The organism is Acidobacteriota bacterium, assembly GCA_038040445.1.
GTDB classification, from domain to species: Bacteria; Acidobacteriota; Blastocatellia; order UBA7656; family UBA7656; genus Onstottus_A; species Onstottus_A frigus.
This window is the reverse complement of sequence record JBBPIG010000032.1, coordinates 1-57671: the sequence shown is the minus strand read 5'-3', so window position 1 is coordinate 57671 and position 57671 is coordinate 1. Positions and strand designations below refer to the sequence as shown.

The following is a 57671-nucleotide window of genomic DNA, read 5'->3' as shown; positions in this document are numbered from 1 at the left end:
GCTTTCAAATCGAGGCAGCGGGGGCAAGCCACCCTTCCCGACCCTTCCCGACCGCGAGCTTGAGTCACGCGTCACATTGAACCACGTCGCAACAATGTCATAGCATTCATCGTTAGGGAATCACGGAGCGAAGGATGGCAAAATGGTGTCCGAACTGCGGAAGGAATGTTGACGAAGATGAGAAGTTTTGCCGCCAATGCGGCATGCCTCAGCACCTCGAGGGTGAAGAGGCAACAACGTGGATACTGAGTCCGCAAGCCGAATCGGCTCGCGAGACGACGCCGGTTCAGCCCGGTCTTACTTCTCCGACAATGCCGCCGGCTGGAGTTGGGTACAGTATCCCGACACCTACGCCTTATTACCCTCCTCCTTATCCAACGCAGTATCAGCCGCCGGTTCAGACGGGACAGCCTCACATCTCGCTTGGCGATTGGTTATCGGGCGGGTGGCAAGTCTATAAGGAGAATTGGGCTCTGATGTCTCTCGCCACGCTGCTCGGCGGATTGTTGAGCGCGGCGACGGCGGGGATACTCGCAGGCCCGCTGCTGATGGGAATGTTCCGAATGGCGTTCAAGACGATGCGCGGGGAACGGCCCGAGATCGGCGATCTGTTCAACTGGCGAGGGTACTTTCTCCAGGCATTCTTGACCGCGCTGATTTTCGGAGCGATCTACATTGGACTCGGTGGGATTGGTAATAACAACGCCTTCTTCGGCCTGCTGAGCGCGGCCGCGACGCCATTGCTATTCTTGATGGTGGGGTTCACGACCTCGCATATCCTCGAGCGCGGGTGGGACGTGGCGAAGGCGATTAACCAGGTCGCCAGGCTCGTGTTCTCGCGGGACGCGTTCATGTGGTGGGTCGTTGGCCTGGTGTTCGCGGCGATTTCAGTCGGCGGCGTAATAGGCTGCGGGATCGGTGCGCTGATAACACTGCCGTGGATGATCTCGGCAACTGCCGTCGCTTATCGAGACGTGTTCGGCATCGACGATCCAAACCGAACGAATCATTGATCGCCCAGTCTTTCATCCGAACACTCGCACAGGGATCAAATCAGACAATCAAAAAGGAGGCTAACCCACGGCTTCGACGATGAACAATAACCCTGCACCACCACAAGTTCGCTTTGGCGATTGGATAAGCGAAGGCTGGAAGATGTTCACGGAACAATGGAAGGGATGGGTGACGCTGTCACTTGGTTTCTTCGTGGCAGTGGTTGTTCCGATTGGCGCGTTCATCCTGGTCATGTATCTGATGATGTTTGCGACGATGATGGCGCCGGGCCCGCGCGGCGCCCCACCGCAAATGCCCGTGATAGCAATTCTGTTTCTTTATCTTGGGATGTTCGCGCTCATCATCGTCTTGATGCCCCTCTCGGTCCTTTTGATGGGGGGAGCATACCGTGCGGCGTTCAAGCAGCTTCGCGGTGGGCGCGTAGAATTTCGTGATCTGTTCTCGGCTCGAGATTGTTACTGGCGCTTGCTGGGAGCGATGCTCATACACTTCGTGCTCGTCTCCCTCGGCATGATGCTGTGCGTGATACCTGGTCTTATCGTCTCCGGGCTTCTCATCTTTACGATGCCGCTGATCGTCGAGCGGAATCTCGGAGTCTTTGAAGCTATGCGCGCCAGCCGCGATGTCACGCAACCCAATCTTCTAATGTTCACCCTTTTCGCCTTCGTGGTTCAATTGATCGCATCAGCCGGAAGCTACGCCTGTTATGTTGGACTACTCGCTAGCTGGCCCCTGATGTTCACGATCAGTGCTGTTGCATATCGCGATTGCTTCGGGGTGCAGGGCGCGCGGAGTTTCCTGCAAGCTTCGTCTCCGCAGGATGGCTATGGGCCGCCGCCCGCAGTTTACACTTCATCGCCCGCACAGCAGTCGATCGAGTGCCCGAACTGCCAGGTCTCTTTGCCTGCGACGGCACAGTTCTGCTTTAGCTGCGGGAAGAATGTCAGCGCATAGATGAAAACTGAATTCGAACAGACTGCGAAGCGGCAAATAGCGGTCATAGGCGCAGGCTATTGGGGCGTCAACCACGTGAGGAATTTTCACGAGCTGGGCGCGCTCAGCATGGTTTGCGATACGAGCCGGTCGTCGCTCGATATAATCGCGGAGAGGTTTCCTGATGTTGCGATCGAGAGCGATTTCAGAAGCGCGTTTGCCGACGCGGACGTTCGCGGCGTGGTGATATCGACGCCCGCGGAAACTCACTATCAGATGGCGCGAGCCGCAATCGAAGCAGGCAAGGATGTGCTCGTCGAGAAACCGCTGACGCTCGATGTGGCTGAAGGGGAGCGACTGGTGAAGCTAGCCGGCGAGCGGGGCGCGGTGCTGATGGTAGGCCATCTGCTCGAGTATCACCCCGCGGTGTTGAGACTTCGAGAGCTGATCAAATCGGGTGAACTCGGCAAGCTGCGATACATCTACTCTAATCGTCTCAACCTGGGAAAGGTGAGAAGGGAAGAGAACATCCTGTGGAGCTTCGCCCCGCACGACATCGCAATCATTTTGCGGCTGGTTGGCGCCTGGCCCGCCCGCGTTGCCGTCACCGGCGGGGCTTATCTTCAACCAAGCATCGCCGATGTGACCGTCACCAACATAGAGTTCCCAACCGGCGTTCGCGGGCACATATTTGTGAGCTGGCTGCACCCGTACAAGGAGCAGCGCCTGGTCGTGGTCGGATCGAGACGAATGGCGGTCTTTGACGATGTCCGAAAGTACGACAAGTTGATTGTGTACGATCAAGGAGTCGAGTTCGTGAATGGCGAGCCTGTCACACGAAGGAACGAAGGCGTCGCTGAAGTGCTCGACACAGCCGAGCCGCTTCGTCTCCAGTGCTTGCAATTCCTCGAGTGCATCGAGACCCGGCGACAGGCGCTAACGGACGGCGAAAGCGGACTGCGTGTTTTGCGCGTGCTCGATGCGGCCGAGCGGTCGCTGGCGGCGGGCGGAACTCCGATTGAATTATGAGCAGGGGATCTAACCACAAAGGCACAAAGACACAAAGGTGATCAACGGATCACGCGTCCCTTTCCCCTTAGTGTCTTGGCGCCTTTGTGGTTAGTCCGCGAGTGATCCATGGAAAGAAACTACTTCGTTCACCAATCCAGCTACGTCGATGAACCATGCGAGATCGGCGAAGGCACCAGGATATGGCACTTCTCTCACGTCATGGCAGGGTCAAAAATCGGTCGCCTCTGCAACATCGGCCAGAACGTGGTCATCTCTCCTCAGGTTCGCATCGGCGACAACGTTAAGATTCAAAACAACGTCTCGATCTACACTGGAGTCGAGCTTGAAGACGACGTGTTCTGCGGACCCTCGATGGTGTTCACCAACGTGACGAACCCGCGCAGTCATGTTTCGCGCAAGGATGAATATCGGAAGACGTTGGTGAAGCGAGGCGCGTCGATCGGAGCGAACGCGACCGTGGTTTGCGGTCACACCATCGGGCGATACGCCTTCATCGGAGCGGGTGCGGTGGTGACTCGCGACGTCCCCGACTACGCGATTGTTGTCGGGAATCCGGGCCGGGTAGTTGGTTGGATGTGTCAGTGCGGTGTGAAGCTCGATATGTCGCGGCATGCCAATGCAACTGAGCGCTCGACTTGTGCCGCGTGCGGCGCGCGCTATGTGAAGCAGGATGGCTCAGTCGCCGAAGCGACGGATTGATAGATGACGCTGCGTGCGCCCTTCAAGCGGCGAGGTTGTCGCCAGGTACTGGAGCGGTGATGTTGTCAAAGGGCGACGCGCGCAATTCGATCGTCAATTCGCGCTCCGCGCCACATTCGTAACACGTCTGAATCAGGCGAGTGTCCGCGCTGCGAGGATGGGGTATACCCCAGTAGTGCGAGTGGTTTCTAAGAAAAGCTAGTATTTTCATAGTCATCGTCGTGTCCTCATCTAGTAAAAGGCTAAATCCAAACTTTATTCCGTCAATTCATAAGACGCAGTCCGCGACGTGATTGCTGCAAAAAATATTCCGCGAGCGAAGCTTCGATAACTTGTTGGGCCAAAGGCTCTGCTCGGGATGCCTCCGTCTGTATTGCAGCAGTCGGCCTCGCAATCTCAGACAGCGTCCGCTCGATCTAGAACTCGGCGATTGCCGTGCGAGACTTACGCGGCGCTCACACAACTGTTCACAGCAGCTCTTCGACGTTCTCCGGCGGACGGCCCAGCACGGCTTTGTCGCCCTTTACGACGATTGGTCTTTGAATGAGGTCTGGGTTTTCAACCATCAGCTCGATGAGTTCATCATCGGTCAGCTCGCGATGGGCAAGCTTGAGATCGCGATAGACGTGCTCGCTCTTGCGGAGCAGATCGCGTGGGGCGATGCCCAGCTTATCGATCAGCTTTCGCAGTTCTTCAATGCTGAGCGGTTTCTCGTAATAGTTGATCGCCTCGAATGCTGCGCCTCGATCTTTGAGCAGCCCGATAGTCGTTCTGCACTTGCTGCAAGTCGGCTTCTGGTAAACCTTGATCTTGTCGCTCATGACGTCCTCCTGTTTGCGATTCTAGTGACTTGTAACAGTGGCGATCAAGTGGGTACGAAATCCGTGCGAATCCGTCAAACCCGCGTGATCGGTGGTCTATGAGTTCGTAGGAATCGCATTGCCAATGTCGCATAGACCACGGATGACGCTGATTCGGCGGATTCGCACGGATACTCCGAGTGAAGCCCATGTAGCGGTCTCTAGCATAGCGATTTACGACAGATGAGCGATGACAGAAAGAAAAATCTCGTGTGATATAATCGCGCGCCAACAGAGTTCATTTACAGAGCCCCGTAAGCAATGGCAAGCAATGGAAGAACTATATGAAGTAGAACTACGAGACGTCACAAAGCGCTTCGGCGAAGTGACCGCCGTCGCCTCGGTTTCGCTGGCTGTGGAGCGAGGCGAGTTTTTGACGTTGCTGGGTCCCTCGGGTTGCGGCAAGACGACGCTGCTCCGAATGATAGCCGGGTTTGACTCGCCGGACGCAGGCCGTGTGATTCTCAGCGGGAGCGATGTCACCGGGCTTTCGCCGCATCAGCGCAACGTCACAACCGTGTTTCAGCACTATGCACTCTTCCCTCATCTGAACGTTTTTGACAACGTCGCCTTTGGGCTCGAACGCAGACGCATCGCGCGCGCCGAGATCAAGCGTCGTGTCGCGGACGCGCTCGAGATGGTCCGTCTGAAAGGGCTTGATGAGCGTCAGCCGGGCGAACTGTCCGGCGGTCAGCAGCAGAGAGTTGCGCTCGCTCGCGCGCTGGTGGTCGAGCCGAACGTCTTGCTGCTCGATGAGCCGCTGGCCGCGCTTGATTTGAAACTGAGAAAGCAGATGCAGCTCGAGCTGAAGAGTTTGCAGCGCCGTTTAGGCATTAGCTTCATCTACGTCACTCACGATCAGGAAGAGGCGCTGACTATGAGCGACACGATTGTTGTAATGAACGCCGGACGCATCGAACAGATAGGCCGCGCGGAAGAAATCTACGAGCGTCCGCTGACGGAGTTCGTCGCGAGCTTCATCGGCGTATCGAATGTCATCGTTGGAACGATCGAATCGGTGAACGAGGAACGTTCTACTCTACGAATCGGCGCCGCCACGACCAGCGTGCGAGCCAACGGAGTTAAACAAGGCGACAGTGTCCGTGTGCTGATCAGGCCGGAGAAGATCAGCATTTCGTCGGAAGTTGAACCGGACGTGCTCAGTGGCAAGATCGAGTCGGCGGTCTATCTCGGCGAGACCACACAGTTGAAGGTGACGTTAGAGGACGGGCAGGCCGTCACGGTAATGGAGCAGAACCGACAACCGTTTCAATCGACACGGGAGCGAATCGGTGAGACGGTGTCCGTCAAATGGGAACCTGACAGCGCAGTGATGCTCAAGGGATGAATCATCTCAAGTTAGAAGCGGCCCATAGCAACTCGTGAGCGTTTCCACCCACAGCACATCGGCCACAACGTCGCAAATCGTGGAATCCCGCGGCTCGCGGCTCTGCCTGGAAAAGCGCGATGAGCGGCATCCTGGAAAGCTCTCGCTTTCTCTATTCACGGTTATCGCGGCGATATTTGTCGCGGCCAGGTTCTGGCGCCTTACCTCTTATGGTCTGTTCGGCGATGAAGTCTTTACGCTGTGGACGGCGGCTCAGGATTGGAGAAGCTTGCTCGAATCTGTTGTAGGAGACGTCGTACACCCGCCGCTGTTTTACATGCTGCTGAAAGTTTGGATCGGAGTCGGCGGCCAGTCACTCTTATGGTTGAAGCTGCTGCCTGCGCTATTGTCAATCGCTTCGGTGATTCCGTTCTTCGCTCTGTGTCGCGATCTCAGGCTGGAGCCGGCAGCTATGAATCTCGCGTTGTGGCTCATGGCGATCAACGGACTTCTGATCACCCACGCTCAAGAACTCAGAATGTACAGTCTCCTGTTTTTACTGACACTGACATCGCTGTGGCTCTTCGCAAAGCTCATAAATCAAGATGCGGGCAGCAGGAAGACTCAAACGATGCTGTGCGCCGTGAACTTGCTAATGGTATTCACCCATTACTACGGTTGGGTCATCATAGCGCTGGAGCTGATGTTCTTGTCGATCTGGAAACGCGAGCGACTGCGCTTATTCGCATTTGCCGCCGCTTTTCTCGCCCTTTGCTTTTCGCCCTGGGTCTGGTTTGTCGCGAAGGCCGCGCGGGTCAATCCCAGCCGGGTGAACTTCGTCTGGAACCGGCCGCCGCCGGCGTCAGAGCTTGTCGGCTACTACGGCAACCTCAATGGCCCGTTGAGCTATCGCTGGAAGGTTTTTGGGACGGCGCTGGTGATGCTTGCGTTCCTTGCGCCGGTGGCTGTGTGGGGCTGGCGTCTCCGCCGCGGGCGTGAGAACAAGCCTTACGCGATGGCCTTTTGGTGGCTCGCGCTATTTGCCTTCGCGCCGGTCGCTCTGGCTTTCGTTGCGAGCCATCTGCTGCCTCAATCGGTGTGGGCGTTTCGCTATCTAATCATCGCTGCGCCGGCATATTTGTTGATAGTTGCAGCAGCGGCCTACAGTCTGAACACGCGTCCGGTTCGGATAGGCGCCGTCGGCCTGATGGTTTGCTGGTCAGCTCTCAGCGGATTTACGGAGATGACCGCCCGGCGTCAGATCGCGTGGGAGCCGTTGGTTCTAAGTATGATTCAGGCCGAACCGGGGCAAGGGCCGGTCGAGGTTTATGTCACGGATTCAAACATAGGCAATACGATCCAGTTCTATCTCGATCAGGCGAGCGAAACGAGATTCCAGATATCGTTCGCTGACAGCTTGAGCGGGATCGAGGCCGATCATTACTGGGTGGCGGTTGTCACGTACGAGCACGAGACCGAGCCGCTCATCCCGAGTGCGCTTAGGGAACGCGGATACGACGCCGGCGAGATGATTGAATCGGAGGCCGCGGGTCAGAGAGCTATGATGGTTCCTGTGTGGAAGCGGCACTAGCGCTCAGTCAATAGATCGCGGAACGAGAACGTCGGGCTGCCGATCCCGTAGGGATCACCTGTCCATAGAAGGTCAGTGCGTCATGGTTCTGTAACTCCGTTAGGAGTTACCTGTCCTCCGGCAAGCCGCGTTTCTGCGGGACGAGGTGACTCCTGACGGAGTCAAGAACCCTCACGCACGGCGCTTCTACAGACAGGACATCCCTACGGGATTGGCGGCTGAAGTCTCGATCTGCGATCCATCAAACTGAGTGTTAGTCCCTGCGAGCCGGTGATCGAAATGAGAAGAAACACACGCGCCAATTTGCTGCTTGCACCCGCGGTTCTGTGGCTCGGGCTTGCCATAGTGGCGCCGCTGGCGATCGTCTTGATTGTCAGCCTCGCGACTCGCGGCGCGTACGGGAAGACGATCTACGAGTTCACGCCTTCGAACTTCCTTCGGGCATTGGACCCGCTGTACCTGCGCGCTTACTGGAGGACGATTTGGATCACAACGACAACAACTCTGCTGTGCGCCGTTGTGAGTTATCCGGTCGCGTACTATCTCGCGTTGCGCGCGCCGGAGCGATGGAAGCGCACGTTGTTGGTGCTGACGGTCATTCCGTTTTGGACCAGCTTCTTGATTCGGACTTACGCTTGGATGTTGTTGCTCAGAAGCGAAGGGGTGATCAACTCCGCGCTGATGAACACGGGTCTTATCGATGCGCCGCTTAAATTACTATACTCGGATTTTGCCGTACTGGTCGGACAGGTCTACGGCGAGTTGCCTTTTATGATCTTGCCGATCTATGTTGCGCTGGATCGATTGGACGTCCGGCTGTTGGAAGCTGCGCAGGACCTGGGAGCGAATCGGTTCTGGACCTTCTTTAAGATCACTCTGCCGCTCTCACGTCCCGGTTTGATTGCGGGGATCGTGCTTGTATTCATACCGTCGCTCGGCGCGTTCATCACGCCTGATCTGTTAGGCGGCGCGAAGTCGGTGATGATCGGCAACCTGATTCAGAATCAATTCGCGCAACTCAATCAGCCGTTTGGGTCAGCGCTGTCGTTGATTCTCACAGCGGCCGTGTTGGTCCTTCTGGCAATTGCTTTCAAGTCCGGGCTCAAATCGAGTGAGCTTGCGTGAAAAGAAATTTTCACGAGCACTGCACTACCTCACCTTTGGCTATTAGCTTCGTCCTGGTGGCCTGTATCAGTGACGTTGCTGTGGGAGGCGAGCGACTTGTGGCATCAAGGGCCTCCGAGGCGCCTCGCTACTAGGAAAGCGACTGTTACGAGCAACTAGTGCCGACGCCGACGGCCCAACACGGCGGGCGTGATAGCCTCGACGGTTCACTCCAGCGCATGCTTAGACCACTGATCACAAGCCGATTTTACCGCTCACACTGCCATCTTTATTCAGGCCGATCTCAAAGCTGTTAACGTGAGTCCATAAGACTCCACCGGCCACCATAAGGCCCAAAGTAAGCAAAACAGGATTGCCGCTTGGCTTTACAGCATTCAAAATGCACGACACGGCGCCGCCAAGGAGAACGCCCTGCAAAACCGTTCGAGGTGGACTGTCGCCTTTAGCCTTCACTTCCCTCTTGGTGCTCAGTGCCTCAAACAAAGGGGAAAGGTCGACTCCAGCGCTAGCGGCATCCGCGATTAAGGGCGCCTTCAAAGACAAATCAAGTTGTAGGCTACCAATCGGTTTATTTAGGCGCTGTAATTCCGAGAGTGCCTGTTGTACAGTGCTGCTTTGCAGAAAGGTGGCAACCTGTGTTGCGGACTGAGCTGCATCTGGTGCGCGAACCGGCATCTCGATCCGATCAATAGTTCGTTGAGCCAGTGCGGTCGCAGCGATGTTCCGATGTTCGGTGACAAGAAATTGTCCCGGAGACATGCTTTGAACTTTCATATAGGGTTTTCTCCAGAGGGCGCGCTTGTGCTTAACGCTTGAGTTTAGCGGCCGCCGAAGGCGGTCCGCTGGACCGAAGGGTTAGCGCTTTCATTGGACGCGGTGTGCCATTCGTCCCATTGGTTTGCCGTTTGACAACAAGTCTGCGTCTGCCTGCTGCCTCTTGCAGACTTCGTGGACTTGCCGTACCACGCAAGTACCGCTCATACCGATCGCGCTGGTAGGCTATTCCGCTGGACGCCATTGTCTGACCTCCAAGCAAGTCTAATTCGTCCAATTTGACGTCCGATCTTTTCTGCCCAGAACAATCCCTTCGACACTCAGATCTTCGTCCAGGTCTTCCCAATGAATGCCAATGCCAGGACCGATGAATTCGTAGTTCTCTCGCTGTTCTTTGGTCGCATTCAGAAGCCGTGGGTAAAAGGCTAACGGCGTCGACACTTGACGTCCGTCCTCGAGGCCGAGCCAAATATTATCGTCATCAAACCAAACTTTGACAGCGCGAACTTCAGATACCTGATAGCTACTCGACTCAAAGACTCTAGGCATAGACATGTCTCTATCGAACTCTCCTACTAACACAACGTGTTTGCATTGTCTCGCCGCCCGACTTGTTCCCCTAGTTGATCAACTGAGCGAGACGCTGGACCGTGTTAAGACACCGCTACCGTACACCCGGAGCGGCCGTTGTCGCCTCCGGAGCCTTCTTCAAATACTTGTCGTACCACGCAAGGTATCGCTCATACCGATCGCGCTGGTAGCTCGGCCGCTGGATGCCGTGATTCTCGTTCGGATAGATAATCATCTGTGTATCGACGCCCAGGCTCCTGAGCGCCTGATACATCTGCTGGCCTCCCTGGATCGGCACGTTGAAATCGCGCTCGCCGCCGAGAAACAACGTCGGCGTCTTGATGCGATAGGCGTGCAGGAACGGATAGGAGATCTTCTGGTAAGTCTCCCACGCTTTCGGGTCCCACGGCGGACCGATCTCGTAGTCGTATTGAAGAATGTATTGATCCGTCCCGTAGAACGCGACCGTGAATGCCGTGCCCGCCCCGCTGGTCGCCGCCTTGAAGCGCGTATCGCTGGCAATCATGTAGTCGGTCAAGATTCCGCCATAGCTCCAGCCGCCGATTCCCAACCGATCCGGGTCCCCAACGCCCATCTTGATCACGTGATCCACCCCGGCCTGCAAATCCTCGACTTCGTAGTGTCCCCAGTCAGCGAAGATCGAGCGCGAGTATTTCATACCGCGGCCGGAGCTGCCTCTATAGTTCACCGCCAGCACAGCGTAGCCGTTCGCCGCGAAGAACTGCCGCTCGAAGCTGAACGAGTGCTGATCCTGGCCGTTCGGACCGCCGTGGATCCGCAGCAACAACGGGACCCTGGCGCCTTTCACATAACCGACCGGGTAGGTCAGCAAGCCATGCACTTCAGTGCCGTCCTTGCTCCGGAAATTGACCTCTTCGGTGGATGCGATATCGAGCTCCGAAAACAACGCGTCGTTGTGATGGGTGATCTGCCGCAGAGCGCCGCCTTCCACGGCATAGACTTCTGTGTGCTTTGTGTTGCCGCCCGAGAGAACGATCGAGCGTCCAGCCGCCGAGTCCCAACTCGACATCACGATGGGCGGCGGCATCAATCGCTCGACGGCGCCGGCGGCAAGGTTAACCTGCGCCGGATAGACGGAGCGATCGTCGGTGACCAGAAAGCGAATGGTCTTGCCATCGGCGCTGAAGCTAGGCGAGGAGACCCCGCGGTCGAGCGCTTCAACAGCCTTCATGCGAGTGGGCGCGCCGCTCCCGTCGGAGGCGACAATCGTCAGATGGCTCATGCCGTAGGCGCTGTACTTCTTCTCATCACCTTCAAGGAACGCGATCCATTTGCCGTCGGCGCTCCATTCCAGACGCGAACGGCCGCCTCGGCTGGTTGCCTGGGTCAACTGCTTTTCAGCGGAACCGGGCTTTGCGTCGGCAACGAAAATCTGGGCTGACGGCTCGCGGTCCGGGTCTTCCGCGTGATTGCTCATGTAGGCTATGCGGCTGCCGTCCGTTGACCACGAAGGGACAGCCTCGTCCCACTTGCCGGTTCCCAGCCGGTCCAGCTTTTTACTCTCGATGTCGAACAGATAGATGTAGCTGTGGCGTCCCGAGAGAAGGTAGCCTTGCCCGTCCTGCTTGAACTTGTAGCGATCGATAACGATCGGCTTAGGCGCTTTTGGCCTTGCGGCGGCGCCTTGCGCGCCGGTCGCGCCGGCCTCCGGAGTTGGAGGAGTATTCGCGTCAGCCTCAGGATCGGGGTCGCCGACAACCAACGCCAATCGCTTCGAATCGGGCGACCATTCGTAGCCCTGCAATCGTCCTTTCAATTCGGTGAGCTGCATGGCGTCACCGCCGCTGCGATCGAGCAGCCACACCTGGTTACCCTTGGTCTTGCCAGGCCTCGACGAGGTGAACGACAGGTATTTCCCATCAGGGCTCCACCGCGGCGACGATTCGCTATCCATGCTCCAGGTGATTTGGCGATCGGACTTGCCGTCGAAGCCGGCCATCCAGATATGCGCGTTGCTCTTGTCTTCCTTCACGTCGATGGCCGAGACGACATAAGCCACCCATTTTCCATCGGGCGAGATCTGCGGATCGCGCACTTCGCGAACTCGTGGGATGTCGTCGAGTTTGAGCGGGCGCTTCGCGGGTTGCTGTGCCGCCACCGCGGTCGTGAAAGCAAGAAATAACACCAGAATCCGCGATAGTCGATTGGCGTACATGGCTGTAGTCCCTCCTGAAATATTGGGCTCCACCGGTGAAAGCTACGAGATTGGCTGGATTCTATCTAAGACGGGAATCGACAGCAAGACGACTTCGACGACGCTAGTGAAAGGAGGGGTATCCGCGCAAATCGGCCGAATCAGCGTCATCCGTGGTCTATGGGCGCTGGCAATGTGATTCTTAGGAACTCATAGACCACCGATGATACGGGTTTGACGGATTCGCACGGATTTCGTATTCACCTTTTCAATCTGTCGGGCTATTTCGCGAGAGTGTCGGAACTAGATCAACGCGCCGTCTCAGGCAACAGCCTCCAGTTGTTTGTCGCTGTTGCTGGAACATGACGGTTGCGATTTACCCAGTCGATGATCAGCTCGCGCAGTTCTTTGTTTGAACGGGAAATGACACGCGCATCTTTGAACATGGTGTAGCCGGCGCCGCCGTTCACACGGAAAGTGTTGGTGGCCAAACGCAACTTTTGATTTGCGCTCACCGGCTGCCCTCGAAAGCGCATGTTCAGAATGCGCTGCCCGACCGGCTTGGAGATATCCAGATCGTAGGTGATCCCTTCCGCAACGTCATATGTGTAGCCGGGAAATCTCTCGTCGATGAGTTCCAGCAATGGCTTGTTTGGTTTGTACGCCCCGAAATGCCGGGATGAATGCTCGAGTGCTTCCTTCAACTGTTTGCCGGTGACTTCGACGACGAGCGGCGCGGCTTCGTACTCATACAACCCGATGATGTCGCGCACGGTCACCGGACCTTTCGGGATACGCGCTTTTGGGTTCAGGCTCATGGCGGTTGACACTTCCGCGTTGCCCGCTTCCAACTGAGCTCGATGCACGAGGTCGAGAATGGCCGTATCGCGAAACCGTTCTTCGCCCGCTTTCAATTCAACGGGCGAATCGCCAATGACTTGATCGAGCCAGGCCTGCGTCTCACGGTGATAAGGTTCAGCGATTGAAAGGATCTCAGGATCAGCCTCCACCTGGTCTCCTATTGGAATAGTGCGGGCGGATTTAGCTACAACGCGCCAGCGCCGGGACGGCGTTATCGCTTCCAGATACACGTCTACACGCGCAAGGCTTCGCCCCCATTTGTCAGCCTGGGCTAGCAGCACGCCGTTTATGTAAACCGAAGGCACTTCCCGATGCGTGTGACCCATCAGAATCACATCGACCCCCGGGACCTGTTCGGCTATCGCAAGCGCCGCGTTTTCGTTGGGCATTTGCCCAGGAAACACTTCGCCGGTTCGCAGATCCGCTTCGAGGCCCATGTGCATAGCGATGACGACCAGATCAACGTGTTCTTTTTCGCGCAGCACGGCAGTCCACTTCTTCGCTTCGGTCACGGGTTCGCGCACTTCGATCCTCGAGTAGGTAAGCTCGGGATCACCAAGGCTCGGCATGCCGGGGGTCGTCAGGCCGATGATGCCGATGCGCACGCCTTTGACTTGTTTCACGATGAATGGCTCGAAGTAGTTTTGATCGGTTCCTTTCTTATACGTGTTCGCAGACAGCCACGGGAATCGAGCTTCGCGGCGTGCTTTGTTGAGCACCTCCAAGCCAAATTCGTACTCGTGGTTTCCGACGGCCATCGCGTCGTACCCGATAGCGCTCATCACCGCCATCATCGGATCGGCCGGTTTGTTGTTTATCCTGGCGTGATGAAAGGTGAGCGGCGTGCCTTGAATCGTATCGCCGGAATCGAGCAGGAGCAGGCCGGGGTCTTCCTTGCGCGCCTGTTTCACAACCGTGGCGACGCGAGCTAGACTGCGCGCTTCAGGTCTGTTTGTGTTGTAGTCGATCGGGTAAATGTTGCCGTGCAGATCTGTAGTCGAGAGTATCACGATGTGCGCCCTTGCCGGGCCGTCGGCGCCGCAGGTCGCAGTGCACATGAGCAGCACCATTCCCCTGATCAAGCTCGAGAGCGCGGTGGTCTTCATGTGGCACTCATTCTCTCGGGGTCATCGAGAATACTCGCTGAGCGTTTTCATACAAGAACATTCGCGTCGTCTCATCGTCGAGTTCGAGAGAAGCCAGATCGCGCAAGCAGTCCTGAGGCGTCAACATCGGATAATTGGAGCCGAAGAGCACCTTCTTGCGCCCGTGGCTGCGCAGGTAGTCCACCAACTCTCGCGGATATCGACTGCTTTTGTAAGCAGAGGTATCGATATGAACATTTGGATACTTGGTCGCCAGAGATATCATCTCGGCAGTCCAAGGGTAACCAATATGACCGGCTACAATCATGAGCTCAGGAAACTCGAGCGCGACATGATCGAGATAGGGAATTGGGCGCCCGGGCTCTGATGGGCACAACGGACCTGTGTGTCCCACCTGAAGACAAAACGGAATGCCCAGCTCGACGCACTCGGCGTACAGCGGATAATACCGGCGATCATCCGGCGGCAGGTTCCACAGCCACGGGATGATTCTCAAGCCTCGAAACCCGAGCTGACGCACACAACGTCTCAATTCGCGGACGGCGTCCATCGGCCGGTAGAGGTCTACAGATGCAATGCCTATGAGCCGGTCCGGATACGCTCGGACGAAGCTCGCAACCTCGTCGTTTTCGATGAGCGGGCCTTGAGGTCCCCACCACGCTGAGATGAGCCCCATCCGAACGCCTCCCTTGTCCATTGTTGCGATGGTTGTTTCAAGCGGGATGTCCGAGCTCATGGCTTCGCCGCGGGTCCACCGGCGCAAGGACTCAAACATAGCGTGTTGGCTAAAACCCGGCGTCGGGTGCTGCATCCATGCGTCGATGATCCGGTGTTCGGTTTCCATTTTGGTTCCTGCGAGCTAGCGAAATGCGCTGCTATGTCGCGGCCGAACTAGACGTCTTCTCGGCCTCAGCCGGATTATGCTTCGACCGAATAAGGTTGCAACCTCAGACTGAGATCGCTTCAGACAAGTAGCATTCGAGGAGAGACTTTCAATCTCTTGCAGTTACGCAAATAGGAACGCTGGCGTTAGGTCCGCGCGCTTTAGACCGTGGTGCTTTGAGATGTGTGAGCTGAGTAGTCTCTCAGAAATGCCAGGAAAGTCTTCGTGATCCTCCACCACGTCCAACCAGTCAGCAGCGTGAGCGCGATAGTTACAAATGGTACAGCGAGAAAGGCGCGCCGATCCGCCTGCGAGGCAAGCCAGAGCCCTAAAGCTGTCAGGAGTGTAAATCCCCAGAAGGCAGGCTCGCGAACTGCGAACCACCATAGAACGGTCTTTTTTAGACACTTCTTTTTTTCGAGGTACCCATTAACCGCGGCGCGATCGTTCGTCCTCGGCGGTTTGTACCAAAGTGAGCCAGCCTCGATCTTCATACCGCGAATAAGTTGGGCCACAAGAGCGCCGCCATAAATCACGCCTAGTGACACCGCTGCTGCGATCCACTGGGCGTCTCGTACCCTCGCTCTATTAAGCAAGAACGAAACGGACAAACCCGGAATCAATATCGCCAACGCCCGGGATAGTCGAATGCGAGTGCGAATGTAGTTCGCGTAAGTGGATGCTTCAGCGTTCTGGAGGATTTTCATCCGGTATCGGTCCTCAGGGAAAGGGTCCCACTTGAGCGGCGCTTTCTTCCCCTGAAGAGCCGTTTGCAACCGGCAATGTCGCTCCATGTCCTCCAGCAACGTGTCAGCGCATCTATCAAAAACGATTCCGACTAGATAAGCCGTCGCGATCACGGCAGCGGCGATCACGGCTGTGCGGGAAGGGCTGTCGAGCTGTTTTACATGACTGGTGATTTCCGGAGAAAAGATCAGTCCCAGATTCAGCATGACAAGTACCCCGATCAGAACTTGCTCAACAAAGACTTCGGTGGTCTTCATCCCTACGCCTCCCAACGTCGCGCTCAGGTTCAACTTCTAATCAGCGGTTATGGTGCTTTTCGAGAATCATCAGCGAGGAGCGAAGCATGTCCTTCGCGTCGTCAAAGGTAAGTAGATTGAGCGCTTCTTCGGGCATACACCAGCGGGACTCGCGTTGCTCGCCCCCTCCAAGCGTCCGAGTGTACGCGAGCACGTAGAACTCGACTTCAATAGTCTCGCCCTCATAGTCAAACTCCAAGGCGCCCGCGCGAGACAGCACCGTCGCTTCGATTCCAGCTTCCTCTCGCACTTCGCGAATCGCCGCCTCCTTCGCGCATTCGCCTGCCTCGATGTGTCCTTTGGGAAAAATCCAGTGATTCGGATTCTGTTTGGCTTTGACAATGAGAATACGCGGCGTTGCGTCGTCGAATCTGACGACTATTCCTCCGGCTTCAGCAACCTTTGACAATAGTCTCCTCCCCCCAGAGAGTTACTCTCAACGCAAGCTCATTACTTGCCGTTGCGAGCCTATGCTTGTTCTCGCGATGAATCAAGCGCTGTACTTCACAGTTTCCCATGCAAGGCGGAATGTGAATCCAGAGGCAAGCACGCGACACAATCCTCCCAACTCTACCAGGGTATGAAGGCCCGCCGAGGCTTATGCGCGAGCGTGTGAGAATAGTACGTCTCCGCGCAGCCGATGACGCCAGCTTGAAAAGCCTTCCGGCGAATGTTAATGGTATTCATCCCACTCGAAGCACATCGGAACGGTAGCGATTTGATGAACATCCTTGGTATCTCGGGACAAGAGCGAGACGCAGCGGCGGCGCTGATTCAAGACGGGCGAGTCATCGCCGCCATCGAAGAAGAAAAGCTTGCTCGCATACGGCACATCGGGATGAACTACGCCGGCGGGCTGCCCTTTCGCGCTATTGACTTTTGTCTCGAGCGCGCCGGTATCGGCTTCGACAAGATTGACTGCGTCGCCTACTATCTCGAGCCTCATAAACGTTTTCACCGCGAGATTGCTTTCAACTCTGCGCGAGCAATAAACTCGGCCGACCACGGCTTGATTGAAGAATTTCCTCCTTACTTTGTGGAAAGCCTCAACGGTCTAAAGCAGATGCTGAGAACGAGACGGCTTGTTGAATCGCGGCTTTACCCGAGCGGGCAGTTTATTGAAGTCCCGCACCATCTGGCGCACGGGGCGAGCGCGTTTTTCGCCTCAGGCTTCGAGCGAGCGGCGGTGATCTCGGTCGACAACAAAGGCGATATGACCTCAGCCGCGCTCATGACAGGCGAGCGCGAACAGCTTCAGCTTCACGCCGAGGCGCAGTTCCCCAATTCCATTGGCATGGTTTACGGCGCAGTGACCGCGGCATTGGGCTTTGACGCAGACGGTGACTGGCATAAGACGATGTGGCTCGCGCCGACTGGAAAGGTCGAGTTCGGCGAGGTCTTCGACGACTTGCTACGAGTCGGGTCCGATGGGTTACCGGTCGTGAACCTCGACTACCTCGATCCTTCTTTCGGAGCGTCGCCCGCGCTTTCTAATCACTTCTTCGAGCGCGCGGGCTTGAAGCCGCGAGCAAAGGACGAGCCCATCGCCCAGAACCATCGCAATCTTGCCGCGAGCCTGCAGGCGCGAATCGAAGACGTGCTGTGCGAGGTTGCGTCCCGCCATCGAGAGCGAACCGGCGAAAAGGATCTTTGCCTGGCTGGAGGTGTTGCGCTCAACAGTCTCGCGAACTCGGCCATCGAGCGGCGCGCGGGATTCAAGCGTTTATTCGTACAACCGGCCGCCGGCAACGCGGGCTGCTCGATTGGCGCTGCGCTGTACGTCTGGCATCAAGTGCAAGGAAATCGCGAGCGGGTTTATGAGATGCGGCACGCCTTTCTGGGTCCGCTATTCAACGACGAAGCGATCAAGGGTGTGCTCGACAACTGCAAAATCTTGTACGAGTATTCCCTGACCGAAGACAAGCTGGTCGCCGAAGTCGCGCGGCTGCTGGCGCAGGGAAAGATCGTCGGTTGGTTCCGCGGGGCGATGGAGTTCGGTCCGCGCAGTCTGGGCGCTCGCAGCATCCTGGCTTCGCCGACTACTGAGATGATGCGTGACAACCTGAACGCGTTCATCAAGCACCGCGAAGAGTTTCGGCCCTTTTGTGCGGCCGTGCCCGAAGAACGCTCTGAGGAATTCTTTGAGCCCAGCGCGTTGAATGAATTCCTTCAAGGAGTCAGTCAAATAAAGGCAGGAAAGCAGCAGTTGATCCCGGCCGCCGTGTTCGGCGACGGCCTTGTGCGAGTCCACAGCGTGAGTCGCAAGTCCAACCCTGCGTTTTGGAAGCTGCTGACCATGTTCGGCGAGGCGAGCGGCGTCCCTGTGCTTTTGAACACCTCGTTTAATCTTTTTGGCGAACCGGTCGTATCGACCCCTCGCGAAGCCGTGCGAGGTTTTTATTGTTCGGGGATCGATTGTCTGGCTATTGGTAATTTCCTAGTTAAGAAATGAGTCTTTTGCGCGAAGAACGCGAGGAAGAGAATAGCGAATGGCAAAGCAGACATATCTGGTAACCGGCGGAGCGGGCTTCATCGGCAGCCACATCACGGAGCGACTCGTGCGCGACGGCCATCGCGTTCGGGTCCTCGATGATTTCAGTTCGGGAAAAGAGGTGAACCTCGAATCATTTCGCGGCGGCGTCGAAGTCGTTCGAGGCGACATTCGCGATGCGCAATTGGTAAGCAAAGCCGCCAGGGGCGTTGACGTCGTTTTCCATGAAGCCGCGCTTGGATCGGTCCCTCGCTCGGTCGCCGATCCGGTCTCAACCCACGAAGTGAACATCACCGGCACGCTCAATGTGCTGCTCGCGGCGCGGGATGCCGGCGCCAGGCGAGTCGTCTACGCTTCGAGCTCGTCGGTCTACGGTGAGACCCCGGTCCTCCCCAAGCGAGAGGAAATGTCTCCGCAACCGCTCTCGCCTTATGCGCTGTCGAAGCTTGCGGGCGAGTACTACGCGAGCGTCTTCAAAGAGGTTTATGGTTTTGAAATTGTCTCGCTTCGTTACTTCAACATTTTCGGTCCGAGGCAGGATCTGGAGTCTCAATACGCGGCGGTGATCCCGCGCTTCATCACTGCTTTGCTCTATGGCAAGGCGCCGCTTGTGTATGGCGATGGTCTTCAATCGCGCGACTTCACTTATGTCGATAACGTGGTCGATGCGAACTTGCTTGCAGCCGAAGTAGACGGAGTCGCGGGCCAGGCTTTCAACGTGGCGTGCGGCGGCCGCTACACGCTGCTGGATCTGCTTGCGAGGCTGAAAGAGATACTCGGCAGCGACATCGAACCGATTCACGAAGCCGCGCGCGCAGGGGACGTGCGTGACTCGCAGGCTTCGATCGAAGCTGCGGAGCAAGCGTTTGGCTATAGAGTGTCCGTTGATTTTGAGGAGGGGCTTCGCAAGACCGTGGATTGGTATCGAAAGCAGATCGGGGAATAAGATGGCGCTCAAGTCGTAAGAATGTATACTAGCGACGTGGGTAGAATAATAGCCTCAGTCAAGATCAACGGCGTCTCGAATAGATCGCCGGGTATTCGCTGCGACGCTCTCGTAGACACGGGCTCGGCTTTCATGGTGCTTCCCAGCGCCTGGCGCGATCGCCTCGGAAAGCTGGAAACGACAGAGAGGGTCACGGTCGAAACCGCCACTCAGGAGACCGTCGAGGGCGAGATCTGCGGGCCTGTCCGAATCGAGGTCGAGGGCTTCAGAACAATCCACAGTGAAGTTTTGTTTCTGGATATGAAGCCGGCCAACGGCGCCTACGAACCGCTAATCGGGTATATAGTCTGGAACAGTGTCAGGCTGCGGTAGACCTGCTCGGCCACCGCTTGATTCCAGGCAAGCCTATCGACGCGAAATACCACCTTCAAGTCTGCACACACACCGAATACCCACATGTGCAATACAGACAACCACCATTGTGACGCAGCGTCTCGCCGCACTCGGGACAGATGTTCAATGCCAAAAGCTGATTCTCTGGCCGCCGCATTTCTTGCTGAGACGCTGAAGCAAGAGTTAGCGGTTCGGTCATGCTCTCTATCTCGGTGCTCAGCACTTGTTTCTCGCGCGAGCCGTCCCGATAAACCGTGATGCCTTTGCAGCCAAGCTCGTGAGCTAGCACGTAAGCGCGCTTCACGTCGTCAACTGTAGCGTCGGCAGGGAAGTTGATTGTCTTTGAGACCGCCGCGTCTATGTGTTCTTGAAACGCCGCCTGCATTCGAACGTGCCACTCGGGAGCGATCTCGCGCGCGGTCACGAACACTCGCTTAGCTTCATCGGGGACTTCAGTAAGACCAACAAGCGAGCCCTTTCCCGCAACCCTTTTCATCAACTCTTCGGTGTAGAATTCATGTTCACGCGCGTACTGCTCGAACAGGGGATGAACAAATGTCATGTGCTCGGACTGGAACGCGAGCCTGCGGTAAGCAATCGAGTAGATCGGTTCGATGCCGCTCGAGCAATTCGCAATCAGGCTGATAGTCCCGGTCGGCGCAACGGTGGTCACGGTAGCGTTGCGGCGCTCCTGGGAGCGCAGGCTTCCAGCCTGCTCCTGGCCGTCTTTCTTGTAGATGCTCTCCTGAAACCATCGTGGAAACGGACCTCTTTGCTTCGCCAGATCGACCGAGGCTTCTAGCGCTTCGAGTGAGATGAATCCCATCACTTCTTCGCCGAGATTGATGGCGTCTTCAGAGTCATAGGGAATCCCCATCAAGATCAACAGGTCCGCCCATCCCATCACCCCGAGGCCGATCTTTCGATTCAGCTTAGTGATGTACGCGATATCCGGTATCGGGTACTCGCTGACGTCGATGATATTGTCGAGGAAGTGGACCCCGAGCGCGACGGCCTCCCTCAACCGATCATAATCAACGGCGCCGTCGCGACTGAACTTCGCCAGGTTGATTGAACCAAGGACGCAGGATTCATAAGGCAGCAGCGGTTGTTCGCCGCACGGGTTAGTGCTCTCGATCTGTCCAAGCTCGGGCGTCGGATTGTCGCGATTGATTCGATCGATGAATATCACCCCCGGCTCGCCGTTGCGCCATGCCGACGCAACGATTCGATCCAACACCTCGCGCGCGTCCGACTGCCGCGCGACTTCGCCCGTGCGCGGATTGATCAAGTCATACTTCTCGCCTTGCTTGACCCTTTCCATGAACTCATCGGTTACAGCGGCGGAGATGTTGAATGTATTCAGCTCGAGGGGATTGGTTTTGGCCGCGATGAACTCCTGGATGTCGGGATGATCGATGCGGAGAATCGCCATGTTGGCGCCGGCGCGTTTCCCCCCGAGCTTGGTCACTTCGGTAGCGAAGTTGTAGAGGCGCATGAATGAAACCGGCCCGCTCGAAACTCCGTGAGTTGATTCGACAAGGTCTTCTCTGGGACGCAGCCGCGAAAAGGAGAAGCCGGTGCCGCCGCCGCTCTTTTGAATCAACGCAGTTTCGCGCAGCGTGCCGAAGATGCCTTCCATCGAATCTTCCACAGGCAGCACGAAACAAGCCGAGAGTTGAGCAAGGTTCCGCCCGGCGTTCATCAGTGTAGGCGAGTTCGGCAGGAACTCGAGACTGCTCATGCTCTCATAGAAGGCTTCTTCAGCAGCGGCGGCATCAGCGGGCGTACTGTGTTGAAGATCGGCTTCGGAGACGCTGCGCGCGACGCGTCGAAACATGTCTTCAGGAGTTTCGGCGACACGTCCGTGATGATCGCGTGCGAGTATTCGCTTCTCCAAGACTCGCAGCGCGTTTTCTGTCAGCTCGGGTTTCATTTCTTCTTGGCGTCTTAGCGTCTTTGCGCCTTTGCGTTAAGAATCGACTCCCGCCTTAGACCACTGGGCATCTCACGAAGCAAGCGCCGCAACGTGAGTCCTGACAGTCTCGCCCAACGTGTCCAAATTGTACCCGCCCTCGAGCACCGAAACGACGCGGCCCGAAGCGTGACGATCGGCCATATCCATCACCTGCTTTGTCATCTCGTCAAAGTCGCTGTCTTCCAGCATCAGCCCGCCCAACGGATCACCTCGCCGCGAATCGAATCCCGCCGAGACGATGATCAGATCGGGCGGAAAAGTCTTTTCGATTGCGTTAAGCGCGTCGAAGAAAGCGTTGCGATGGGAGCTTGCGGACGTTCCTTCCGAGAGCGGAATGTTGAGAGTCGTTCCGTCGCCCTTTTCCAAACCTCGCTCGCCGGCCGAGCCCGTTCCTGGGTAATACGGATACTGATGCGTTGAGAAGTAGAAAACTGAGGGGTCGCGATAGAAAATCTCTTGAGTGCCGTTGCCGTGATGAACGTCCCAATCAATTATCAATACCCGGTCTGCCCCGTAATGAGATTGCGCGTAACGAGCGGCTATCGCGGCATTGTTGAACAGACAGAATCCCATCGCGCGATTGGAAGTCGCATGATGACCCGGCGGCCGGACGAGTGCGATTGCATTGCCGGCGTCGCCGTTGAATACTTGATCGACGGCAACCGTCGCCGCTCCCGCTGCAAGCTTGGCGACTTCAAAGGACTGAGCGCAGATTGCGGTATCCAGATCGACAAATGGAACACCGCGCTCGCACAGGCTTCTAATCTGTTCAATCAGCCGGGCGGTATGACACCGCATGATGTCTTCATCGGAGACGGGCCTCGGCGAAATATGTTGAAGCCGAGTCCAAAGGGTCTCGTCGTGTTGGAGGGCGGAGACGATAACCCTGAGCCTCTCTGGGTTCTCTGGATGGTGTCCGGTTTCGTGTCTCAGATAAGCGGGGTCATAGACCAGGGCGGTCGTCATGCCTGGGATTATAGATTAAAGGAACGAGAATGATGAACCCGGAGACGTGCTGCGTGAAATGTCGAGAGATCACTTGCGCAAAACTTCACCCAAATGGTTTAGACCGGATCACACTTCACGAATACGTCCTATTCGTGCCTGAGCGCGATCATCGGATCGACCTTGGTTGCGCGGCGAGCCGGCACGAAACAGGCTACCAGAGCCACGCCTGTCAAAATCACCGAGATCAGCGCGAACGTCAGAGGATCAGTTGGGCTGACTCCGAACAGCAGCGTAGACACCAGCCGCGTCAATCCGAATGCTGCGCCCAAACCGATGGCAACACCTGTAGCAGTCAGGATCATTCCCTGGCCCACTACCAGCTTCATCACGTCGCCGGTGCTTGCACCCAACGCCATTCGAACCCCGATCTCGTGCGTTCGCTGGGTGACTGAGTAAGAGATCACGCCGTACAACCCGATCGTCGCCATCAGCAACGCCACCGCTGCGAACACACTCATCAACACCATGTTGAATCGCTGCTGTGCGGTTGAATCGGCTACCACGTCAACCATTGCCTTCATTCTGTAGACCGGCGCATCAGGGCTCACTTCGCGAACCGCGCCGCGCACCGCATCGGCAAGACCCCCGGGGTCGCCTGCCGCTCGAACAACCAGCGTCGCGTTGGAAGTGAAGTTCACTTGCGCGAACGGGAAATAGATTTCATCGGGGGCGGGAAGGTTCAAGCCCCATTGCCGCGCATCTCCGACGACGCCGACTATCTCGTGTGGTTTTCCGTCCAGAGCCAGCAGGCGTTTCCCTATCGGTTCCTCATCCGGAAAGAGGTGGCCAGCCATAGCCCGGTTTATCAATATCGTTTGAGGAGCGGATTTGTCGTCTCGCTCGGTGAGCTCGCGTCCTTTCACCAGCGGAATGCCGATCGCGCGGAAATATCCGGGAGTGACGAGCCGAAACTCCGCGACCGGCTCTTCGCCGGGATTGTATGCGGGACGGCCCTCGACGCTGAAACCGCCGTTGACGCCGCTTCGGCCGGTAACCGGAAGATCGTTGATCGTGCCGACTGAAAGGACCCCGGGAAGGAAAGCGGTTCGCTGTTCGACCTCAGCCAGAAACCTCGCAACCGAGTGGTCGTCATCGCTTTTTGCGGATGACGGCGCTTGCGGGAATGAAACATCCGCGGTGAGGACGTTGCGTGGATCGAAGCCTGGACTAACCCGGGTCAGGCGGTCGATGCTTCCGATCAGCAGACCCGCGCTTACCAGCAACACGAGCGACAGAGCGATCTCAGCTATGACCAGTCCCTTGCGAAGCAGAGCTCGATGCGGGTTCGTCGCTGTTGTTCCGCGCCCGCCCTCTTTCAAGGTTTCATTCAAGTCGGTCCTTGATACTTGCAAGGACGGAGCAAGACCGAAGACGATGCCAGTCAAAAGGGAAATCAAGAATGTGAAGCCAAGCACCCACAGATCGAGACGGACCTCCTTGACGCGAGGGATGGTTGGAGGCGCGGCTGCGACCAAAAGATTGATGCCCCACACTGAAAGCAGGACGCCGAGCATGCCGCCCACAAGCGCTAACAAAACGCTTTCCGTTAGCAGTTGGCGCGCGAGGCGCAGCCGACTCGCGCCCAACGCGGTGCGAATGGCGAATTCTTTTTGTCTCGCCGTAGCGCGAGCCAGCAGCAGGTTGGCGACGTTGGCGCATGCTATCAGCAGCACAAACGCGACCGCTCCGAGCAAGATGAATAGCACCGGGCGTATTCTTCCAACCTGGTCCTCGAGGAGGGGGACGATGGCTACGGTCAGATTGGTGTCGTTTGCGGGATACTTCTCGGCTTGAGCCGCCGCGATCTGATTCATCTGAGCTTGTGCTCGAGCCTGAGTCACGCCGTCCTTGAGTCTCGCAATGATCTTGAGATAGTTCGACCCGCGCTGCGCCTTTTCTTCTGCAAGCAAGGCCGGGGTCCAAACATCGACGGCTCGCGGGAATTGAAAGCTGGCCGGCGCTACTCCGACGACCGTGTATGAATCGCCGTTCAAGGTGATCGTTTGTCCAACGACGCCGGCCTCTCCTCCAAACCGGCGCTGCCACAGGCCGTAGCCCACTACGGCTACGCGAGCGCCGCCGGCTTGATCGTCGGATGGGCTAAACAGGCGCCCGGCTGCGGGAGAGATCCCAAACAGCGGAAAGAAGCTGCCGGTGACTCGCGCGCCACTGAGCCTCTCAGCCTGATCGACTCCGGTCAGGTTATAGGTTCGATAGAAAAACGCGGCTATTCCCTGAAAGACTTCCTGTTGGCTTTCCCATTCAAGATAGTCGGGCCTCGAGATCGGGCCACGCTCGATTGGCGGTTGCATCCGGTGCACGTGCACGAGCCGCTCGGGATCTTCGTAAGGAAGCGGGCGCAGCAGCACCGCATTGACCACGCTGAAGATCGCCGTGTTTGCGCCGATGCCGAGCGCGAGAGCCAGGGCCGCGATGATCGTGAATCCCGGTGCCTTGATCATCGAGCGAATAGCGTAGCGGATGTCGTGAAGAAGCGTTCCCATAAGAAGCTCCACGGTTCAGCGTTCAGGGTTCCGGGTTCAGAGTTCAAGCTTTAGCTTGCGCGCAGCTTTTCTGAGTCACAGCGGCAACCTGAAGGTTGAACTCTGAACCCGGAACCCTGAACCCGGAACTTTATTCGTATCTAAGCGCAACCATCGGATCCACCCTCGTGGCCCGGCGAGCCGGTATGAAACAGGCCGCCAGAGCCACTCCTGTCAGCAGCAGCGAAATGGCGGCGAAGGTGACCGGGTCGGTCGCGCTCACTCCGAACAACAAGCTCGACATCAATCGCGTCAACACGAGCGCTCCAGCTACGCCGAAGGCTACGCCCGCCAGCGCGAGAGTCATCCCCTGTCTGACTACCAGACCGAGCACGTTGCGCTGCCCGGCGCCCAGAGCCATCCGAATTCCGATTTCGTGAGTGCGCTGAGTGACTGAGTAAGACATCACGCCGTAGATTCCAACTGACGCCAGTATCAGGGCTATCGCCGAGAAGGCCACGAACAGCACCATATTGAGCTGACGCTCTGCCAACGAAGTCGTGACGAGCTGATCCATGCTCTTCACGTCGTATACCGGCTGCTCCGGATCGAGAGAAAGCACCTCGCTGCGCACCGCGCTCGCAAGGCTGAGCGGATCGGTTGTCGTCTTGATCGCGAGATACATCCGGTTCGACGGACGCTGAAGGTACGGAAAGTATGCTTGCTCGCGGCCCTCTTGCCCGAGCCCAAACTGTTTGACTTGATCGATTCCGTAGTGTCTGACGTGCGCGACTACTCCCACGATCTGACCCCATTGGATGTCTTTGCCGTCGTTGAAGCGCGCGACGAAGCGCTTCCCGACGGCGCTGCCGTGAGGCCAGAAGCGCCGCTCGAAGGTTTCATCGACTACCGCGACTGGCGGGGCCGTCTCGTTATCGGCATCCGTGAACAATCGTCCCTCTTTCAAAGCGATGCCCAACGCCCGGAAGTAGTCAGGGGAAACACTGCGACGATCGGCTTCAATGTATGCGCTGCCTTGAAAGGACTTTAAACCTTCCTGGGCCTCAGCGTTTTCGACCGCCGTCGTCCCTGAAGAGTACGAACCGCTCAGTGGCAGATGCGAGATGGCCCCGGCTGTCTCGACACCGGGCAGCGCTTTTATCTTATCCAGCAGTTGATGGTAGAAGGCAGCGACCTTCGCATCCTCCTTGTACTTGGTTGAAGGAACCGACAGCCGCATCGTCAGAACGTTTTCGGTTCTGAACCCCATGTTGAGTTGCAACAGTCGCTGAAAGCTTTTGATCATCAAGCCCGCGCCGACCAACAACACCAGAGCGATCGCGACTTCGGAAATCACCAGCGCGTTGCGCAAGCGATGGCGGCCCTTGCTCGAGCCTCTTCCGCCTTCTTTCAATGAATCCTGCAAGTCGGGTTTTGAGATCTGCAACGCCGGAGCCAGACCGAACACCAGTCCGGTGACCACCGCGATGAGCAAGCTAAAGGCAAACACCCGGCCGTCCAGTCCTATCTCGTCGAGCCGCGGAATCTCCTTCGGACCAAACGCTACGAACAGCCTGACGCCGAAGTAGGCAAGGAGGAGTCCGAACAAGCCACCCATCACGGACAGCAGCACGCTCTCGGTGAGCAACTGTTGAACGAGCCGGCTGCGGCCAGCGCCGAGAGCCGCGCGAATCGCGATTTCCTTCTCGCGTACGGTTGCCCGGGCAAGCAGCAGGTTGGCGACGTTCGCGCAAGCGATCAGCAACACGAACGCAACCGCGCCCAGCAAGATTCGAAGGGCCGGACGTATGTTGCCGACCACCTCATCCAACATCGAAACCGGGTAAAGACCCCAGCCGCTGTCGGAATAACTATTCGGGTATCGCTGTTCGAGGTTGGCGGCGATGTTGGTTAGGTCCGCTTGCGCTTGTGGCAGCGTGACACCGGGCTTCAATCGCGCGACTACCTCGAGCCCGTGACTGCCACGATTGTCAAGTTGTGCTCGATTTATCGCGAGAGGCACCCATAGATCAGCCTTGTCCGGGAACTGAAAGCCCGGCGGCATTATGCCGACGATCGTGTAGCTTTCGCCGCTGAGCCCAATGTTATTGCCGAGCAGCGCCGGGTCTGACCCAAAGCGGTTGCGCCAGAGGCCGTTGCTGACCAGCACCACCTTATCGCGCCCCGGCTGATCCTCATCCTCGAGAAAAGTTCGGCCGGCGGCCGGTTGAACGCCGAGCACGGAAAACAGGCTGGCATTAACGGACGCGCTGTTGACGCGTACCGGCTCGCCGTCGGCAGTGAGGTTGACGCCCCCTGATTGATAAGCCGCGATATTCTCGAAGGACTGATTCTGCTCGAGCAGGTCCAGAAGCTCGGGCTCGGAGATCCAGTTCTTCGGAATGCCAACCTTGTCGAACTTGCCCCATATTCTCACGAGGCCTTCGGGATCTTTGAAGGGAAGCGGCCTGAGCAGCACGGCGTTGACTACGCTGAAGATCGCGCAGTTGGCGCCGATCCCCAGGGCGAGCGCAATCACGGCGACTGCGGTGAACCCCGGGCTCTTGCGCAGCATGCGAATGCTGTAGCGCGCATCGTGTAACAAGTTTTCCATAGCAACTCCAGTGTTCGGGTTCAGGGTTCAGGGTTCAGGGTTGCCTGTGTCGGATGTCGTGGTTCTTCGCTGCAAGCCTCGAATGCGGGACTCCGACCCTCAAGCCTAACCCTGAACTCGGAACCCTGAACCCTGAACCTGGAACCCTGAACCCTGAACTCGGAACCCTGAACCCCGAATCCCGAACCCGGAACGGGTTGATCAGTGCATCGCTAATACTTTCTCTTTCGCTTCGCCTTCTTGAATGACGCGACCGTCGAAGAGGTGCACGCTTCGATCCGCGTGCGCGGCATATCGCTGATCGTGAGTGACCATGCAGATCGTCGCGCCTTGTTGATGCAGCTCGCGAAGCAGGTCCATCACCGCTTCGCCGTTAGTCGAATCGAGGTTGCCTGTCGGCTCGTCGGCGAGCAGGATGAGCGGATCTCCGGCCACCGCGCGCGCGACTGCGATGCGTTGCTGCTGACCGCCTGACAACTGGCTGGGAAGATGCTTGCCTCGGTGAGCCATGCCGACTCGTTCGAGGGCTTCAACTACGCGCTTCTTGCGCTCGATCGCCTTCAAGCCGCGATAGGTCAGAGGCAACTCGACGTTTTCAAACACCGTGAGGTCGCCTATCAGATTGAAGCTTTGAAAAATGAACCCGACTTCGCGATTGCGAATGCGCGCGCGCTCGGAGAGCGTCAGGTCGGCGACGGGCTTGCCCGCGAGCAAGTAGTTGCCGTCCGAGGGCGTGTCCAGCAAACCAAGGATTGAGAGCAGCGTCGATTTGCCGCAACCTGAGGGCCCGCCAATCGAGATGTACTCGCCCCTGTTGATTTCGAGGTGTATGCCCGAAAGCGCGTGAGTCTCGACCTCGTCGGTGAGAAACACCTTGGTCACTCCTTCGAGTCGAAGAAGCGGTTGATCGGATGAACTCATCTTTCTCTTTCCTCCGAGTTTGTTAGGGGCAAAGCATTCCAATGATCCGGTGTTGAGGACCCGATGATTTGCTCTGTCGCGTTGCCAAGATATACAGCCTTCGATGGGATAACGTTCCCGGAATCGAGCCGGGTGCAGACGAGATGAGCCGCGCGTCGTGGACGCTGAACAGACTCAGGGCACAACGGTGAGTGGCGGGGACGGGAAAAAGGTTTCAAGTAGACTTTGGTCAGATCCACCGACTTCCGTTGAGGTATTTACGAGAGCCTATCGTTGCATACAATCTCCGGAAGTGGGGGGCATTGGTGGTCGCAAGCTCTATCCCTCGATCCCCAGCCCGGATCATAGTTGGAGAATCGTTATCCAAGTTAGGCACGTAGGCAACGGAGTTACTTGACGGGTATGCATAACGTGCATACAGTTGGATTGTGCGCTTCCAGTTCGACCCTGCAAAAGCCGCAAGCAATTTGAAGAAGCACAGGGTTTCGTTCGCCGACGCGGAAGGTCTCTTCTATGATCCGCTTGCGATACATCTCCTTGATCACGATTCCCAGGACGAAGAGCGCTTCGTCGCGGTCGGTACGGGTAGCGCGGGACAAGTCTTAGTCGTTTATGCGTTTCGTGGTGAGGAGATCCGGCTTATCTCGGCTCGCCACGCAACGCCACACGAGGTGACAGAATATGAAGGCTGAATACGACTTTTCGAAGGGCAAGCGAGGACCGCTAATCGCCCAGACGGGCAAGACGCGCATAACTATTTATATCGATAACGCGGTGCTCGACGAGTTCCGCGCCCGTGCGGAGCAAGCGGGCACCGGTTATCAAACAATGATGAATAAGGCGCTCAAGGCCTACTTGGAAAAGAGTGAGCCTCCGGTGACGGAGACGGTGTTGCGCCAGATAATCCGAGAGGAGCTACCGGCGGTCTCGCGGTTAACTACACGCTCAACCGCGCGCGACAAAAAACGCCGCTCCGGTTAGCTTATGCGTTGGGCTGGGCTCTTTATCATCACAAAGCAGCCACTTACCGTCGATTCGCCAATTCCCCACGCGCCTTGCAAGCAGTGCCCGCCTGGTGTTACAAAACGTCGGTACTTATTAACAACTACCGACGATTCGTAACTTGAACATGAGCGCGCAGCCTCAAACAAAGAAACTCCTCGACCTGGTTCGCAAGGCGGGCGTCCTTCGGTCCCACGAGCTTGAGAGTCACGGAATCCCGCGTGTGTATCTGAAGCGCCTCGTAGACGCCGGACAGCTTCAGCGCATAGGTCGCGGACTCTACGCCCTTGCAGACGCGGACCTGGGAGAGAAACACAACCTCGCGCAGGCCGGCAAACGCGTTCCGCACGGCGTTATCTGTCTTCTGTCGGCGCTTCGGTTCCACGGGCTCACGACCCAGAACCCGTTTGAAGTCTGGATTGCGATTGACCAAAAAGCCCGGCGACCCGCCGTGTCCTATCCACCGCTGCGAATCATCCATCTGTCGGGCAAAGCATTCAGCAGTGGGATCGAGGCTCATCGCATCGAAGGTATCAATGTGCGCGTCTACAGCGCAGCCAAGAGCGTCGCCGACTGTTTCAAGTTCCGAAACAAGATAGGCACCGATGTAGCGCTGGAAGCACTGCGCGACTACCGGCGGAAATATCGCTCAGGCATGGATGAACTGTTGCGCTACGCGAAGCTTGCCCGCGTGACGCGAGTGATGCAGCCATATCTGGAGTCTCTCGGATGAGTCCCGCCAAACCAAAGAACCTCGCTGCGTCAGTCAGGCAAAGGCTGGTAAATCTCTCTCAGCAGCGGGGGGAAGAGTTTCAATTCATTCTGAGCGAGTACGCGATCGAGAGATTGCTCTACCGCATCAGTCGTTCAAAGCACAGTGAGCGGTTCGTGCTGAAGGGAGCAAAGCTTTTCAACCTTTGGGCAGCCCATCCTCATCGAGCAACGTGGGATTTGGACTTGCTCAGCAAGGGAGAGGACTCGGTTGAGAAGCTTGGCCAGACCTTCCGCGAGATTTGCGAGACGCCGGTCGAGGACGATGGTCTGATCTTCGATCCAGCTTCGATTCGAGGTGAAGAGATTCGAGCTGCCGAGGAGTATCAGGGCGTTCGCCTCAAAATGATTGCGCGCCTGGCACGCGCTCGGATTCCGGTTCAGGTGGACATCGGATTTGGCGATGTGGTAACACCTGCACCCGCGATTCATGTCTATCCTACACTGCTGGCTTTCCCGGCGCCGGAGATCCTGACATATTCCCGCGAGACTGTCGTGGCTGAGAAACTGGAAGCGATGCTGAGCCTTGGTGCGATCAACAGCCGCATCAAGGATTTCTTCGACATCCGTGAATTGGCTCTCATGTTTGAGTTCGATGGCACTGTGCTTACCCGCGCCGTCAAAGAGACATTTCGCCGGCGGCGTACTGAGATTCCCAAAGAGACGCCTATAGCTCTGAGCGAAGAGTTCATAGATCAACCAGGACGTCAGGCGCAATGGAAAGCGTTTGTGCGCAAGGGTCGCCTTTCACGCGAGACGGACACACTCGATGTTGTGATTCCAAGACTGCGAGAGTTCCTGGCGCCGGTGCTGGCCGCTGCTGCGGAGAACAAGGAGCTCGAAGCGATCTGGAAGCCGGGCGGTCCGTGGCAGTCATCCCGCAAGAAGGTGTGATGGTCAATCAGGTCGGCGGCAGTCGTGTGACGTGCACTTTGCAGCGTCCTCACTGGAATCAATAGGTGCGGAAATGTCAACGATCTCAGCCTGACCGCTCGTTGTCTTTTCGAAGAACGAGTGACCTCGACCCGAACCAACCGCTCTCTGTGTACCGCGCTAATGTGTTCGTTGTGCTGTTCGCAGCCATTTGTCCCAGCGACGCTGAAGTTCACGGTAGGCCTCTGTTAGGGTTTCTTGGTACCTCTTCTTTTCCTGTCTTTCTGCATCGAGAATATCTACTTCAACGTTTGTCACCTCGTTCTTCGTGCAGTTAATTCTGATAAGTTTTTTCTCAAGCGCTCCATCAAGAAGGCCGACAACCGTTTCCACTTGATTGCAGAGCTTTGTTAGAGCGCATAACTGGGCGACTGGAGAATAGGCAAAGGGAAGGGGCCTTTCTCCAAGAAAGGAATAAACGTTGATGTCCTCAATCACAGGGCGAACTTGCTCGCGGAATTTCTTCCAGCGGTCACTATGTGGGCAGATCAAAGAGGGCCACGGGCCATTACGCTTAAAATCACCATTGACTCCGAAGCCCTGAACAAACTCGTCAACGATGACCCCTAGCGAGTATCGGTACTGATTCCTCAGGGTACTGACGCTGTCGATATGTTTTTCGCGGTTTAGGGCAAGTTTTTGAGTAGCCTCAACCGCTTGAGCTACTCGATAGCCTGCTGTCGATGATATGAATTGCCAGTATGAGATAACCATTGCGACAACAATGCTCACCATACCGCCAAGGAGTACGCCGGCAAATAGGAGGAGGAGGGTCATACGAGAATTGCGCGCGGCAACTGTAGTTCTCCAAGTCAATGAAATTGACCGTCACGTATGAGTCGGCGGTCACCTTCAGTTGTGTCGTAAGCCAAGCCTCTTAAACTCCGCAGCAAACATGCGTTGGTTGACCAGAATGTCCAACGCAAACGTCATATTGGACAAGCCGCGATACTTATATAGCACTTCTGCTCTCCTTGACGCCTAAGAGTTAGTAATTCAACGGCGAGAGAAGAGAGGCCGCTGATGGGTGCGTTCTTAGGCGTAGTAGCAACCGCGTAAAAACTACTGTAAGTTCCAAATGGCAAACATAAGCAGGTATACAATTGAAAGCAGGAATAGCATTGGCTGTAAGGTTATAAGGCTAAAGAGCAGTCTCTCCATAGTCTGGGACGTTGCGAGCGAACCTTTGAGTCTGTCGCCATCCTGCTTATTCATCTTGCCTTCTTCGTCTAGCGATGCCTCAACTTCTTTTATCACACAATGATAGTGCGTACGATAAATGTAAAGACCTATGCCTAGAAGTGCACCTGTGAGAAGGGTCAGCGCGAACCCAACCCAAGAAACTACCAAGTAATACTGCTTGATCATCGGCTTATTGGACCAGATCTGAAGTATCGAAAACGTCAAGACAACTGCGGCGGAGGACAAGGTGATGAATGTTGTGTTTGAACGGTCTATATCAGGCAGAACTTTTTCGCGTATTTTCAACGAGAGTTTGCTTTGAAGCCGTGCGAGATGACGAAATAGAATACGCCAGAGGGCGAGCCAAACGAGGCTGACTAGAAAAAAAGGAATCAATTCCAATAAAACCCTGGTCATAGCTGATTCACTCCATCTTCTGTCAAACGCTAAATCAAGCCCTGCACCCAAAATCGCGGGCCGATTATATGGGCATTCAAGCGCGCTTACAACGCGTTTGGGATCGTAGAGGTTTCAACGAGATTGACGTTTCCTTCCATACGGCCGAGACGCTCCATGAGCTACAGGAGAGCGAGGGCGGGCCTCGACTAAACAGTTCGACTTCGCGAGCAACACGCTTTGACAATGCTTCTTAGGCTACTTCTTCACCACTGTGATCTTGAGCTCTGACGGATCCTCATCGGGGTTGTCAGCTTCATCGGACTGTTGTGAAGCTCAGCGTGGCGCGGTCGCACACCGGTCTGCACTGCAACCTTTCAGGAGGACTCCAGTGGCACCACCTGGCCGTTGCGGAAGCGCGCCTCATCGCAATCAGCTTGAATCGCCAGCAGAAAACGAGAGGCGGGAGAGCCTGCCGAGGGGCTATACGTGATCGTTAGGCTCTCACGCGCCCGTGTCATCGCCACATAGAGTCGCGCCGCTTCTAGTGGGATCTCCCCTTCGGCGAGATCCGCCTTGGGCAACACGCCCTCAACGAGGCCCATGATAAAGACGGCTCCGAACTCGTGGCCCTTCGCTGATTCGATCGTGCTCACCTTGACTCGGTCGCTCTCATAGTAGGCATCCTGATGTAGATCGGTGTGCTCCACACCTAGACGCGAAAGCGCTTCCTTCACTGATTCGCGAGTTCTCTTATTCGCTCCGACGATGCAGATCTGGCCAGCCTTGTGTCCCATCGCCATGAGAGATAGAACCCTTGTGGCGATCGCGGATGCCTCCTCGGTCAGTGACGAGCAGCGCACGATGATGGGTCGTGATCCGTGCCGTTTGGCGAGCTCCGGCGCGGATGGCCTAGCGATGTCGTCTTCATCAACGTCAGCGAACTCGTATTCCGACACGAGACCGAAAGCGGCCTTCAGGATCTCATGTGTGTTCCGGTAGTTCTTTCGGAGACTGAAACTGCGGCCTTTGACGTCGATGCCGAGGCGACGAAAGGTGAAGCCTCTCTTGTAGATCGTCTGCGCACCATCTCCGGCCAAGAAAAGGCCGTTCTCTGCTGTGGCGACCGCTTGACCCGTCGTGGTCGGCAAACTGGCGATCAGTGCCATTTCAAGCTGTGAGAGATCCTGGACTTCATCGCAGAGGACGCATCGCACCTTGTGGAAGTCTCGCCTTGGTCCGTCGAGCGCTTTCAGGGCTTCGGCAACGATGCCCTCGTGGTCAAACAAGGCCTCGGCAGCGAGCTGGTCCTCGTAGAACCGGATGCCGGCAAGGATGACACGTCGGGCGGTCTCATTGAGCGGAAGACCTCTACCGCGCCGCTGAAATGACTGCGCGTCGAGATACTGGTCGAATTCTGTGCTCCATAGTCGCCCCCGTACATACGGTATTTCATCGCGCAAAAACCCCAACAGTGCACCCCGCTCCATCGAATGCAACGGCGTTCGAGCCACGTCGGAGTGCGCACGGACACGGTCGACTACCTCAGAGACCAAACGTTCCTGACGTTCAGGACTAATCAAGGAGAACCACGTGATATATCGTGGATTAAGCTCCTGGACGACCTGCCTCGCCAAGCGGCTCATCGTTGTCGTTTGGATGAGGCTACTCTCAACGCCGCAGAGATCATCCGTAAGATGGTCGAGTAACTTCCGCATACTCCCCGCAAGAGTCACGAGGAGAATGGGCTCATTGTATTTCTTGGCGAGATAGCGTGCGCGGTGAACCAAGACCGATGTCTTCCCGCTTCCAGACACGCCTCGCAGCCGAGCGGGCCCTCGGAAATCCCTCTCTGCCACCTTCTTCTGCTCTGGATGCAGGAACAGCATCCAGTCCGCCATCGAGTGGTCTGCGAAAAAGTGGCTGAACTCGTCCGGGTCGTCGAAGGTGATGAAGGACTCGCTGTTCTCGATAGCGAGCATCGACGGTGCGACTTCGGATGGGGGAACCACTATAGCGTCGTCGCTCGCGACGCTGATACGTCGATGGAGTTCTGACCACTCGCGAGCGTGGGCATGCCAGAGTAGGTCGAAGACTAGGCAAGCCTTCTCCGCGCCAGCGAGCTCGTCAAGCCGAGTCAGGATACCCTCAGCGTCTCGCTCATAGTCGCTTCCAGAGACGGTCCAAGCGAGGTGCTGCGCCTCTAGCGGCAGGTTCAGTCGCTCCCGCTCATCGGGGGACAAGAAGCGCAGCAGTGGGAGCCCCAAGAGGTCCTCCGGCGACTCGAGGTCGATGCGATCCGCCGGGACATGTCGCTCCTCCGTGACTTCGGTCACCTGGACGAACTCGAGCGTGCCATCGGTCCTGCTCTTCACCCACTGGTAGTTCCGGTGGGAGTCCAGCCACCGATCAGTGTCATCGTGGGACCCGCAAAAGAGGAAGGCTCGGATCTTGGCCGCGCCATCGACGAGCTGAACGACCAGGCGATGGCCGTCGGACAGGTCGTACTTCTCGACGTTAGAGATCCGCGTCTCGCCGTGCTTAGTGCGGGGCAGCGACCGAATTTCGCCGTTCATACCCGCCTCAGTGCACGCCGCTCGGACAGCTTGCACAATCTTCTTGTGGCCTTGGCTCAGGAGATCCCGAAGACATCTGTTGAACGGCTTTGTATAGATGACCGTGAATGCCATAGTGCTAGGTCTCCTCCGGGTACTCTTGATGAGGGGTGGGTAAACTTGATTCTATTGCGATTCAGTCAAAGCCGAGTGTCAACAATATCAAGCTCAGTAGTTGCACCGCAATCGAACCTACGGCTACGAGCTATGCATTCAGGGCCGTAGCAGTCTACGTCTTAACCACCGTGAACTTGAGTCTCTGACGTGATACTGCTTGCAATGATGCACGGCGTTGTGCGCTATCACCCGTTTCGATTCGTCGTAGTTCTTTCCGCCCGTGTTCAGGTTTCGATCGAAGCGCGGGCGGTTGCTGCTCGACAGCTCAAGTCGAATACCGCAGGCGAATCCGATGGCTCGCCTCGAAGTACTTACTCCTATTCGTCGGCTGAAGAGTCACCTTGTAGACCATCCCGCCTCCATCCGCACCGGAGCTTCAATATGGCGCTCGAACGTCGAGGTCGGGAATGTGTTGGAAGTGGGACATGTTGCGCGTCGCAAGCACCAAACCTTTGCGGACTGCCGTTGCCGCGATCAAAGCATCAGGTAGCGCTGTCCCGCAATCGCGAGCTATCTCGCCTCCAAGCTTCGCGACAACCCCATCGACGTATGCGATTCGAAACAGGTTGAGAAGACGGCTGACGTTTGCGGCCTGCTTCGCCTGTCGTGTTCTTTGGCCAGCGTAGACCTCGGCGACAGTGACCGCTGAAATCCATAACGTTCCGGCACCGCGAGCTTGTCGCAAGAATGTAGTTGCTTTGCTGACACCGCGAAGATGATCGATCAGAATGTTGGTGTCGACTAACCAGTCCATCAGCGTCGCCGCTTCCATTGCTCACGCAAGGCATTCTCATAGACGATGCCATCGGCCTCGCCTTTCCATATGCCGGCTGTCTCGCGCAACACTCGTGCTGCGTCAGGCGTCTCCGGGATTCGCGACAGTAAGAAATCAACGAAGTCGGCTATTTCGTGCTGATGCTCGTCCGGCAGTCTCTTCAGTTTTTCAGTCAGGTTGTCCGTGTTCTCCATACCTGTTCTCTTATTCGAAGCGGTAACGTGCAGATTATGCGCGCCATCACCACACGCATCAAGTCGCGGTTAGGCTACGTCTACACCGCCGTGATCTTTAGCTCCAACGGATTCTGTTTGGAGTTCCGCCGCAGTCTACAAACAATGCTTTCGTCGTAGGCTACTCCTTCGCCTCACTTCACCACGGCTGAGGGAATATTAGGACTCTTTGGATTCACCGTAATGGTTTGCCCCGAGCGAGAGATAACCAGGTCCATGTCTTCCATCGGAACGGCACCCATTAGCACGGACTCCCCGATCACCAGAGCGCCTGTGAAGCACGTGCGATTCGCAAACTTGATCTGAACCGGCCCAACGTATGGAACCACATGAGAACGTTCGTCCGCTGTAGTGACTTCCCGCTTCTCGATTTCCTGTAGCTGCAACTGGATCGCGACGTGCTCCGGAATGCAGAGCGTCATAGCGCCTGTGTCCACCAGCGCCCTGACCGCCATAGATTTGAGTGAGCCATTCCTTGCATTGGCCAATTCTATGTCTGCATAGATCAAACCCATTAGCTACCTCCGCGTATCATTCCTCTGAGAAGGACTACAAGAACGCCAAGATCAGCGGCAAGAAGTTAATGAAAATCTTGGCCCTTGGCGGCTTCGCGGTTTTCCCGTCCAGCAACATACGGGTTGGACCGTACTCCGGACGGGGCTGCTTCACACAACTCAGGATGATGAACTAAGATGCTGGCTTATTCCATCGTCCCGGATTCAAAGCCGGTTGAACCACTAATGACAACAGAACCGATTGAAGATGCTCTTACTTTCCGCGCTGCATTTTTTGATGAGCGGCACGAAACTGCGTTTCGACTCTTCAATGGTTTCACCGAAGGCAATCCCGACCTTGTGATAGACCTTTACGCCAGGACGCTCGTCATCCATAACTACGCCGATAACCCTGAGCAGGGGTTTGCCTCGGTGCGCGCCGCTCAGCGGTTGCTGCCGGCGCGATTGCCCTGGATCCAGGCGGTTGTGGTGAAGACGCGCAACAGCCAGGACCCCCAGCAAAAGCGCGGCAGCGTTGTCTACGGAGAGACAGCGGATCGGAAGATACTCGAGAACGGCATCTGGTACGCAATTGATCCGATGATCAATCGTGATGCAAGCTTGTATCTGGATACGCGCAACGTTCGGCTTTGGGCTAGCCGACGTCTCAAAGATAAATCCGTACTCAACACATTTGCTTATACCGGTAGTCTGGGCGTTGCAGCACAGGCGGGCGGGGCTGCGCGAGTAGTCCATTTGGAATTGAATCGCAGGTTTTTGAACGTCGCAAAGACTTCCTACACGCTGAACGGTTTTCCAATCAACAAAAGCGATTTTCAGGCTGGAGATTTCTGGCCGCAGATCAATCGTCTCAAGGCCGCGGAGGAGCGCTTCGATTGCGTCTTTCTGGACCCACCAATTTATTCCGCAACCGCCAAGGGCGTCGTAGACCTGGCGCAGAGCTACACACGACTGATTAACAAGGTGCGTCCCTTAATCAAGCACGACGGATATCTGGTAGCGATCAACAACGCGCTCTTCTTCTCGGGCGCGGCGTACCTAAAGGAAATCGAATCGGTGTGCGCCGATGGATACTTAACCCTTGAAGAGCTGATTCCTGTTCCGGCAGATCTTATAGGCGAACCACAGGCGCCACGCGTTGCGTCAGTAACCGATCCAGCGCCGTTCAATCACTCAACAAAAATCGTCGTGCTTAAGGTTCGCCGCAAAGGCTGACGAAGCAATTGCAGTTGTAGTCGCTCTTCAACGCGGCGTTGTTGGTGAGCCGCACATGATTTGAAACGCTCGTGCTCTGCGGCGCGTTAATCCAAGACCAAGCAGACTGATAAGATAACGAGAATCAATTGCGAGAGGCGGTTCAAACTGAAACCTTTCAGTCGCGTACGCCACTAACTGGTTGAACTTAGGTGAAGCCGATATGATGGAGGCCATCAGCCTGGTGGGCCAGTCGAGCGGACGCGCCGGGATCTTGATGAACAGTTCGGAAGAACTCATAGCGCGCGCCCGTGGCGGCGACGACGAGGCTTTTCGTCTGATCTTCGGCCGCTATGGGAGACCTATCATCAGCTTCATTTATGATATGGTCGGCCGCCGCGATCTGGCCGAAGAGCTGACGCAGGAGACTTTTGTGCGCGCGTACAAGAATCTCAGAGCGCTTAGGGACGACTCGAAACTCTCGACCTGGCTGTTCGGAATTGCCAAGAACGTTGCGCGCGAATCCCTGCGCTACAAACATAGAGAGACGGACAAGGTAGGAATCGACGACGATCGAGTTATCGAGCTGAGCGACGGGAAGCTGCCGCCCGACCGCCAGTTGTTGGACAAGGAGCTGAACGGCGTCATCCAAACCGCGCTGGGAGCGTTGGACGAAGACAAGCGGCTGGTCTTCACCTTGAAAATATTTCAGCAGCGAAGTTATGAAGAGATCGCGGAGATCACCGGGTCTTCGATTCCAAAGCTGAAGACCGATCTGCACCGCGCGAGGGCCGAGATGCGACGCCGCATCCGGCCTTATCTGGGAGCTGGCTATGAAGTGTGAACAGATTCAAACACTGATCGAAGACTGCGTCGACGGCGCGCTCGATCACAAAGCCGCGGCGGTTGTGAATTCGCATAGGGCGAGTTGCGCTACGTGTGAGAGCTTCTATCAGGAACTGAGCCGCGAGCAGGAGATCTACGCTCGCTACAATCGCGACGTCGAAGTGACGCCTGCGTTGTGGGCGTCGATCGAGACCCGGATCAAACAGGAGCGGGCGTCACGGCCCGCGGGATTTGCTTCGCGATTGCGTGAACAGTTGACCGGCATGTTCGGTGCGCCGCGCTTGAGCCCTGCGTTCGCCGCCGCGCTTGTGCTAGTCGCGATCGCTCTGACGGTGGGTGTTATGAGCTACTTGAATGCGCGCGGCCGCGAGACGATAGTCGCCGGCGGCAACAGCAACACTTCGATTCAGCCCGCTGACGATAAGAATGAGGATAAGAAAGCCGTTCCCCCCGCATCGGCGCCTGACTCGGCGAAGGATCAAGGAACACTGGGGAGTAACCGCGCCGAGGGGACTGGTCGAGCGGTGACTCCGCCCAGAGGAATTAAGACTGCTGCTCCTCAGAAGCACGTCGTGTCGAATGCGGCATTGACTCCTGCTCAACTCGTACGGGAAGCCGAACAGAAGTATCTTACGGCGATCGCGATGCTTTCTCGCGACGTGAATCGGCAGCGCACGCAACTTGATCCGACTTTGCTTGCTCGATTCGATGCCTCGCTCTCCGAGATCGACCGAACGATAAAAGAGACAAGGCGTGTGGTGCGCGAGAATCCCGGAGACCCGATCGCCTTGCAGTATCTGCTGGCGGCTTATTCGAAGAAGGTTGAAGTGCTGAGAGGAATGACGACCGATTGAGAATGAACGCTGACGGGTTTAGATTAAATATGGTTTCCAGTGTTGTTTGATGAATGTGCTTAAGACAATTCCATGTGCAAGAGAACGCTAACATCTTTCTTATTGTTGATGCTCATCCTCGGCGTGCCCGCGGCGCTTGGACAAGTGACACCCTCGGTTGCGCCACAGTTTGCGCAGACGCCGAAGCCTCCAAACCCGCCTAAGACGGTAAAGCCGGAAAAGGCTCCTGCAGCCACTCCTGCGCCACGCGACGAAGCGGGCGAGCCGATCCAGGTTGCGCCGGTCAACGTGAAGCTTGCGCGCGGGGGCAAGGTTGCGATCAGCAGCAGGTCGGGCCGGATTGCCGTCAGCGGTTGGGACCGCGATGTCGTTCAAGCAACGGCGACCGGGGATAACGGGCCGGTGCCAATTGAGACCCAGACGACCGGCGATCAGTCTCATCCGCGACTATTGTTGATAGTGCCGTCAGGTTTAGCTCGTCGAATTTCCAGAGACGCCAGGCTTGATGTGAAAGTTCCGCGCTACGCCGATCTGGAAACGCTCGAGGGCTACCGAGGCGACATAGAAGTTTCGGACGTTGACGGCGCCACGCTCATCGGCGCGGGCAACGGCGACGTCACGATCTCGCGCGTCGGTTCGCTCAAGGTGAGTCGGCGTAGCGGAGATGTCAGGGTGAGGGAAGTAAAGGGCGACCTCACCGCGCGCAGCTTCAACGGCGACGTGGTCGTAGAAGGCGTGACCGGTATGGTTGACATAGCTGCTACCAACGGCGACCTTAGGGTCAACAATGCAGGCGGCGACGTGCGAGCGAACTCAGCCACCGGCGACATTGTGCTTCGCTGCGCCAAAGGACGAGTCGAAGCGGCCAGCGCGAGCGGCTCGATAACGTTGATTGGAGTCGGCGGCGACGCGGAGGCGTCTACGGCAAGCGGCGAGGTGATTTTCAGGGGCGCGATTCGCCCAGGCGGGAATTATCGGCTCAAGTCGCTATCAGGCCAGGTGGTGATGACTATACAACCCGATGTGCCGGGCTTCGCGGCGACTCTCACAACCTACAGCGGCGATATCGATACGGAGTTTCCTCTCAAAGTTGAATCTCCGATTCAAGGCGGACCAATCAACCGCCGGATAATCGGGGTATTCGGAAACGGGCAGGCAAAGCTCTCGCTTGATTCATTCAGCGGAACCGTGAAGATCGCCAAAGGTACCGCCGCGTCGTTAAAAGATTGTAAGTAGCTCGCGCTCGAAACACTCTGAAACCTAATGCGGTCATTCGACACTCACACACGAATCGCAACTCATCATGGAAATTTTGGGAGATTTGAAATCTGTGGAAATTTGGAGGAGATTAGAATGAAGAAGAACTTCTTGGCGTTAATCCTTGTTGCAATGGTGGTCCTTGGCGTTGCGCCGCAGAGCTTGAGCTCGACGGGGCGGCAACGCGAGCGTGATCGGGATTCAGAGGACCGCGACTTTTCGGAGAAGGACGAGTTTCGCCAGAGCTATCAGCTCTCGGCTGGGGCTCACGTCGAAGTGGAGGGAATCAACGGCACAGTGGACATCGAGACTGCTCCCGGCGGGACCGCGGAGGTTACGGTGATCCGGTCGGCACGAAACCGCGCCGATCTGGAGTATAAGAAAGTGATCGTCGAGCAAAGCGCGAGCAGCCTTGTAGTTCGCGGCGAGAAAGACCGCGACCGAAGCTTCGGGCGCAATCGCGATGTTCGTCAACGCGTGATGCTAAAGCTGCCGCGGCATATCGATCTGAGCGTCAGCGGCGTCAATGGACGAGTTGGGGTTGGCGAGGTCGATGGGCCGGTGCGGCTGCAAGGAATCAACGGCAAAGTCGAGGTCGCACAGGCGATGGGTTATTCCGACATCTCGGGAATTAACGGGCGCGTGAAGATTACGATATCGCGGCTCGGCGAGCGAGGCATTCACGTGAGCGGAGTGAACGGCGGAGTGGAACTCATGTTTTCGGAGGAGCTGAATGCTGATCTGGATGTGACCGGCATCAACGGCAGCGTGAGCCCTGAGGTCGCCAACGTCACGGTGTTTGGCAAAATCGACAGGCAGAACTTCCACGCTAAGATCGGCTCGGGCGGTGCGCCAATCAAGGTGACCGGAATCAACGGTCACGTCAAGATCGGGCGCGTCGGCTCTCCAGGCTAACAGCGCCGGTCGTTCGTTCCTCGCTTCGGCGCGTTGGTTCCGGCATCGAGCTTCTCGTGACCAAACAGTGGAACAAATGAGGCCCCCGATACGTCTAACGGGAGAACAGTCGAGGCGGCTATCGACGCAGCATCAAGATTAGATCGTTCAAGCAGTTCGGGAGTCGTTCGCGAATGAAACTCGGAGCGCTGGCTTTCGCTCTCTTTTTGAGTTCTCTCACGGCAAGCGCGCAAAGCGCGCAGCCCGCGATTAAGTCACCTGACCACGGCAAAGATACATCGAAGCCGAGCGCTTCATCTTCAAAGGTTACTCTACCTCCTGAAAAAACTCAGCCGGTCAACTTGCCGCGATTCGAAAAGCCACCGGTGATCGATGGCAACCTCGACGACGAAGCATGGAAGACTGGGGCGGTGCTCGGCGACTTCTATCAGACCCAGCCTGGCGACAACATCGCTCCTTCATATCCAACCCAGGTGTTACTGGGCTACGACAGCAAGAATCTGTACATCGCGTTTCGAGTAAAAGACGATCCCGGCAAGGTGCGCGCCACCGTCGCCAAGCGCGACGAGATATGGGACGACGACACGGTACACGTAGTTCTCGACACGTACAACGACAAGCGCAAGGCCTACATACTCGCTTTTAATCCATTTGGAATTCAAGCCGATGGGATCTTCACAGAAGGCGAAGGCGACGACTTCAGCCTGGATATTGTGATGGAGTCGAAGGGCGCGCTGACCGAAGACGGCTATGTCGTCGAGGTCGCGGTGCCTTTCAAGTCGCTTCGCTACGAAGCCGGCAAAGGAAAGCTCTGGGGCTTCAACGCGGTTCGCCGAATAAGGCGGCTCGACAACGAAAACGACTCGTGGATGCCGGTTTCACGAGACAAATCGGGCGTGCTGAATCAGCAGGGCCAGGTGACCGGGCTGGAAGGCATCGCGACCGAGCGGACGCTTGAAATCATTCCGACGTTCACGTTATCGGAGAGCGGGAGGCGAGTCCGAACGTTGTCTGTTGCCGCGGTTAATGCCGATCCGACTTTGCAGGATCCAGGCCGCTTTATCAACAAACCGGTCAAGGCAGATGCAGGGTTGAATGTTAAGTTAGGCCTCACTCCAACAGTCACGCTGGACTTCACCGCGAACCCCGACTTCGCTCAAGTGGAAGCTGATCAGCCGGTCTTAGTAGCCAACCAGCGATTCCCGATTTTCTTTTCCGAGAAGCGGCCGTTCTTCTTGGAAGGCGCGGACATTTTTCAGACTCCGCTTCAAGCGGTCCACACCCGCGCGATCATCGACCCGGACTACGCGGTTAAGCTGAGCGGCAAGCTGGGGCGAAACTCATTCGGACTGCTGCTTGCGTCGGACAACGCGCCCGGCGACTTCACCGAAGAGGAGAGGAGCGATCCGGACATAGCTGCTGACATATCGAGGTTCTTCGACAAGAATGCGTATGTGGGCGTGGTTCGCTTCAAGCGCGATGTCGGCAAAGAGAATGTTCTGGGCCTCATCGCGACCAGCTATGACTTCATCGAAAAGCACAACAAGCTCGCGGGACTCGATGGGCGGTTTCGGCTCGATCAAAAGACCACGTTCACATTCCAGATACTCGGTACAACGTCTCGACGGTTCTTCTTCACTCCCGAACTCAACGACGATGTCTATCGGACGGGAAACGCGGTGGGTTATTCCTGGAACTACGATAGGACGGGACGAAACTTCGGATACACGTTTCAGGGACAGGGCCGCACGCGCGACTATCGCTCTGACGTGGGCTTCGTCAGGCGCACGAATACGAATTCTCAGGGCAGTTTCTTTCGCTACAGCACTGACCCTAAGCCCAAGGCCAAGCTTATATCCAGGAGGATGATCGCAGGCCTCGAGACGAACTTCGACTGGCAAGGAAGGATGCAGTATTTCGGCGGGTTCGCGAATGTCGGCTTCGACCTTACGAAGCAGACGTTTTTCAACATCGGTTACAGCGAATTCTACGAGCGGCTTTTCGAGGAGGAATTCGGCGCGAAGCGAACTTCAGCACAACCAGGAGCCTTCTTCGGGAGCGACTCTGAGCGCTCGACACGCGGCAGAGCGGTGAGCGGTTTCTTTGGCACTAACTTCTCAAAAAAGTTTTCGGGATTCTTATTCGCCGGCCATAGGTGGAGCGTGTTCGACTTCGACTTCGGCGCCGGTCCGCGCTTCCCGCGCGTTAGCCCGGCAGCGCTCGCCGATCCCGACGCTCCGCTCGATCCGGGCGAGGCAAACACGTTCGACCTGGGAGTGAGCGTTGTATACAAGCCCATTGCGGCGCTGCGGGCTTCGGTCGATTACAACAGGAACCGCTTCACACGCAACGAAACGGGACGGTTGGTCTTCGTAGACAACATCTACTCATTCAAGGCGACGTATCAGTTCACTCGCTTCCTGTTCGCCCGCGCGAGAGTCGACTATGACTCGCTGGCATCCAGTCTGCGGGGCCAATATCTGTTCGGCTGGACGCCGAATCCGGGTACATCGTTCTACGTTGGCTACAATGACGACTTGAACCACAACGGATTCAGTCCGTTCACGAGTCAACTCGAGCCCGGCTTTCGGCGGAATGGCCGGACGTTTTTTATCAAGACGTCCTACCTGTTCCGGCGCAGCATTTGAGGTCGGCACCCTGGGAGCGCAGGCATCCCTGCCTGCCTCTTTGCGTCAATGGCTACTCTCCAATGCGAAACGCCATGCAGGCAAGGATGCCTGCGCTCCCAGGATGCCTGCGCTTCCGGGCAGTCTCTAATATTTGCGCAGGTCTTGAAACTTTTCGCCCCGGTGCGCCACTGACTATGCGTTAGCAATACAGGTCAGAATGTTTCAGCGTCATTCAGCCGCTCTAGAGGTTTAATGCGCGTACTCACGCGGCGCGGCGAAAGATTTGGAACATACCGCGCGGCCCGGCGATGAATTGGGCAAGAGGCACTTCTCGGAGAGGGAGGACCAATCGAATGAAACGTAGCTTTGTAATCTGCTTAGTGGCGCAACTGGCTTGCAGTTCCGCAGCCATGGCCAGTTTCGGTTTCGACTCTGAACAACAAACACCTGAGCGCCCGCGCCGAGTGGAACTCCCGGCTCGGAGCTTTCTGGGCGTTGAACTGGGAGAGGTGAATAGCGAAACAGTCCAGCGCTTGAAGCTGCGGGAGGAGCGGGGCGCGCTCATCGAGTCCGTCACAACCGGTAGCAATGCCGCTCAGGCTGGGCTTCAAAAGAACGATGTGATCGTCAAGTGGGACGCGGAGCCGATCGAAAGCGCGCGCGAATTGTCGCGTCACATTCGCGAGACGCCCGCGGGGCGCGAGGTGCGGTTGGGTGTGATGCGTGAAGGGCGTGAGATCGAGATCAACGTCAAGATGGGAGAGCGGACATCTTTGCTAAACAGGGTGAGAGTTGAACGGCCAACCCCGGTCGCCAGGGTAAGAGTCAGACCCGACGTGCAAGTGGTGAGGCCGCGCGTGAGCGAACGCGGTCACCTGGGTGTCCAGCTCCAAAGCATGACCCCGCAGCTTGCCGAATACTTCGGCCTGTCAAAGAGAACGGGAGCTTTGGTGGTCTTCGTGTTCGCCGATTCACCGGCGGCCAAGGCGGGCCTCAAGGCGGGAGATGTAATTCTTTCCGCCGGCGGCGAGGCGGTTAACAACCCGATGGATCTTCGCCGGGTACTAACCGAGAAGCCGGAAGGGCCGGTTGAGTTTAAGGTTGTTCGCGATAAGCAGGAGCGCACTCTGACTGTTCAGGTCGAGAAGAGCACTGGTTCGTGGCTACTAGAGCCTGACGACTTCGGTGAGGCGGCGACGCCTAGACTGGCAATAGCGCCCATGAAAATTCAACTGCCGAAGATGACGATAGCTCCGGTGGCGATCGCGCTCCCGAGGATCGCTCTTTCTCCCATGCATGTTCAAGTTCCGAGGATCACGATGGCTCCGCTCGCGCTGCCCGCGCTGAAGCTCGATCTTTCGCCCATGAAGATCGAAATGCCGCAGATCAAGATTCCTCCGATCAATGTTGTGATCGTGCCTAGACGAATACTGCTTTGAGGTTGGAGATCATCGCGTGGCAAGTTGCGTCACGCGATGATCTTTCTGCGATCGCGCCTCAGCAGATCGAACCCAAAGAACTGACGTCGACTTTGAATCTCAGGACTATGGCTCGAAGTTGAAGGTCAGCGTGCCGATGACTCTCACCGTGACTCCTGAGAGCGTAGTCGGCGAGAACAGCCACTGACGCGCGGCGTCAACTGCAGCGTCCTTCAGGAGCGGGTGACCTGAGATTGCTCTCGCGGAGGTTACCGCGCCGGCTTCGTCAACTGTCACTTCGACAACAACCGCGCCGCTGACCCTTGCTGCTTTTGCGAGAGGGGGATAATTAGCTTCTACGCGGTGAGTAGCCGAAGTCATCATCACTCCGCCGGACTTGCGAATCACACTAGATGCGTCCGGTTCTCGAGGCGGAGGAGGCGGCGGCGGCGGCGCCGGAGTAAAAAAGGTCCCCCAAATGTCCCCGTCCTCAAACTTGACTCCAACGACCTTGACCTCCAATCGAGCGGGATTCCCCCACACGACTAGGTGCGTGAACGACGAATCCTCTCCAACCTTTCCGAATCCGCCGAGTTCGTAAGAGGCATAAGGTTCGATGGCAAGCTTGAACTTATCCATGAGCGTCCCACTGTAGCTTGCGTTGGACTCCTTGTTCAGGAACCGCATCGCGATGCCGGTAATGCGCCGGCTGGTATTGTTCGCCAGTCGGACATCTACCCTCAGCAGCCACCTCTCTATTGGCCCTGAATCGACGCCGGCGCGCCGCATCGACCCTGCTTCGAGCCTCGCTGCCTTTGCAGTTGCGCTCGTGATTGAGAGAGGAGCGCCATCGCTGTTGTCGGAGTGGAGGCGCGTCTCTGGAGCCTGCTCAAGCTGCTTCAATATTTCGGCCGACAGCGGAGGTGGAGGAGGCGGAGGAGGCGGAGGCACAGTTCCCCAAACGTCGCCATCTTCGAACACCACTCCAGCTACTCTCACAGTCCAGCCGGAAGGCCCGCCGGTCAGAAAGATAATTCGCTTCTGTCCACCTGATGTATGAACGCCGCGTCGCTCGACAACGGACGGAGCGCGTTCATAATATGCTCTACGCTCGAGACCGTTCCTGAACTCCAAAGTGAAGCCGCTTATCCGCCGGTCGGTGTTGTTGGCCACAGTGACTAGAGGAAGTACCGCGTACTCGTCTCCGGGGGCATCTTGCATGCGCGGAACGGCTCTCACTCTCGCGTCAGTGATCAACAGCGGGGCTTTGGCAGAGTTCTTGAACTCAACCGCGGTCTCCGGGGCTAGCTCGAGCCTTTTGATAAGCTTGTCCTGTTCGTCGATGAGCGTGAATTCACTAACTCCACCCGGGACGCCGCCGGGAATTCCACCCGGGACCCCGCCGGGAACTCCACCTGGAACTCCACCTGGGACACCACCAATGACTCCTCCGCGGGGTTTCCGGCTCTGGGCTACAACTCCTTCGCGCGTAAGAAGCCCGGTCGCGATCGATAGGGTTATTACTAGCGCGGCGATTGAACCAACAGCCGCGCGGTGCCATACCAAGAGGTTGACCTTGACGTTTCCTGACATGATTCGCTCAACCCTCCTTCCTAGATTTGAGCCGGTAACGTTAGACGCTCCGGCTACACTCCAACCCAGACAAAACCGTAAGACCTTTACGAGGCTCGAGGCGTAAACGTCTGCCGCTCCGCCTAGCCGTATTACTTCTTCATCGCAGGCCCGCTCGCGTTCGGCAAGCAGCAAGCGATCCAACATCCATACGATCGGATGGAACCAGAGCACACAACAGAGAAGTCTATGCAGGTTCGCAGTCAGGTTATCCCATCGCGCGACGTGAATCAGCTCGTGCATAACTACTGCCTCAAGCTCGGCATCGCTGAGTTCCTCGGCCATGCTTGCCGGCAGCAATACCACCGGCTTCCAGATGCCCCAGACTCCAGGCTCAATTGTTCCCGGCAGCACCGACAGACCCACGTCGCGCCGGATGCCCAGCCAGGATCTGACGCGACTGAGCGCCAGTCTTTCTCTTGCAGAATGGGTCACTGTTCTAACGCGCATTGCGGCGCGGAATCGCCGGCGCCTCATCCACCACAACGCCAGCAAGAGAATGCAGCCGGTGAACCACACCACGGTCAGCACGCAGAACAGTTCATTGTGAACGGGAGCAACCGAGGCGTGCGCGCCGGTGGATTTGTCGAACTGAATGAGAGGCGCAGCGAGTTGATAAATAGCGGTGAAGCCTTCGCCAGTCTCAGTGGTTGAAGCCAAAATAGAGGAGAAATCAACACCGAACCGGCTGGCCATTGAAACAAAAAGAGCCGAAGGTAGCGCAAACTTGACCGAAGCAATCAGCCAAACAAGGTAGCGCGCCCGACCGGGCGCGTTCTTCAGGAAGGCTGCCGCTGCGAACACGGCAATCGAAAGGAGCGTTGCCTGCCAGAGGTGGTTTGCGAGCAAGGGCCAACCCCAGCTTGACCAATCAGCCAGCCACTGATGAACGGTCATGGTCGTTGTGCCTCTCTTACAGCGCTCTCGATTTTCCGCGACGGACGCGCGGAATAGTTCTTATTTTGCTCCACCCTTGTGGGGTGGATCGTCTGACCGGCGAGCTATCATGCCCTCAAGCTCTTTCAGATCGGCCAGACTCAACTTTCCAGTTTCTGCGAGGTGAGCGATCAAGGGGCGAGCGGACCCGCCGAATGATTCAAGCAGCTCGTTTATCAGTCTATGATGAGCTGACTGCCGGGTGACGACCGGCTCGAATATCAGAGCATTGCCGATTTTCTTTAGACGCCGAACAGCGCCCTTTTCCTCGAGCCTTCGCACTATCGTTTGAACGGTGGTATAGGCCGGCTGTCGTTTCTCAGGCAGCCGCTCTTGGATTTCGCGCACGGAGCCGCTGCCGATCTCCCACAGCGCATGCATGATTTCGAGCTCGAACCTGGTCAGTCTTATCGACTTCTTTCGATTCACGGTCAACCCTCTGAATCAATCATCTACTACAGATGAGGCTGACTCTACTACGACTGTCGTAGGCCGTCAAGAAAAATCGTCGTGAAGATTGGTTTTTCGGCCGGGCCCGGAGTCAGTCGAGTTGACGCGTGGGGCGGCCGCACCTAGAATCAAAAACTCAGGAAACCGGGTTGGAGTCACAATCGCGTTAGAGAGGTGATGCGTGCGTCTAGTTCCCAGGGACGAAAAGTACTTTGGTATGCTCAATCAGCTTGCCGCTCAGGTTAAACACGGCGGCGAGCTCTTCGTAAGAATCTTCGAGGACTATCAGAATCATGCGCAATACGCCGAACAGATCAAAGGGATCGAGGTGTCCTGCGATGAGCTGGGGGCAAAGATCATTCAAAAGCTCAATTCAAGTTTCATCACCCCGATTGACCGCGAAGACATCTACCTGTTGGTGACAGAGTTGGACGATGTCATCGACATGATAAACGACCTGGCGCGCCGGCTCGACATCTACAGCGTGACGATGCCGCGGCCCGACAGCGCGGAGATCGCCAGCCTTCTTGGCAGGGCTACGGTAGAGATCGAAGGCGCGTTTGCCCTGCTCGAGCGCCACAAGGGATTGGGCGAACACCTGGCCGTCATAAACCAACTGGAGAAACGCGCCGATGCTCTGTACAGCGACGCGATTCGGCGGCTGTTCAAGGAAGAAAAGGACCCGATAGAAGTAATCAAGTGGATGTCGATCTACGAGGAATTGGAGAACTCGATTGACCGCTGCAAGGATGTTGCGGAAGCGCTTGAGGCCGTGGTGGTCAAGAACAAGTAAACTGCTAGCGGGCCGAGTCAGACCGCAGAAGACGAGTTCCACAATCAACAACCCGCATTTCACAGTCCGCGGTTCTTGTAGCGGAGGTCAACCTGAATGACGACGCTAATGGCGTTTGTCGTGTTCTTCATCGCGATTGCCCTTGTTTTCGATTACATCAACGGCTTTCATGACGCGGCGAATTCGATCGCTACAGTTGTGTCGACGCGAGTGCTCTCGCCAGGCGTGGCGGTTGTTTGGGCCGCATTCTTCAATTTCATCGCCTTTGCTGTATTTGGCACTCGAGTCGCCAAGACCGTCGCGGGTGACATGATCAATATCAGAGCCATCGACGAAGAATGGCGTCTGTGGGTTCTGTTGTGCGGAGTCACGGGGGCTATCGTCTGGAACCTTATCACGTGGTATTACGGCCTGCCGTCCAGCTCATCGCACGCTCTTGTAGGAGGCTACGCGGGTGCTGCGCTGGTGGCGCACGGCGGAATCTCCGGGTTGTTCGTCGCTTCAGGGTGGATCAAGACAGTCTCTTTCATTGTCATCTCGCCGCTGGTCGGACTGTTGCTGGGATTTTCACTGATGCTTGCGATATTCTGGATCTTTCGCCGCCGCACGCCCGACCGCGTTGACAGACTGTTCCGCAAGTTGCAGATCGTGTCTGCTGCGATGTTCAGCCTGGGACATGGCGGAAATGATGCGCAGAAGACAATGGGAATAATCGCCGCTGCGTTGGTCGCCTCCAGCGTCAACGTGAACGCATCGCATGAGATTCCGTTGTGGGTCGTGCTCTCGTGTCATGCGGCGATAGGGCTTGGCACTCTAACGGGCGGCTGGCGAATCGTGCATACAATGGGTTCGCGCATAACAAAGCTAAAGCCTGTAGGCGGCTTTGCTGCGGAAACGGCCGGCGCTGCGGCTCTCTTCATGTCTACCTACGGGGGCATTCCGGTCAGTACTACGCACACGATAACCGGAGGCATCATTGGCGTCGGAGCTACACGCAGGCTATCAGCGGTGAGGTGGGGCATAGCTCGCAGGGTAGTTTGGGCCTGGACTCTGACGATTCCGATGTCCGCTCTAATTGCCGCCCTCGCCTATTTGCTTGTTCGGATCGCGCACTGGTTGTAACGAAAGCACTGAACTCCGATCAATCGGGGCGACTGGGTTGGGGCGATTCTCGATAGGGTTTGGGTACGCCTCTGGCCGTGGTCGACGAGAGTCACGAGTCGCCGACGGCCCTCTGATGGGTCAAGGAGATGAGTAACCGGGGATTATTATTGACTTCATTTTCCGCCGATGTTAAAAGGTAATCGTTCTTGAGGTTATACATTCCGCAACTCTTGGATCGTCGAATCGCGTTGCGCGGTGCCCCTTTTTCGAAGAGTTGGTTTATTAGACGCCTCCCGCTTTGACTTCTCTCAGTCGACGCTCCTGTTCACCCCCGATCCGCGCGTAGTGCGCTAGCTCGCGGTTTGGCCAGCGGTTTCATTGCTTTGCAGGCCGTTAGCTCGACCGCGGTCCTTTCGTAAAAAATGGCTCAGCCAAGAGGGGAGCAGAAGTGCGTGTTGACTATGTCGGCGAAACTGGGCGAATCGCTTCTTAAAGACAATCTCATAACTCCTCAGCAGCTCAAGGAAGCACTTGACTACCAGAGAGTCAACGGAGGGCGCTTAGCGTCCACGCTCGTGAGGCTCTGCATGCTTTCTGATGAGGAAGTGACGGCCGTTCTCAGCCGGCAGTACGGAGTCCCCTCAGTCAATCTCGACCTCTTCGAAGTGGATCCGGCAGCCGTAGCACTGGTCCCTCAAGAGACGGCCGAACGATATTCAGTGTTGCCTCTCTCTCGCGTGGGTGCGACGCTCACGCTGGCAATGGTCGATCCGACCAATGTGTTTGCCGTCGACGACATAAAGTTCATGACGGGCCTGTCGGTGGAACCCGTCGTGGTGAGTGAGACGGCCCTGAACGCCGCGGTCAGGAAATATTACGGGAGCTCGCGCGAGATGGAACTCGCCAAGGTCATGGAAGACCTTGTGGCGGAGACCACGGGCATCCCTGACTTCGGCGATGACATAGATCAGCTCGAGCTCGAGAACGTCGAAGAAGAGATAGACCTGGAGAACCTCGAGAGGATGTCCGAAGACGCGCCAGTGGTAAAGCTGGTCAACGTCATCCTGGTCGACGCTCTGCGTAGGGGAGCCTCGGATATTCACCTTGAGCCTTACGAAAAAGAGTTTCGAGTGCGGTTCCGGATGGACGGTGTGCTCTACAACATAATGTCACCGCCGATGAAAATGCGTGACGCGCTGACATCGAGACTGAAGATCATGGCCAGGCTTGATATTGCCGAGAAGAGACTGCCCCAAGACGGGCGAATCAAGATTCGAGTGCGGCTCGAGAACCGCTCGCGTGAGCTCGATTTCCGGGTGTCGACACTGCCGACGATCTTCGGTGAGAAAATGGTTCTGCGGCTGCTCGACAAGGAGAACCTGCGGCTCGACATGACTCAGCTCGGGTTTGAGCCCGAGAGTCTCGAGAAATTCAAAAGGAACATCTCCAAGCCTTATGGGATGGTGCTGGTGACCGGGCCAACGGGATCCGGAAAAACGTCGACTCTTTACTCGGCGCTTCAGAGCTTGAACACGCCGGAGACGAACATAATAACTGCCGAAGATCCGGTTGAGTTCAATTTGCCGGGCATTAATCAGGTACAGATGAAAGAGTCGATCGGGCTGAACTTTGCCGCCGCGCTGCGGTCGTTTCTGAGACAGGACCCGAACATTATCCTGGTTGGAGAGATCCGCGACTTTGAGACCGCGGAGATCGCGGTTAAGGCTGCGCTGACCGGCCACCTTGTGCTGTCGACCCTGCACACGAACGACGCGCCGTCGACGATTAGCCGCTTGATGAATATGGGTATCGAGCCGTTCCTTGTGGCCACTTCAGTGAACCTCATCCAGGCCCAGCGACTGGTACGCCGCATCTGCAAAGAGTGCAAGACGGAGGTGAAGAGCTTGGATGAGGCTCTGATCGACGTCGGGTTTCCCGCTAGCGAGTTGAAGGAGATAAAGACTTTCAAGGGAGCCGGCTGCAGCAATTGCAACGGTACGGGGTACAAAGGCCGGGTAGGTCTGTATGAGGTCATGGAGATAACCGAGGAGCTTCGCGAGTTGATTCTGGTCGGCGCGTCGGGCCTTGAGCTGCGCCGAAAGGCAATAGAAGACGGAATGCTTACGCTGAGGCAGAGTGGACTGGAGAAGATAAGGCAGGGAATGACTAGCCTCGAAGAGGTTGTGAGAGAGACTGTGAAATAGGATTTGGAGGAGTTATGCCGGAGATTGCGTTGAGCGAGTTGCTACGAAAAATGATCGAGCATGGGGGGTCGGATCTGCACATAACGACGAACTCTGCTCCGATGGTGCGTGTGCATGGTGTACTCAGGCCGCTGGAGTACGCGGAACTGACGCCGGCCGAGACTAAGCAGCTTGCGTATTCGGTACTGACCGATGCACAAAAGCACCGATTTGAGGAGACGCTCGAGCTGGACTTCTCTTTCGGGATAAAGGGACTCTCGAGGTTTCGCGCCAACATATTCAACCAGCGTGGCGCGGTAGGGGCGGTCTTTCGATCGATTCCCTATGAGATTCGAGCGTTCGAAGAACTTGGACTTCCCTCGGTAATCGAAAAGCTATGCGAAAAACCGCGCGGACTCATCCTGGTTACAGGCCCGACTGGTTCGGGGAAGTCGACGACGCTTGCAGCCATGATCGACAAGGTCAACCGCGATCGCCACGAGCACATTATCACGGTGGAGGACCCAATTGAGTATCTGCACGGCCACAAGGGCTGTATCGTCAATCAGCGCGAGGTGCACGCCGACACCCACACATTTGCGAACGCGCTACGCTCAGCGCTGCGCCAGGATCCGGACGTCGTCCTGATCGGTGAGATGCGCGACCTCGAAACGACAGAGACGGCTCTCAGAATCGCGGAGACCGGTCACTTAACCTTCGCCACGCTTCACACCAACTCGGCGGCGTCTTCGATCAATCGCATCATCGACATTTTCCCCGCTGGCCAGCAAGCGCAGATTCGCACTCAGCTCTCGATGGTGCTCGAAGGGATCGTCACACAGGCACTGCTTCCGAAAGCAAATGGGCAGGGACGCGCGCTGGCGATGGAAGTACTGGTGCCGAATTCGGCCATCCGGAACTTGATTCGCGAGGACAAGATTCATCAGGTCTACTCAATGATGCAAACCGGGCAGGACAAGTTCGGGATGCAGACGTTCAATCAATCGTTGGCGAGCCTCTACTTCAAGAAGCAAATCACTCTGGAAATGGCGATGGCGCGTTCGTCGAATGCAGACGAGCTTCAAGATCTGATCAATCGCGGAGCTGCCGCGCTTCAAACGCAGCCTCGCGTGCCGGGTTATCCCTCGCAGGGGACGAAGCCTCAGGCCCCACTCGGGAGAGTCGGGAGATGAATTAGCGAGCGCTTAATCGGATACAATCGTGCGGAGGCTCGCCCCTAGCCTCAACGCTGAAAACCGAAAGGTGGGAGACAGAGATGCCGACTTATGTTTTTAAGGGCCGCAATCGAGTGAACGAGATTGTTGTCGGTGAGCGAGTAGCAGCCGACCGTGGTGCGCTTGAAGCGATGCTTCGGCGCGAGCAGGTTATTCTGACCAACGCGAGAGAGAAGGGACGCGAGATCAGTTTGCCAAAGCTGGGCCGGGAGCGGGTGAAGCACAAGGACTTGGCTCTCTTTACGAGACAGTTTTCTGTGATGCTCGACGCCGGTCTGCCACTGGTCCAATGCCTAGAGATACTCGGGCAGCAACAGGACAACAAATTCTTTCAGAAGGTGATTTTTCAAACACGCGCGGATGTCGAAGCTGGCATGACCTTGGCGGATGCGATGGCAAAACACCCGCGCGTCTTCGAGTCTCTGTACACAAATATGGTTGCTGCGGGCGAAGCGGGCGGTATTCTCGACGTGATTCTGCAACGGCTTTCGACCTACCTAGAGAAGATGGTCAAGCTGAAGAGCGACGTCAAGAGTGCGCTGATTTATCCGATAGCGGTGATTGTCATTTCGATCATTGTGATATCGATAATAATGATTGTCGTCATACCTGCCTTCAAGAACATCTTCGAAGGGTTGTTGGGTCCGGGCGAGCGCCTGCCGTGGTTGACCGAGTTCATAGTGTCGATCTCGCAGTTCATGGCCAGTTACTGGTGGCTGATCGCACTCGTCATCGGCATAATCGTATTCGCGGCGAAGACCTGGTACAAGACTGAAAAGGGACAGCACTTCATAGACAGCCTGATTCTGAAGCTGCCGATCTTAGGACCCATTATGCGAAAGATCGCTGTCGCGCGATTCAGCAGGACGCTCTCGACTCTGCTAAGCTCCGGCGTGCCGATCCTTGAGTCGTTGGAAATAACAGCGCGCACGGCAGGAAACGTGATCGTTTCGGAAGCTATCCGCAAGGTTCGTTCCGGCATAGAGCAGGGGCAAACCTTTGTAGAACCGCTCAAAGCCAGTGGAGTGTTCCCTATAATGGTCTCGCAGATGATCGGGGTCGGCGAGCAGACTGGCGCTCTTGACGCGATGCTGTCAAAAATAGCTGATTTCTACGAGCAAGAAGTAGATGCGGCAGTTGCCAACTTGCTTAGCCTCATGGAGCCGGCAATGATCCTCTTTCTCGGGGTGACAATTGGCACGATCGTGATAGCTATGTACTTGCCGCTGTTCACACTGATCGGAAAGCTCGCGGGGGGGCATTGATCAGACGAACAGGGTGATCTCCGATTGGTTGCGTTGAACTAAATCTAATTATCTGCGGATTCTCGATCGCCGTTGACCGCTAAGGAGCGTTCAACGGCGATTCCTTTTACAGGGTCTTCAATGACCATCCTGCCACGTGAACGGTTCCCGCGCTAACTCGGGTGCGGGATGTTTGAAACGGGTCTCGGCGTTTGGTAGTGCGTACCAGTTGTGTTGCTGTGAGAATCACCTGAACGTGAGTTGCCTCGGGCCATGAAATATTCCGAAGTCCGTTTCGAGTAAGAAAAACCGTGTAGCTGATTTCACCTTTTCTTGGTGCAAATCAGAAACGGTTGTTATAAAATGCGGCCCGTCGCCGAGACGTACGTTGTCCTTGCCGCCCGCTTCTCGGATTCGAGACAACATTCTTAAACGAGAAATCGCGACAAATGCGACATCCCGAATTGATCTCGTGCGGCGCGTGTTATATCTTCCCTTAGCGAATGAGGCATTCGTCACTGCTCGTGAGGGAGTCATCCGGGAGCAAATGATCACGAGTATCACTAGAGCGCTATCAGATGTTTATGCCGGAAAGGCGCCGATTGATTATCCGAACTTTGAGAATCGTTGCTGCCGTCCTCTGTGCAAAGCAGGCCGACGAGTCGTCGCAAAATACAAAAACTTGTGACGGGCGCTCGTTGGGGCGAGCGCCCGTCACAAAGGTTGTCGTTTCTCCTTTAGCGGCTAGAGAGGGTACGCTTCGTGGCGAGGACCGACTGCCCAGGAAGTCCTAATCTCGTTGCGTTCCCTCTCCTTTTTTCCTCATAGGCTCTTCCGCCATGAAATCAATGCTGATCATAGACGGGTCCGTGACCATTGCCAAATTGTTTGCGGAGATCTTTGAGAGACGCGGCTGGAGAGTCGCCACCTGCGGTGATCGAGACTGCGCGATGGGGCGATTGGCCGGAAGCGAACCATACGACGTTGTCCTGCTCAGCTACCGCGTGCCGGGAACTGACGGGGTGAAGCTTGTCAGGTTCATCAGAGCACTTGAGCACCGCATGAGAACTGCCGTAGTGATGGTGACCGGCGACGGCGAGGTGACCGACCAGGCCCGAGCGGCGGGCGCCGACGAAGTTCTGCTCAAGCCCGTTAACCCAAACGCATTAGTTTGTGCTGTCGACAAGCAGATCTCGTGAGTTGGTAGTCAGGGGTTCAGTAGCCGACGGATGCTGCGGTCACGCCTGAGAATTATTTCTTTGACAGTCGGATTATTCGGATCGCGATTCGCGTCCTGATTAATAGCGAACGAATGAGGTTGGGGCATCTTCATAAATCAGAGTGTTTTTTAAGTTCTCGCTAGAGCCTACAAGTGTCTTGGTCAACCGACGGGAAGCTATGAATCGCTTAAGTTTGTTTAAACGAGAACCATTCATGTAAAAGGAGTGAGATGTCAGGAAAAACAACCAGCCAGCAAAAGCGCTCAGGTTTGCTGACCCGGCGCAAGCCCCAAGTCGTCATTGCTGTTGCCTTCGTGCTGAGCCTGGCCGCAGCCTTGACTATGCTGGCTAACTCCGGCGCGTTCGATTCTGCGCTCAGGCAAAAGGAGAAGA

At 56.6% G+C, this 57671-nt stretch carries 50 protein-coding genes and 1 pseudogene; 28 read left to right on the top strand and 23 right to left on the bottom strand.

Annotated features, from left to right (window positions below; genetic code table 11):
- Positions 1 to 134 precede the first annotated feature (134 nt).
- The 4 genes from AABO57_25315 (at position 135) to AABO57_25300 (ending at position 3678) form a co-directional block, all read left to right on the top strand.
- Complete coding sequence (locus tag AABO57_25315) at positions 135 to 1013, top strand: zinc ribbon domain-containing protein (protein MEK6289053.1); 879 nt, start codon at positions 135 to 137, stop codon at positions 1011 to 1013.
- 142 nt (positions 1014 to 1155) lie between these two features.
- Positions 1156 to 1968 carry a hypothetical protein gene (locus tag AABO57_25310; GenBank protein ID MEK6289052.1) on the top strand — a complete coding sequence of 271 codons (813 nt, stop codon included), beginning with the start codon at positions 1156 to 1158 and terminating at the stop codon, positions 1966 to 1968.
- On the top strand, positions 1969 to 2976 hold the full coding sequence (locus AABO57_25305) for a Gfo/Idh/MocA family oxidoreductase (GenBank protein MEK6289051.1): 1008 nt from the start codon (positions 1969 to 1971) through the stop codon (positions 2974 to 2976).
- A 108-nt stretch (positions 2977 to 3084) separates the two neighbouring features.
- Positions 3085 to 3678, top strand: coding sequence for an acyltransferase (locus AABO57_25300; protein ID MEK6289050.1), 594 nt, complete (start codon positions 3085 to 3087; stop codon positions 3676 to 3678).
- 22 nt (positions 3679 to 3700) lie between these two features.
- On the opposite strand, the gene AABO57_25295 is transcribed toward AABO57_25300, so the two are convergent.
- Together AABO57_25295 and arsC are read right to left on the bottom strand one after the other, a co-directional pair.
- Positions 3701 to 3895: a hypothetical protein gene (locus tag AABO57_25295; GenBank protein ID MEK6289049.1), complete on the bottom strand. Its 195-nt coding sequence runs from the start codon at positions 3893 to 3895 to the stop codon at positions 3701 to 3703.
- Positions 3896 to 4145: 250 nt separating this feature from the next.
- Positions 4146 to 4499 carry an arsenate reductase (glutaredoxin) gene (arsC, locus tag AABO57_25290; GenBank protein ID MEK6289048.1) on the bottom strand — a complete coding sequence of 118 codons (354 nt, stop codon included), beginning with the start codon at positions 4497 to 4499 and terminating at the stop codon, positions 4146 to 4148.
- A 310-nt stretch (positions 4500 to 4809) separates the two neighbouring features.
- On the opposite strand from arsC, the gene AABO57_25285 reads away from it, so the two are divergent.
- The 3 genes from AABO57_25285 (at position 4810) to AABO57_25275 (ending at position 8581) form a co-directional block, all read left to right on the top strand.
- Positions 4810 to 5886 (top strand): ABC transporter ATP-binding protein, encoded by a 1077-nt coding sequence (locus AABO57_25285; protein ID MEK6289047.1) that lies wholly within the window; start codon positions 4810 to 4812, stop codon positions 5884 to 5886.
- A 79-nt stretch (positions 5887 to 5965) separates the two neighbouring features.
- Positions 5966 to 7456: a hypothetical protein gene (locus AABO57_25280; protein MEK6289046.1), complete on the top strand. Its 1491-nt coding sequence runs from the start codon at positions 5966 to 5968 to the stop codon at positions 7454 to 7456.
- A gap of 279 nt (positions 7457 to 7735) precedes the next feature.
- Entirely contained in the window at positions 7736 to 8581 is an 846-nt protein-coding gene (locus tag AABO57_25275; GenBank protein MEK6289045.1) for an ABC transporter permease, read from the top strand.
- Positions 8582 to 8815: 234 nt separating this feature from the next.
- Here AABO57_25275 and AABO57_25270 read toward each other — a convergent pair whose 3' ends face one another.
- The 3 genes from AABO57_25270 to AABO57_25260 all read right to left on the bottom strand — a co-directional run bounded on the left by AABO57_25270 (position 8816) and on the right by AABO57_25260 (position 12122).
- The gene (locus tag AABO57_25270) at positions 8816 to 9355 is read right to left on the bottom strand and encodes a hypothetical protein (protein MEK6289044.1); all 540 of its coding nucleotides are present in this window, start codon (positions 9353 to 9355) and stop codon (positions 8816 to 8818) included.
- Between the two features lie 264 nt (positions 9356 to 9619).
- On the bottom strand, positions 9620 to 9904 hold the full coding sequence (locus tag AABO57_25265) for a DUF2442 domain-containing protein (GenBank protein MEK6289043.1): 285 nt from the start codon (positions 9902 to 9904) through the stop codon (positions 9620 to 9622).
- A gap of 115 nt (positions 9905 to 10019) precedes the next feature.
- Positions 10020 to 12122 (bottom strand): S9 family peptidase, encoded by a 2103-nt coding sequence (locus AABO57_25260; GenBank protein MEK6289042.1) that lies wholly within the window; start codon positions 12120 to 12122, stop codon positions 10020 to 10022.
- On the opposite strand from AABO57_25260, the gene AABO57_25255 reads away from it, so the two are divergent.
- Positions 12121 to 12300: a hypothetical protein gene (locus tag AABO57_25255; protein ID MEK6289041.1), complete on the top strand. Its 180-nt coding sequence runs from the start codon at positions 12121 to 12123 to the stop codon at positions 12298 to 12300. The two genes, AABO57_25260 and AABO57_25255, sit on opposite strands and share 2 nt — an antisense overlap.
- Before the next feature lie 109 nt (positions 12301 to 12409).
- Here the strand turns inward: AABO57_25255 and AABO57_25250 are convergent, their stop codons facing one another.
- From AABO57_25250 to AABO57_25235, 4 genes are all read right to left on the bottom strand, one after another.
- Positions 12410 to 14068 carry a 5'-nucleotidase C-terminal domain-containing protein gene (locus AABO57_25250; GenBank protein ID MEK6289040.1) on the bottom strand — a complete coding sequence of 553 codons (1659 nt, stop codon included), beginning with the start codon at positions 14066 to 14068 and terminating at the stop codon, positions 12410 to 12412.
- Between the two features lie 7 nt (positions 14069 to 14075).
- Complete coding sequence (locus tag AABO57_25245; protein MEK6289039.1) at positions 14076 to 14912, bottom strand: amidohydrolase family protein; 837 nt, start codon at positions 14910 to 14912, stop codon at positions 14076 to 14078.
- Positions 14913 to 15112: 200 nt separating this feature from the next.
- A complete protein-coding gene (locus AABO57_25240; GenBank protein ID MEK6289038.1) occupies positions 15113 to 15955 on the bottom strand; it encodes a hypothetical protein in 843 nt (280 codons plus the stop codon).
- Between the two features lie 40 nt (positions 15956 to 15995).
- Positions 15996 to 16403 (bottom strand): NUDIX domain-containing protein, encoded by a 408-nt coding sequence (locus tag AABO57_25235; protein MEK6289037.1) that lies wholly within the window; start codon positions 16401 to 16403, stop codon positions 15996 to 15998.
- Positions 16404 to 16670: 267 nt separating this feature from the next.
- On the opposite strand from AABO57_25235, the gene AABO57_25230 reads away from it, so the two are divergent.
- Genes AABO57_25230 through AABO57_25220 form a run of 3 tightly spaced genes read left to right on the top strand, consistent with a single transcriptional unit; the run spans position 16671 to position 19803 of the window.
- Positions 16671 to 18446 carry a carbamoyltransferase C-terminal domain-containing protein gene (locus AABO57_25230; protein MEK6289036.1) on the top strand — a complete coding sequence of 592 codons (1776 nt, stop codon included), beginning with the start codon at positions 16671 to 16673 and terminating at the stop codon, positions 18444 to 18446.
- A gap of 37 nt (positions 18447 to 18483) precedes the next feature.
- Complete coding sequence (locus AABO57_25225) at positions 18484 to 19431, top strand: SDR family oxidoreductase (GenBank protein MEK6289035.1); 948 nt, start codon at positions 18484 to 18486, stop codon at positions 19429 to 19431.
- Positions 19432 to 19452: 21 nt separating this feature from the next.
- Positions 19453 to 19803, top strand: a complete 351-nt coding sequence (locus tag AABO57_25220) for an aspartyl protease family protein (protein ID MEK6289034.1) — start codon at positions 19453 to 19455, stop codon at positions 19801 to 19803.
- A 55-nt stretch (positions 19804 to 19858) separates the two neighbouring features.
- Here AABO57_25220 and AABO57_25215 read toward each other — a convergent pair whose 3' ends face one another.
- The 5 genes from AABO57_25215 to AABO57_25195 all read right to left on the bottom strand — a co-directional run bounded on the left by AABO57_25215 (position 19859) and on the right by AABO57_25195 (position 28828).
- Entirely contained in the window at positions 19859 to 21760 is a 1902-nt protein-coding gene (locus AABO57_25215) for an adenosylcobalamin-dependent ribonucleoside-diphosphate reductase (protein ID MEK6289033.1), read from the bottom strand.
- A gap of 72 nt (positions 21761 to 21832) precedes the next feature.
- On the bottom strand, positions 21833 to 22768 hold the full coding sequence (locus AABO57_25210) for a histone deacetylase (GenBank protein MEK6289032.1): 936 nt from the start codon (positions 22766 to 22768) through the stop codon (positions 21833 to 21835).
- A gap of 128 nt (positions 22769 to 22896) precedes the next feature.
- Positions 22897 to 25314 (bottom strand): ABC transporter permease, encoded by a 2418-nt coding sequence (locus AABO57_25205; protein ID MEK6289031.1) that lies wholly within the window; start codon positions 25312 to 25314, stop codon positions 22897 to 22899.
- Positions 25315 to 25444: 130 nt separating this feature from the next.
- The gene (locus tag AABO57_25200) at positions 25445 to 27907 is read right to left on the bottom strand and encodes an ABC transporter permease (protein MEK6289030.1); all 2463 of its coding nucleotides are present in this window, start codon (positions 27905 to 27907) and stop codon (positions 25445 to 25447) included.
- Between the two features lie 201 nt (positions 27908 to 28108).
- On the bottom strand, positions 28109 to 28828 hold the full coding sequence (locus AABO57_25195) for an ABC transporter ATP-binding protein (GenBank protein ID MEK6289029.1): 720 nt from the start codon (positions 28826 to 28828) through the stop codon (positions 28109 to 28111).
- A gap of 428 nt (positions 28829 to 29256) precedes the next feature.
- Here AABO57_25195 and AABO57_25190 point away from each other — a divergent pair, with 428 nt between their 5' ends.
- The 4 genes from AABO57_25190 to AABO57_25175 all read left to right on the top strand — a co-directional run bounded on the left by AABO57_25190 (position 29257) and on the right by AABO57_25175 (position 31495).
- Positions 29257 to 29520 (top strand): BrnT family toxin, encoded by a 264-nt coding sequence (locus AABO57_25190; protein MEK6289028.1) that lies wholly within the window; start codon positions 29257 to 29259, stop codon positions 29518 to 29520.
- Positions 29510 to 29809: a BrnA antitoxin family protein gene (locus tag AABO57_25185; GenBank protein MEK6289027.1), complete on the top strand. Its 300-nt coding sequence runs from the start codon at positions 29510 to 29512 to the stop codon at positions 29807 to 29809. Before AABO57_25190 ends, AABO57_25185 begins: the two co-directional genes overlap by 11 nt.
- A gap of 148 nt (positions 29810 to 29957) precedes the next feature.
- Positions 29958 to 30563, top strand: coding sequence for a type IV toxin-antitoxin system AbiEi family antitoxin domain-containing protein (locus AABO57_25180; GenBank protein ID MEK6289026.1), 606 nt, complete (start codon positions 29958 to 29960; stop codon positions 30561 to 30563).
- Complete coding sequence (locus AABO57_25175) at positions 30560 to 31495, top strand: nucleotidyl transferase AbiEii/AbiGii toxin family protein (GenBank protein ID MEK6289025.1); 936 nt, start codon at positions 30560 to 30562, stop codon at positions 31493 to 31495. The genes AABO57_25180 and AABO57_25175 overlap by 4 nt, the downstream gene beginning before the upstream one ends.
- Before the next feature lie 159 nt (positions 31496 to 31654).
- Here AABO57_25175 and AABO57_25170 read toward each other — a convergent pair whose 3' ends face one another.
- The 7 genes and pseudogenes from AABO57_25170 to AABO57_25140 form a co-directional block, all read right to left on the bottom strand.
- Positions 31655 to 32311: a hypothetical protein gene (locus tag AABO57_25170; GenBank protein MEK6289024.1), complete on the bottom strand. Its 657-nt coding sequence runs from the start codon at positions 32309 to 32311 to the stop codon at positions 31655 to 31657.
- Positions 32312 to 32596: 285 nt separating this feature from the next.
- Positions 32597 to 33133, bottom strand: a complete 537-nt coding sequence (locus tag AABO57_25165; GenBank protein MEK6289023.1) for a hypothetical protein — start codon at positions 33131 to 33133, stop codon at positions 32597 to 32599.
- 356 nt (positions 33134 to 33489) lie between these two features.
- Positions 33490 to 35802, bottom strand: coding sequence for a 3'-5' exonuclease (locus tag AABO57_25160; protein MEK6289022.1), 2313 nt, complete (start codon positions 35800 to 35802; stop codon positions 33490 to 33492).
- A gap of 138 nt (positions 35803 to 35940) precedes the next feature.
- A pseudogene (locus AABO57_25155) lies at positions 35941 to 36199 on the bottom strand (CocE/NonD family hydrolase C-terminal non-catalytic domain-containing protein).
- Positions 36200 to 36220: 21 nt separating this feature from the next.
- Entirely contained in the window at positions 36221 to 36598 is a 378-nt protein-coding gene (locus AABO57_25150; GenBank protein MEK6289021.1) for a type II toxin-antitoxin system VapC family toxin, read from the bottom strand.
- Positions 36598 to 36813 carry a DUF2281 domain-containing protein gene (locus AABO57_25145; GenBank protein MEK6289020.1) on the bottom strand — a complete coding sequence of 72 codons (216 nt, stop codon included), beginning with the start codon at positions 36811 to 36813 and terminating at the stop codon, positions 36598 to 36600. The genes AABO57_25150 and AABO57_25145 overlap by 1 nt, the downstream gene beginning before the upstream one ends.
- A 173-nt stretch (positions 36814 to 36986) precedes the next feature.
- Positions 36987 to 37367 carry a clan AA aspartic protease gene (locus tag AABO57_25140; GenBank protein MEK6289019.1) on the bottom strand — a complete coding sequence of 127 codons (381 nt, stop codon included), beginning with the start codon at positions 37365 to 37367 and terminating at the stop codon, positions 36987 to 36989.
- A 225-nt stretch (positions 37368 to 37592) separates the two neighbouring features.
- Here AABO57_25140 and AABO57_25135 point away from each other — a divergent pair, with 225 nt between their 5' ends.
- From AABO57_25135 to AABO57_25105, 7 genes are all read left to right on the top strand, one after another.
- A complete protein-coding gene (locus tag AABO57_25135) occupies positions 37593 to 38582 on the top strand; it encodes a class I SAM-dependent methyltransferase (protein ID MEK6289018.1) in 990 nt (329 codons plus the stop codon).
- A 202-nt stretch (positions 38583 to 38784) separates the two neighbouring features.
- Positions 38785 to 39405 (top strand): sigma-70 family RNA polymerase sigma factor, encoded by a 621-nt coding sequence (locus AABO57_25130; protein MEK6289017.1) that lies wholly within the window; start codon positions 38785 to 38787, stop codon positions 39403 to 39405.
- A complete protein-coding gene (locus AABO57_25125) occupies positions 39395 to 40261 on the top strand; it encodes a hypothetical protein (protein ID MEK6289016.1) in 867 nt (288 codons plus the stop codon). Before AABO57_25130 ends, AABO57_25125 begins: the two co-directional genes overlap by 11 nt.
- A 72-nt stretch (positions 40262 to 40333) precedes the next feature.
- Complete coding sequence (locus AABO57_25120; GenBank protein ID MEK6289015.1) at positions 40334 to 41497, top strand: DUF4097 family beta strand repeat-containing protein; 1164 nt, start codon at positions 40334 to 40336, stop codon at positions 41495 to 41497.
- A gap of 117 nt (positions 41498 to 41614) precedes the next feature.
- Positions 41615 to 42433, top strand: coding sequence for a hypothetical protein (locus AABO57_25115; GenBank protein MEK6289014.1), 819 nt, complete (start codon positions 41615 to 41617; stop codon positions 42431 to 42433).
- 173 nt (positions 42434 to 42606) lie between these two features.
- A complete protein-coding gene (locus AABO57_25110; GenBank protein ID MEK6289013.1) occupies positions 42607 to 45081 on the top strand; it encodes a DUF5916 domain-containing protein in 2475 nt (824 codons plus the stop codon).
- Between the two features lie 335 nt (positions 45082 to 45416).
- Complete coding sequence (locus AABO57_25105) at positions 45417 to 46502, top strand: PDZ domain-containing protein (GenBank protein ID MEK6289012.1); 1086 nt, start codon at positions 45417 to 45419, stop codon at positions 46500 to 46502.
- Between the two features lie 105 nt (positions 46503 to 46607).
- On the opposite strand, the gene AABO57_25100 is transcribed toward AABO57_25105, so the two are convergent.
- Positions 46608 to 49010 carry a M56 family metallopeptidase gene (locus AABO57_25100; protein ID MEK6289011.1) on the bottom strand — a complete coding sequence of 801 codons (2403 nt, stop codon included), beginning with the start codon at positions 49008 to 49010 and terminating at the stop codon, positions 46608 to 46610.
- 60 nt (positions 49011 to 49070) lie between these two features.
- Entirely contained in the window at positions 49071 to 49478 is a 408-nt protein-coding gene (locus AABO57_25095) for a BlaI/MecI/CopY family transcriptional regulator (protein ID MEK6289010.1), read from the bottom strand.
- 202 nt (positions 49479 to 49680) lie between these two features.
- Between AABO57_25095 and AABO57_25090 the strand changes: the two genes are divergently transcribed.
- The 6 genes from AABO57_25090 (at position 49681) to AABO57_25065 (ending at position 57257) form a co-directional block, all read left to right on the top strand.
- Positions 49681 to 50292 carry a DUF47 family protein gene (locus tag AABO57_25090; GenBank protein ID MEK6289009.1) on the top strand — a complete coding sequence of 204 codons (612 nt, stop codon included), beginning with the start codon at positions 49681 to 49683 and terminating at the stop codon, positions 50290 to 50292.
- A gap of 96 nt (positions 50293 to 50388) precedes the next feature.
- Entirely contained in the window at positions 50389 to 51414 is a 1026-nt protein-coding gene (locus tag AABO57_25085) for an inorganic phosphate transporter (protein ID MEK6289008.1), read from the top strand.
- 443 nt (positions 51415 to 51857) lie between these two features.
- On the top strand, positions 51858 to 53600 hold the full coding sequence (pilB, locus tag AABO57_25080) for a type IV-A pilus assembly ATPase PilB (GenBank protein MEK6289007.1): 1743 nt from the start codon (positions 51858 to 51860) through the stop codon (positions 53598 to 53600).
- Positions 53601 to 53614: 14 nt separating this feature from the next.
- Entirely contained in the window at positions 53615 to 54772 is a 1158-nt protein-coding gene (locus tag AABO57_25075) for a type IV pilus twitching motility protein PilT (GenBank protein MEK6289006.1), read from the top strand.
- A gap of 83 nt (positions 54773 to 54855) precedes the next feature.
- Positions 54856 to 56079 carry a type II secretion system F family protein gene (locus AABO57_25070; protein MEK6289005.1) on the top strand — a complete coding sequence of 408 codons (1224 nt, stop codon included), beginning with the start codon at positions 54856 to 54858 and terminating at the stop codon, positions 56077 to 56079.
- Positions 56080 to 56897: 818 nt separating this feature from the next.
- Positions 56898 to 57257 carry a response regulator gene (locus AABO57_25065; protein MEK6289004.1) on the top strand — a complete coding sequence of 120 codons (360 nt, stop codon included), beginning with the start codon at positions 56898 to 56900 and terminating at the stop codon, positions 57255 to 57257.
- The last annotated feature ends 414 nt before the right edge of the window (positions 57258 to 57671 follow it).

Bases quoted from the DNA above. Each gene is read 5' to 3' on its own strand.
- AABO57_25315 (MEK6289053.1), top strand. From the start codon at position 135: ATGGCAAAATGGTGTCCGAACTGCGGAAGGAATGTTGACGAAGATGAG.
- AABO57_25310 (MEK6289052.1), top strand. From the start codon at position 1,156: ATGTTCACGGAACAATGGAAGGGATGGGTGACGCTGTCACTTGGTTTC.
- AABO57_25305 (MEK6289051.1), top strand. From the start codon at position 1,969: ATGAAAACTGAATTCGAACAGACTGCGAAGCGGCAAATAGCGGTCATA.
- AABO57_25300 (MEK6289050.1), top strand. From the start codon at position 3,085: ATGGAAAGAAACTACTTCGTTCACCAATCCAGCTACGTCGATGAACCA.
- AABO57_25295 (MEK6289049.1), bottom strand. From the start codon at position 3,895: ATGACTATGAAAATACTAGCTTTTCTTAGAAACCACTCGCACTACTGG.
- arsC (MEK6289048.1), bottom strand. From the start codon at position 4,499: ATGAGCGACAAGATCAAGGTTTACCAGAAGCCGACTTGCAGCAAGTGC.
- AABO57_25285 (MEK6289047.1), top strand. From the start codon at position 4,810: ATGGAAGAACTATATGAAGTAGAACTACGAGACGTCACAAAGCGCTTC.
- AABO57_25275 (MEK6289045.1), top strand. From the start codon at position 7,736: ATGAGAAGAAACACACGCGCCAATTTGCTGCTTGCACCCGCGGTTCTG.
- AABO57_25270 (MEK6289044.1), bottom strand. From the start codon at position 9,355: ATGAAAGTTCAAAGCATGTCTCCGGGACAATTTCTTGTCACCGAACAT.
- AABO57_25265 (MEK6289043.1), bottom strand. From the start codon at position 9,904: ATGCCTAGAGTCTTTGAGTCGAGTAGCTATCAGGTATCTGAAGTTCGC.
- AABO57_25255 (MEK6289041.1), top strand. From the start codon at position 12,121: ATGGCTGTAGTCCCTCCTGAAATATTGGGCTCCACCGGTGAAAGCTAC.
- AABO57_25260 (MEK6289042.1), bottom strand. From the start codon at position 12,122: ATGTACGCCAATCGACTATCGCGGATTCTGGTGTTATTTCTTGCTTTC.
- AABO57_25250 (MEK6289040.1), bottom strand. From the start codon at position 14,068: ATGAAGACCACCGCGCTCTCGAGCTTGATCAGGGGAATGGTGCTGCTC.
- AABO57_25245 (MEK6289039.1), bottom strand. From the start codon at position 14,912: ATGGAAACCGAACACCGGATCATCGACGCATGGATGCAGCACCCGACG.
- AABO57_25240 (MEK6289038.1), bottom strand. From the start codon at position 15,955: ATGAAGACCACCGAAGTCTTTGTTGAGCAAGTTCTGATCGGGGTACTT.
- AABO57_25230 (MEK6289036.1), top strand. From the start codon at position 16,671: ATGGTATTCATCCCACTCGAAGCACATCGGAACGGTAGCGATTTGATG.
- AABO57_25225 (MEK6289035.1), top strand. From the start codon at position 18,484: ATGGCAAAGCAGACATATCTGGTAACCGGCGGAGCGGGCTTCATCGGC.
- AABO57_25220 (MEK6289034.1), top strand. From the start codon at position 19,453: ATGTATACTAGCGACGTGGGTAGAATAATAGCCTCAGTCAAGATCAAC.
- AABO57_25215 (MEK6289033.1), bottom strand. From the start codon at position 21,760: ATGAAACCCGAGCTGACAGAAAACGCGCTGCGAGTCTTGGAGAAGCGA.
- AABO57_25210 (MEK6289032.1), bottom strand. From the start codon at position 22,768: ATGACGACCGCCCTGGTCTATGACCCCGCTTATCTGAGACACGAAACC.
- AABO57_25205 (MEK6289031.1), bottom strand. From the start codon at position 25,314: ATGGGAACGCTTCTTCACGACATCCGCTACGCTATTCGCTCGATGATC.
- AABO57_25200 (MEK6289030.1), bottom strand. From the start codon at position 27,907: ATGGAAAACTTGTTACACGATGCGCGCTACAGCATTCGCATGCTGCGC.
- AABO57_25195 (MEK6289029.1), bottom strand. From the start codon at position 28,828: ATGAGTTCATCCGATCAACCGCTTCTTCGACTCGAAGGAGTGACCAAG.
- AABO57_25185 (MEK6289027.1), top strand. From the start codon at position 29,510: ATGAAGGCTGAATACGACTTTTCGAAGGGCAAGCGAGGACCGCTAATC.
- AABO57_25180 (MEK6289026.1), top strand. From the start codon at position 29,958: ATGAGCGCGCAGCCTCAAACAAAGAAACTCCTCGACCTGGTTCGCAAG.
- AABO57_25175 (MEK6289025.1), top strand. From the start codon at position 30,560: ATGAGTCCCGCCAAACCAAAGAACCTCGCTGCGTCAGTCAGGCAAAGG.
- AABO57_25170 (MEK6289024.1), bottom strand. From the start codon at position 32,311: ATGACCCTCCTCCTCCTATTTGCCGGCGTACTCCTTGGCGGTATGGTG.
- AABO57_25165 (MEK6289023.1), bottom strand. From the start codon at position 33,133: ATGACCAGGGTTTTATTGGAATTGATTCCTTTTTTTCTAGTCAGCCTC.
- AABO57_25160 (MEK6289022.1), bottom strand. From the start codon at position 35,802: ATGGCATTCACGGTCATCTATACAAAGCCGTTCAACAGATGTCTTCGG.
- AABO57_25150 (MEK6289021.1), bottom strand. From the start codon at position 36,598: ATGGACTGGTTAGTCGACACCAACATTCTGATCGATCATCTTCGCGGT.
- AABO57_25145 (MEK6289020.1), bottom strand. From the start codon at position 36,813: ATGGAGAACACGGACAACCTGACTGAAAAACTGAAGAGACTGCCGGAC.
- AABO57_25140 (MEK6289019.1), bottom strand. From the start codon at position 37,367: ATGGGTTTGATCTATGCAGACATAGAATTGGCCAATGCAAGGAATGGC.
- AABO57_25135 (MEK6289018.1), top strand. From the start codon at position 37,593: ATGACAACAGAACCGATTGAAGATGCTCTTACTTTCCGCGCTGCATTT.
- AABO57_25130 (MEK6289017.1), top strand. From the start codon at position 38,785: ATGATGGAGGCCATCAGCCTGGTGGGCCAGTCGAGCGGACGCGCCGGG.
- AABO57_25125 (MEK6289016.1), top strand. From the start codon at position 39,395: ATGAAGTGTGAACAGATTCAAACACTGATCGAAGACTGCGTCGACGGC.
- AABO57_25120 (MEK6289015.1), top strand. From the start codon at position 40,334: ATGTGCAAGAGAACGCTAACATCTTTCTTATTGTTGATGCTCATCCTC.
- AABO57_25115 (MEK6289014.1), top strand. From the start codon at position 41,615: ATGAAGAAGAACTTCTTGGCGTTAATCCTTGTTGCAATGGTGGTCCTT.
- AABO57_25110 (MEK6289013.1), top strand. From the start codon at position 42,607: ATGAAACTCGGAGCGCTGGCTTTCGCTCTCTTTTTGAGTTCTCTCACG.
- AABO57_25105 (MEK6289012.1), top strand. From the start codon at position 45,417: ATGAAACGTAGCTTTGTAATCTGCTTAGTGGCGCAACTGGCTTGCAGT.
- AABO57_25100 (MEK6289011.1), bottom strand. From the start codon at position 49,010: ATGACCGTTCATCAGTGGCTGGCTGATTGGTCAAGCTGGGGTTGGCCC.
- AABO57_25085 (MEK6289008.1), top strand. From the start codon at position 50,389: ATGACGACGCTAATGGCGTTTGTCGTGTTCTTCATCGCGATTGCCCTT.
- pilB (MEK6289007.1), top strand. From the start codon at position 51,858: ATGTCGGCGAAACTGGGCGAATCGCTTCTTAAAGACAATCTCATAACT.
- AABO57_25075 (MEK6289006.1), top strand. From the start codon at position 53,615: ATGCCGGAGATTGCGTTGAGCGAGTTGCTACGAAAAATGATCGAGCAT.
- AABO57_25070 (MEK6289005.1), top strand. From the start codon at position 54,856: ATGCCGACTTATGTTTTTAAGGGCCGCAATCGAGTGAACGAGATTGTT.
- AABO57_25065 (MEK6289004.1), top strand. From the start codon at position 56,898: ATGAAATCAATGCTGATCATAGACGGGTCCGTGACCATTGCCAAATTG.